This window comes from Microcoleus sp. A003_D6 (assembly GCF_036702825.1).
In the GTDB taxonomy this organism is placed as follows: Bacteria; Cyanobacteriota; Cyanobacteriia; order Cyanobacteriales; family Microcoleaceae; genus Microcoleus.
In genome coordinates, this window is record NZ_JAUBWA010000059.1 from 1 (window position 1) to 43,172 (window position 43,172).

The 43,172-nt window shown below is 43.6% G+C and carries 29 protein-coding genes; 17 read left to right on the forward strand and 12 right to left on the reverse strand.

Annotated elements, in window-relative coordinates; genetic code table 11:
* Positions 1-445 precede the first annotated feature (445 nt).
* The 3 genes from QUB70_RS17460 to QUB70_RS17470 form a co-directional block, all read right to left on the reverse strand.
* Positions 446-676, reverse strand: a complete 231-nt coding sequence (locus tag QUB70_RS17460; protein WP_332982214.1) for a hypothetical protein — start codon at positions 674-676, stop codon at positions 446-448.
* Between the two features lie 63 nt (positions 677-739).
* On the reverse strand, positions 740-1,090 hold the full coding sequence (locus tag QUB70_RS17465; RefSeq protein WP_332982215.1) for a hypothetical protein: 351 nt from the start codon (positions 1,088-1,090) through the stop codon (positions 740-742).
* 34 nt (positions 1,091-1,124) lie between these two features.
* On the reverse strand, positions 1,125-1,736 hold the full coding sequence (locus QUB70_RS17470; protein WP_332982216.1) for a DUF4255 domain-containing protein: 612 nt from the start codon (positions 1,734-1,736) through the stop codon (positions 1,125-1,127).
* A gap of 430 nt (positions 1,737-2,166) precedes the next feature.
* On the opposite strand from QUB70_RS17470, the gene QUB70_RS17475 reads away from it, so the two are divergent.
* Both QUB70_RS17475 and QUB70_RS17480 read left to right on the forward strand, forming a co-directional pair.
* Positions 2,167-2,310, forward strand: a complete 144-nt coding sequence (locus QUB70_RS17475) for a hypothetical protein (RefSeq protein ID WP_332982217.1) — start codon at positions 2,167-2,169, stop codon at positions 2,308-2,310.
* 54 nt (positions 2,311-2,364) lie between these two features.
* The gene (locus QUB70_RS17480) at positions 2,365-2,595 is read left to right on the forward strand and encodes a hypothetical protein (protein WP_332982219.1); all 231 of its coding nucleotides are present in this window, start codon (positions 2,365-2,367) and stop codon (positions 2,593-2,595) included.
* 6 nt (positions 2,596-2,601) lie between these two features.
* Here the strand turns inward: QUB70_RS17480 and QUB70_RS17485 are convergent, their stop codons facing one another.
* From QUB70_RS17485 to QUB70_RS17510, 6 genes are read right to left on the reverse strand one after another with little or no spacing between them, the layout of a single operon-like run.
* Positions 2,602-4,323 carry an aconitase/3-isopropylmalate dehydratase large subunit family protein gene (locus QUB70_RS17485; RefSeq protein WP_332982221.1) on the reverse strand — a complete coding sequence of 574 codons (1,722 nt, stop codon included), beginning with the start codon at positions 4,321-4,323 and terminating at the stop codon, positions 2,602-2,604.
* Between the two features lie 29 nt (positions 4,324-4,352).
* A complete protein-coding gene (gene leuB / locus QUB70_RS17490) occupies positions 4,353-5,390 on the reverse strand; it encodes a 3-isopropylmalate dehydrogenase (protein WP_332982222.1) in 1,038 nt (345 codons plus the stop codon).
* The gene (locus tag QUB70_RS17495; protein ID WP_332982224.1) at positions 5,383-6,567 is read right to left on the reverse strand and encodes a LeuA family protein; all 1,185 of its coding nucleotides are present in this window, start codon (positions 6,565-6,567) and stop codon (positions 5,383-5,385) included. The genes leuB and QUB70_RS17495 overlap by 8 nt, the downstream gene beginning before the upstream one ends.
* Positions 6,568-6,625: 58 nt before the next feature.
* On the reverse strand, positions 6,626-7,933 hold the full coding sequence (locus QUB70_RS17500) for an MFS transporter (protein ID WP_332982225.1): 1,308 nt from the start codon (positions 7,931-7,933) through the stop codon (positions 6,626-6,628).
* Positions 7,934-7,935: 2 nt separating this feature from the next.
* Positions 7,936-12,861: an amino acid adenylation domain-containing protein gene (locus QUB70_RS17505; RefSeq protein WP_332982226.1), complete on the reverse strand. Its 4,926-nt coding sequence runs from the start codon at positions 12,859-12,861 to the stop codon at positions 7,936-7,938.
* Positions 12,861-19,304, reverse strand: coding sequence for an amino acid adenylation domain-containing protein (locus QUB70_RS17510; protein ID WP_332982229.1), 6,444 nt, complete (start codon positions 19,302-19,304; stop codon positions 12,861-12,863). The genes QUB70_RS17505 and QUB70_RS17510 overlap by 1 nt, the downstream gene beginning before the upstream one ends.
* Positions 19,305-20,377: 1,073 nt before the next feature.
* Here QUB70_RS17510 and QUB70_RS17515 point away from each other — a divergent pair.
* The 9 genes from QUB70_RS17515 (at position 20,378) to recG (ending at position 30,731) form a co-directional block, all read left to right on the forward strand.
* On the forward strand, positions 20,378-20,593 hold the full coding sequence (locus QUB70_RS17515) for a hypothetical protein (protein WP_332982230.1): 216 nt from the start codon (positions 20,378-20,380) through the stop codon (positions 20,591-20,593).
* An 876-nt stretch (positions 20,594-21,469) separates the two neighbouring features.
* Entirely contained in the window at positions 21,470-21,640 is a 171-nt protein-coding gene (locus QUB70_RS17520) for a hypothetical protein (protein WP_332982232.1), read from the forward strand.
* Positions 21,641-22,942: 1,302 nt separating this feature from the next.
* The gene (locus QUB70_RS17525; RefSeq protein WP_332982233.1) at positions 22,943-23,131 is read left to right on the forward strand and encodes a hypothetical protein; all 189 of its coding nucleotides are present in this window, start codon (positions 22,943-22,945) and stop codon (positions 23,129-23,131) included.
* Between the two features lie 47 nt (positions 23,132-23,178).
* Positions 23,179-23,337, forward strand: a complete 159-nt coding sequence (locus QUB70_RS17530) for a hypothetical protein (protein ID WP_332982234.1) — start codon at positions 23,179-23,181, stop codon at positions 23,335-23,337.
* A gap of 230 nt (positions 23,338-23,567) precedes the next feature.
* Entirely contained in the window at positions 23,568-23,969 is a 402-nt protein-coding gene (locus tag QUB70_RS17535) for a plasmid mobilization protein (RefSeq protein WP_332982235.1), read from the forward strand.
* Positions 23,970-24,034: 65 nt separating this feature from the next.
* Positions 24,035-25,831: a relaxase/mobilization nuclease domain-containing protein gene (locus QUB70_RS17540; RefSeq protein ID WP_332982236.1), complete on the forward strand. Its 1,797-nt coding sequence runs from the start codon at positions 24,035-24,037 to the stop codon at positions 25,829-25,831.
* Between the two features lie 299 nt (positions 25,832-26,130).
* A complete protein-coding gene (locus QUB70_RS17545) occupies positions 26,131-26,481 on the forward strand; it encodes a hypothetical protein (protein WP_332982238.1) in 351 nt (116 codons plus the stop codon).
* Between the two features lie 563 nt (positions 26,482-27,044).
* Complete coding sequence (locus QUB70_RS17550; protein ID WP_332982241.1) at positions 27,045-28,295, forward strand: alpha/beta hydrolase; 1,251 nt, start codon at positions 27,045-27,047, stop codon at positions 28,293-28,295.
* Positions 28,296-28,637: 342 nt separating this feature from the next.
* Positions 28,638-30,731, forward strand: a complete 2,094-nt coding sequence (gene recG / locus QUB70_RS17555; protein ID WP_332982243.1) for an ATP-dependent DNA helicase RecG — start codon at positions 28,638-28,640, stop codon at positions 30,729-30,731.
* 531 nt (positions 30,732-31,262) lie between these two features.
* Here recG and QUB70_RS17560 read toward each other — a convergent pair.
* Together QUB70_RS17560 and QUB70_RS17565 are read right to left on the reverse strand one after the other, a co-directional pair.
* Complete coding sequence (locus QUB70_RS17560) at positions 31,263-32,309, reverse strand: Fic family protein (protein WP_332982245.1); 1,047 nt, start codon at positions 32,307-32,309, stop codon at positions 31,263-31,265.
* Between the two features lie 73 nt (positions 32,310-32,382).
* A complete protein-coding gene (locus QUB70_RS17565; protein WP_332982246.1) occupies positions 32,383-33,447 on the reverse strand; it encodes a hypothetical protein in 1,065 nt (354 codons plus the stop codon).
* 67 nt (positions 33,448-33,514) lie between these two features.
* On the opposite strand from QUB70_RS17565, the gene QUB70_RS17570 reads away from it, so the two are divergent.
* Positions 33,515-33,688: a hypothetical protein gene (locus tag QUB70_RS17570; protein ID WP_332982248.1), complete on the forward strand. Its 174-nt coding sequence runs from the start codon at positions 33,515-33,517 to the stop codon at positions 33,686-33,688.
* A gap of 3 nt (positions 33,689-33,691) precedes the next feature.
* Positions 33,692-34,315, forward strand: coding sequence for a siphovirus Gp157 family protein (locus tag QUB70_RS17575; RefSeq protein ID WP_332982249.1), 624 nt, complete (start codon positions 33,692-33,694; stop codon positions 34,313-34,315).
* A 235-nt stretch (positions 34,316-34,550) separates the two neighbouring features.
* Here QUB70_RS17575 and QUB70_RS17580 read toward each other — a convergent pair whose 3' ends face one another.
* Entirely contained in the window at positions 34,551-34,790 is a 240-nt protein-coding gene (locus tag QUB70_RS17580) for a hypothetical protein (RefSeq protein WP_332982251.1), read from the reverse strand.
* A gap of 174 nt (positions 34,791-34,964) precedes the next feature.
* Between QUB70_RS17580 and QUB70_RS17585 the strand changes: the two genes are divergently transcribed.
* The 4 genes from QUB70_RS17585 (at position 34,965) to QUB70_RS17600 (ending at position 43,120) form a co-directional block, all read left to right on the forward strand.
* Positions 34,965-38,465, forward strand: coding sequence for a hypothetical protein (locus QUB70_RS17585; protein ID WP_332982253.1), 3,501 nt, complete (start codon positions 34,965-34,967; stop codon positions 38,463-38,465).
* Between the two features lie 260 nt (positions 38,466-38,725).
* A complete protein-coding gene (locus QUB70_RS17590) occupies positions 38,726-41,128 on the forward strand; it encodes a hypothetical protein (protein ID WP_332982255.1) in 2,403 nt (800 codons plus the stop codon).
* A 136-nt stretch (positions 41,129-41,264) separates the two neighbouring features.
* On the forward strand, positions 41,265-41,879 hold the full coding sequence (locus QUB70_RS17595; protein WP_332982256.1) for a hypothetical protein: 615 nt from the start codon (positions 41,265-41,267) through the stop codon (positions 41,877-41,879).
* Positions 41,880-42,385: 506 nt separating this feature from the next.
* Positions 42,386-43,120 (forward strand): hypothetical protein, encoded by a 735-nt coding sequence (locus QUB70_RS17600; RefSeq protein WP_332982258.1) that lies wholly within the window; start codon positions 42,386-42,388, stop codon positions 43,118-43,120.
* Positions 43,121-43,172: the final 52 nt, after the last annotated feature.

The window sequence follows — 43,172 nt, forward strand, 5'->3', positions numbered from 1 at the left end:
GCTTCAAGCCATACACAAACGAACTAGAGAGTTGAAGGTCCCTACTTAATTATCTCACAGAACTTTTCACTGTCCAGAATTGGACTCAATTTTAGATTAGTTCGATAGAAACCAGGTCAATAAAAACCATTGATTGTACTTAATTATTAGACTTTCAAGATTAATACAAAATCTACGGTCTTCTTTCCTTCGGCTTGACTAAAATTTAAACCTTTGGAGGCAGGTTCGTAGCTGGAAGCAAAAACTTGAACAGCCAGCGGGCTTTTCAAAAGTGAAGTAAACGCATACTAATATAATAATTCCCAATACTATTACAAAAGGCTGAGTTTGAACAGCTTTCACTCTGACATTGAGCTTCTGGAATTTAAAAGTTAGCTAAGTGCGGTTTTTTATTCAAAACTTGGGCGGCTACTATTTAGATGCAGGAGGGATATTTTGTTGTGCTTCAATATTTATACCTTTCAGGGGGTAATTTCCTGACAACTAAAAATCTAATTTTTTCATTTTTTCGTTCAAATGTTTCACTTGGGCTACGCACTTCCGCGCGGTCAAGAAAAACTTTGACATTCTTTTCATTTTGAACTTTTTCTAGCTCCATTAATATATATAATTTATACTTTCTGTTGTTGTCACTGAAGGTAGACTCGCCACTCCCTTCAACCTGTATTCTTGCCATTACTAGGGGTTTTAGTGATGAGTCCTGCGCTTTTTTATCACCTCTCCTGTTTTTTTTTGTAATCTAACCCTTGATTCCAATCGGCGGCAAATCAATAACAATAATCCTATTACTATTGTCATTACTGGCTACCGTAACCTTTTTATCAACTTTACCGTAGCTCGTCCTCACACCAGGAAATGATACAGATAATGTATATTTACCGTCGGGCAAGTTTATAAAGCAAAAGCATCCGTCAATAGCAGTTAGAGTTTTGTCAGGACGCTTCACCATCTTTTCCCAACTCTTACCATAGGGGAGAGCCTGCAAATCTAGCCAATTTTTGAATTTATTTGGCATTTGGGTAATCTCCACTGATACCACAGGAATCGCTAACTTAGTTTTAGCATCTATAACTTGTCCTGCGATCGCCACCCGATTTTTTGTCTGTTCCTTTACTGGCCTGATTTTATTCTCCTAGTTCAGAATAATTTATTATCGACTCCTGTACAAGCTTTCCAGCTTCTACAGGTTCATGCACATCTACTGCAATGGTAACAGTATAGCTCAGAATTGCTTTGGGCTTCCCTCCCATCACTTGCCAGAATTCAGACCAATTTTGGGATTGAGGTGGACGCAAAGCCATTGTTCGCAACGGAGGTTCTTTTCCCTTAAGACTACCACACAAAAACTCAGCGGGAATTTTGGGGTAGCGCATCAGTATCTTCATAACTTCACCTAAAAATCGGTGTTCATCTCGATCACTTTGATCTTTTTGAACGCTCTCGCTTTTTTTCACCCAAACTGTAATAAAATAGGAACAATCAACTCTGACTGGAGGCGGATATTTGAGCGCGCTTCCATTAGTCTGACGCTCTACGATCCACTCATTGCTACGCAATTCTAGGTTTTCTCGAATGTCATAGAGAAATAGGTTAATCGTAGTAGCAACTGCATCTGTGGTGCTAGCCACCTCCTTATCAGGGGCAGCAAAGCTAATTCCAAAATCAGTAGACCTCCATTTTCTAGAAAGTTCTTGACTGAGTAATTCTTGCAGAGTTTCATCTAAGTCTTGAATCATTGATTTAAGCGATGTCTCGCATAGGTATCACTGCCGATCACTAGAACCAACTCAACAATTTATTTTTTTTCCCAATCGCAAAGGATAATATCTGACGATCGATCGCGTTCTGAAAAAATAGATGCGTGACAATTAAATTTTTTATCCTTCACCTAGTAATGATACAACACCTGTTGCCAGAGGTAATACTTTTTCTCGCTTAGTTGGAAACCAACTAACTATCTTCTATCTTTCGATAGACCAACTTTATTTTTTTAGATTGATGATTGTCAAGGGGGTAAGACCCCTTTTTTTGGTTATTTATATTAAGAAAATCTACAGATTGTAAAAATTTAACGCTATTAGCCAACAATACCGTCTGAAGGGTCTTGCGCTCGTTTACTGCAGGAAGTAAGAACGTCAGTTCCAGAATTCGGGGTGCATTTAAGTGGTGACAGAGATACGATCACTTTATGACCCCAACGGCTGCACGCTACAGGTCGCTTTCTGCAAGCTCACTCAACAAGCGATCGCCCTCCTGACGGCCCGCACCCCAACTATTGCCCTAAACGGGTATCCCCAAATATTGCCCTAGTGATGGAATAGTTTTTTGAGAGTATCACAGAAATGAGGTGGTGGAGACTCAGCCGTGGTAACGGGCACGACTGAGGCATCATTAATCCTCGCCGATCGCATAACTGGCGATCGCTCTCATCCTCATCACCGGCCCGAAAGTGAAAACCTCAACAGTTTTTCAGAGGCGATCGCCCCCTGGGAAATACCATCGAAACTGCACTGCTTTTCCCAGGCGCGAATAGCGCTGTACAAAAAGGACAGAAGCTTTTATTCCTTACCTGCTGAATATAGCATCAAACCCTAAAGAGCCTCATTCGCTTGCATCGCTAAGGCGATCGCTAATTTTTCCCTCAACTGCCGAAATAGCTACTACGCGGGGAGAAGCTAAATAGTTCTTCGCCGTTGGATCGCCGCTTCGCCCTTTGAAATTGCGGTTGGTCGCATAAACCCCTGTCTCTTCTTGAGTGAGTATCCCAAGTCCGGCATTAATACAAGCGCCACAGCCTGATTTGAGAATTGTGGCTCCCGCCGCTTCAAATATTTGCATATACCCTAAATTCTCAGCCTTTTGGCGCACCTCAAAAGAAGCGGGTACGATAAAAAGGCTCACACCAGGAGCTATACGGCGACCTTGAAGCACCTCGGCAGCTTGAGCGAGATCGAAAAGTTTCCCCCCGGTACAAGAACCAATAAAAGCTTTGGTAATAGGAATTTCTCCTAACTTGCTAATACCAATTACTTGGTCTGGTTTGGGAGGACGAGCCACCTGCGGTTCTAAATCGCTCAAATCAAACTGATAGATTTGTTCATAAGATGCCTCGGGGTCGCTACCAACGTCCTCAAATAAATCTTGACCGCAGTTTTGCAGATATTGGCGAGTTGTTTCATCAGGAGCGATTACCCCGCACATTGCACCGCACTCAATCGCCATGTTCGAGAGCGTCATGCGTTCTTCCATTGGCATCTGGTCGATAATACTGCCTCGGAATTCCATGACTTTCCCCGCAGCGCCGTCACAGCCAATTTTGCTGAGAATAAATAGGATGATGTCTTTTGCAGCAATATATTTGGGCAAAGTTCCTTCAAGTCTAAAAAGTAGGGTAGGAGGAACCCGCACCCACATATCCCCCATCGCAAAAATATTCGCCATATCCGTTGTTCCCACTCCAGTGGAAAAACATCCAAAGGCTCCGTAAGTGCAAGTGTGAGAGTCTGTACCCGCTACAATTGTACCTGGATGAATGAAGCCCTTTTCTGGTAGCAGAACGTGACAAATGCCAGCAGCTTCTCCGGGGGAAACCATATCGAACAAATGGCAGCCTTGCGAGCGGGCAAACTGCACCATTTCTGAGTATAATGAGGTGGCTTTAGGGTCTACTCGTACATCGTTGACTTGAATAAAGTGATCTGCTACTAAAACAACACGGCTGGCATCCCAAAGTTTTGCTTCTTCTCCAAAATTCTGGTAAAAAACATCAGCAACAGGTGCAGCTACGGCATCGTGAGACATGGCGAGATCGACTTTAGCAAAAACCATCTCTCCCGGCTGAACGTAAGCATTGCCAGAGGCCCGTGCCAAAAGTTTTTCTGTCAGAGTCATCGCCCTAGCATAAGTTGAACTCTGGGGAACGGAAATTTCACCTTTCTGTCGCTTTTGGTTAAAGGGAATTAAGCCACCTGCCCTCACAATAGCTTCGACGACTGGATTATTATTAGGCTGGGAGTAAACTTCTAATGTCAGACCAATATTGATACTATTTCGGTAAAATATTTCGGCAAAAGACAGGGCGCGTATTTTTTTTATGCCAGCAGCTTTTATGGCAATAGGTGCATTTTCTCGGCTAGAACCGCAGCCGAAATTGCGTCCGGCTTCGATTTCTTCATAACCTACAAGGTTTCCTTCACCAATCAGATGTTCAAAAGCATACTGCTTTAAATAATCTGGGTCGGCAGTAGTACACCGTTTTGCCGGAATAATATCGTCTGTATTGATATCATCTCCAAAAATCAATACTTTCGGTTCGGTTGTCATAAGTTTTCCCTACTGCTTGTTTATCAAAGTTAACTACCGAGCTGTTGGACTATCAATTCGGTTAAAGTTTCCGCGTTGACTAAGATTTCTTGACCCTGGGGGGCTAAATCTGCCGTGCGGTAGCCCAGGGCTAAAACTCTTTCGATGGCTTGAATTAGGTTGATAGCCGCATGGGTTTCCCCCCACTGCTGAAGCATTAAGACAACTGCCCCCATCGTTCCTAGAGGATTGGCAATACCCTTCCCGGCAATATCTGGTGCTGTGCCGTGTATGGCTTCATAAAGACCGAACCCGCGCTCGTTCAGACTGGCAGAGGGTAATAACCCGATGGAACCTACTAATGCTCCTCCGATATCGCTGAGGATATCCCCAAATAGATTTCCTGCTAGAATCACATCAAATCGCTTAGGCTCCCGCACGAGTTGCATAGCTAAGTTATCCACTAGCATCGGCTCTACTATAACATCAGGGAAATGTTTGGCTTCCTCCTGCACTAAACGGCTCCAGGGGATTTGTGGCAGAGCATTTTCTTTATGGGCGACGGTAAGCAAACCTCGGCGCTCTTTAGCTTTGCCTAAAGCTACTTTAGCGATGCGGCGGATTTGCCAGTCGTAGTATTTCATTGTATGAAATCCATAATAGCCATTGTCGTCTTCTGTTCGTCCTGATGGCCCAAAATAAATTCCGCTTACTAACTCTCGAACAAATAATATATCTGCTCCTTGAATCTTGTGCGACTGAAGGCTGGATTTATCCAATAAAGTTTCAAAGGGACGCACGGGACGAAAATTGATAAAAAAGTCGAAGTGTTGGCGAAGTTCGAGAATTCCGCCTCTCGTAACGGCTCCGAATAAAATTCCATCAGCACCTTCGCATAGTTGGGCGGTTTGGTCGGGGAAGAATTTTCCAAATTCATTGAAGGCAGGTTGTCCAATTAAGGCATAGTCTATAACTAGAGAAAACCCTTCTAATTTTGCTAAATGCAGCAGAACTTTTAAGGAAGCGTCTACCACTTCTGGCCCGATTCCTTCGCCAGGGAGAGCTACCACGCGATACGGCTCAGTCATTGAAAAATCCTCCCTCGAATAACTCGATGACTTCTTCTGGGGAAAAGCACCGCTGCTCTTGAATGGAAAGGGATTTGATTTTATCTCGCATTCGGTTGTAATCTTCAGGAGTAAGCGGTTTGTTGAGTTGCTTCTCAAACAGGTACTGAAAATTGCTAGAACCGCTGCATTTGCCAAACCAAATTTCTGGGCGGGCGTGAGGAAAAATATGGTAGCTATCTGGGTCGCGTAAGAAGCCATTAACGTGAATGCCGCTTTCGTGACGAAGGGCAGCTTGGGAGTAAGGGGAAGCAGGACGAACTCCTAGTGAATCGAGGTAGTCTGTGACTTGGGAGAGGGCTTCATAATTAATGCCCTCTACTTCTATCCCAAAGCGCAATCTAAGTCCATTTAAGACTTGCTCTAGTGGGATATTACCCGCCCGTTCGCCAATGCCTCGGAATGTGCCTGAAATCATTGAAGCTCCCGCGATGACAGCTTGGAGGGTATTTTCGAGAGCCATGCCTAAGTCATTGTGAAAATGCACTCCTAAAGCTGCATTGTTGACTAATTCTAGAAGGTCGCGAACCCATACATAAGTTTTCTCTGGAGTGAGGATGCCCATTGTGTCGCAGAGGATAAAGTGTTCGATGTAGGGTTGGAATTCGCGAATGCACTGAACTAAAAAGTTAAAATCAGCGCGGCTGGCATCTTCGGCAGCAAACTCTACTTTTAAACCGACTTCTGCACTCGTAGCATAACGCAGATTTTCCAAAACTTTATTAATCATATTTTGGCGGGCGCGGTGAACAAGAGCATTAGGGAGATTGTCATCCTCTATTTTCTCTGGGTGCGCTGTTAAATTGCGGACTTCTGTATCTCTTAAAAGTAAAAGGCGATCTGAAACGGCATAGAAGAGGATAATTCGTTCTATTCCGCAAGCTTTAGCTCGATCTATAAATTGTTTACCAAGCATTGTGGAAGCCGTCATGGTGCTGCCTAAGCCTTCTGCTACCAAGGTTTTTAGTAAATGTTCTTCGGTTTCGTGAACGGCTGGCATTATTGCTATTTGGTGGATTCCAGCTTGGCTGATGAGTTTGGCTAAAGTTCTTTTAGTTTCATAAGGAAAGAAAAGCCCAGCTTGCTGTTCGCCATCCCGGAGGGTTTCGTCAGACATGATTAAGGGAAGTGTTGACATAGGATATCTCCCAAAATATAGAGTTTCTACAGTTATTAATTAAGATTTTCAAGCCGCGCTAAATCGCATCAGGCAGTTCATCTTCTACAAACCGCAAGCGCGGATATCGGTAAGCAGCAACAATTACCAGTATAGCGAAAATTTCCATTGTAATAAATAGCAGGCTAATGCCGCGACCCGGCCCCACGCCAATGATTTTTCCGACGCTTCCAGCCAATAAACCATCAGCCGCCATTAAAGGTTCAAAGATGCGTTCCGCTAGAGTGCCAGCCACAATATAAGCAAGGGGAATACACGAGAAACAAATCATGTTTAACGTTGCAAAGACCCGTCCTTGAATATTAGGAGGAACTTTTCGGAGTAAGATGGCATCGCAATAGCCATTGATGAAAGGTATACTGAAGAAAAACAAGAAGTTAGCCAGGGCAAAAAGTGCAAAAGAAGCCCGTAAACCCAATACTAGGATGCACAGATGAGCGAGAATATCGAAAGTAAATATGCCGCGAATTAAACGTCTGGGTCCCCCTCCCCAAATAGTCATAGCCAGACTGCCCAACAGCATCCCGGCACCGCCCAACGACTGAATGGTTCCAAGAGTGCTAACTGAAGCAAACGAAAGTACCAAGGGAGTAAGCAAAACTTCAACCAGTCCGGCAACAAAGTTGTCCAACGCGAATAAAATCAGCAGCATTAACAGTCCGGGACGGACGGCAATGTAAGTCCAACCCTCAATTGCCTCACGCCAGAGTGAACTTTTCTCATCTTCTGAACCCTTAGCATTTTTAGCATTAGGGAAACGAACAAGTAACAGAGTTGTTACAGCAAAAAGGAAGGTCACAAAATCAATTAAAATCACACCTTGAAGCTGGACAACTCCCATCAAAACTCCTGCCAGCAGGGGCGAGATTAGTTGGGCGCACGCTTGTCCTGACTGAACCATACCGCTGGCACGAGCTAGGTGTTCTTTCGGTACTAATAAAGAGGTCGAAGCAGTATAAGCTGGTAATTGAAAGGCTTTGCAGACAGAACTAATGCCAACGGCTAGATAAAGATGCCAAATTTCAAGGCTCTCCGTAGCAAGTAATAGGGCGATCGCCACTGTGGTTATCGCCGCACCGGAGTCAGACAGAATCATGCACCACCGCCGGTTCCATCGGTCAACTAAGGCACCTGCTACCGGAGAAATCAGGATACTGGGCAGCATAGCCGATAGCAAAATCAGAGAGAATTGGGTCACTGACTCTGTACGCTGGTACACCCACACTCCCAATGCAAAGCTTGTCAGACCCGACCCGATGAGGGATATCAGTTGTCCGAACCAGACTATAAGAAAAACGCGCATTTGACGGAATATACGGAATCGCATGACTATATAACAGTAGTTGGCTCTGGCGCACTCAAAAATCCTATATTTAGGAAATAAGAAAAATAGATATTGAGTAGCTCTGCATTGACGGGCGGGCAATAAATTTCAGTTTTAGACAAGGCTTTCAGCGTATTTTGGTTGTCAAATCGAAATTCTAATTTTTGAGAATCAGATTCTTCAGGAAACATAGGTAATAGAGAATGGAGAGCATTTTCCGGGAAATCATTTACATGATGAATCAATTCTTTACGCCACTTTTCAAATGAAGTTTGTTGAACTGAATAACCAAAATTTTGTATCCAACTACTTAGATAGTTAAAAGATATCTGATGAGGATTGCTGATGTGAAAAGCCTTTCCCAATGATGACTGTGCTTGTGATATGCAAACAATAGCTTTGCTCACATAGTCTACAGGAATCATTTCTACCATCATTTCTACTTCAGGGAAACTTCCAAGTTGAATACAACCTTTAATCATCCTAAATAGCCAATCATCTGTAGCTACTGCACCCGTTTGGCTGTGTCCAGCCACGCGACCTAGCCTGTATATACAAATAGGAATTCCCCTTTCACGAGCCATCATCATTAATTTTTCTGCTACCCATTTACTTTGACCATAGCCGCTAGTCAACCCTTGGCTATATTCAAGAGGGTCTGATTCAGCAATTACCTGACGCTGAAAATAGTGAGGTGAATAGAACACACCAAGAGTAGAAATAAAATGTATGGGCTTGATTTTGATTTGGCTAGCTAATCTGAGAACGTCTTGAGTTGCCGTAACATTAGCTGCTTTTAATGCTGAGTAGGGATATATTACATTATTGAATTCCCCATTGTGATAGATGACATCAATCCGATTGGCTAAGTTTTGAAAGTCGGCTGCGGTAATACCTAAAAGAGGTTGAGATAAATTTCCAGTTACAGGAATAATTCTCGAACTGAAGCTTTCTTTCCATAGCGAATAAAATTTAAGTTGAGTTTGCACCCTGTTTTTTGCTTCATCCGAATTAGAGGCATTAACTAAACAATATATATTAGCTCTCGTCTGCTGAAGCAATTCAGATAGTAAATAACTTCCGAGAAATCCTGTTGCGTCTGTTAGGAAAATACATTTCGGTTCGCTGACATAATTGCCAGCTAGTAATTCAGGCTGAATTTCTGGATCAAGAATGGCTTCAGCATTTAAATTAAAAATATTGTCGGTAAGATTATCAAATGTTCCTACCTGACGAATCTTATCAATAAATTGGGCAATACCAACTACAGTCGGAAATTCAAATAAGCGAGGTATTGGTATATCTATGCCAAAGGCTTGATGTAACTGAGACAGCAGCCGAATGACTAATAAAGAATTTCCACCGAGTTCAAAAAAGTTATCATTAACTCCTACTTCTTTTAAACTCAATAAATTTGCCCAAATATGAGATACAATAATTTCCGTATGAGTCCAAGGCGCGGTCTTAGACTTTACCATACTGCTCATATTTCTTGTAGGTACTGGTAGCCGGCGACGATCTACTTTGCCATTGGATGTTAATGGAATAGCCTCCAACAGCACAAAGCTAGATGGCACCATGTAAGATGGTAGTTTTTGCTGAATAAATTCACTGAGATTACCTGCGAGCATTCTTTGTAGGCTTTTCAGAATACCGCTACTTTCAAGTAAATCTTGGTAACTTTGATGCCACAAAGATTGGGTTTCAGGTGTCAATATTAGTTGCACTCCTGTTTGTTGTTCTTGATGCCAAGCAATTCTCCCTTTTAATGACGATGGGAGCAAATTATTTGGTAGTTTTAGTTGTAAGTGAATTTCTTGACCGGGCGTAACATTTAACTTCCCTATCACAGCAACACCACTAAGAGAAATATCGATAGTTTCAAGTAGCACTTGATTACCATTACTCAGGTTTACTAAGCATTCAGTTTGATAAGGTAGTCGGTCTAGAAGAAGATTAGACACTATATAAGCTACTAAACGCTTATCTCCTGGCATATCTTCTCTGTCGATTACCACAGATTCTCGTACACTAGGATGTTGGTTCAAAACTGACTCAATTTCCCCCAGTTCAATACGGAAGCCACGAATCTTCACTTGATTGTCAATGCGACCAACAAATTCGAGGTTACCATCCGGTAAATAGCGGGCTAAATCACCTGTTTTGTAAAGGCGAGAACCAATATGATTGCTAAAGGGGTTGCGAATAAACCTCTGTTCAGTGAGATCGGCACGGTTTAAGTAGCCTCGTGCTAGACCATCACCACCAATGTACAATTCGCCCGGAACGCCAATAGGAACAGGCTGTAGATGAGTGTTTAGCACATATGCTTGCGTGTTGGCAATTGGACGACCTACAGGCACAGCTTTAACATCTGCCAAGTTTTTCTCTTTCCAGATATCTGGGGAGTAAATTGTAGAGGTGATGGTGGTTTCAGTTAGTCCATAAGCATTGAACCAACGAACGCGATTACTAGCTATTTTCTGCCACCTTATCAATTTATCTGGCAAAATTTTCTCACTACCAATTACAACTAATTGCAAGGAAGAAGGTAATTGAGTGTCTGAATTCTCCAAAGTAGATACCCACTCATGCCAGTAAGAAGCAGGTAGGTTAAGAACAGTCAGCTTTTCCTGGTTTATTAGCTCTTGAAACTCTGCAATAGTTGGAGGAACTGAACCAGGTCTGATAACGACAGTACCCCCCCTAATCCAAGTGGGGAATAACTCTTCGGCTGAAACATCAAAGCTAATAGAAGCAAACTGTAAAACTTTATCTGTTGCCTGCAAATCATAGTGCTTGGCAATGGAGATGCTGTGGTTGACTAATGCCTGATGCTCAATGACTACTCCTTTTGACTGTCCCGTAGATCCTGAAGTATAAATTACGTAAGCTAGATTATTCGGTGTTATCTTGCTCGTCGGGTTTTCTTCAGCATATTGGGAAATTTCTTCCCAATCAAAGTCTAGGCACACGACTTGTGCCTGATGTTGAGGAAGAGATTCAACAAACCGGAACTGGGTAAGCAGCGCTGGCACAGAGGTGTCTTCTAGCATGAAAGCTTTTCGCTCAGATGGATAGTCTGGGTCTATTGGAACGTAAGCACCACCTGCTTTGAGGATGCCTAAGATTCCTACTATCATTTCAAGAGAGCGTTCTATACAAATGCCAACGAGTGTTTCTGGTTTCACTCCCAGTGTTTGTAAATGGCGTGCTAATTGATTAGCCTTGGCATTTAGTTCTCGGTAGGTTAGCTGCTCGCCTTTAAAGATTACTGCTACGGCGTCTGGTGTTTGTTCTACCTGCGCTTCAAATAATTGATGAATACATAGATTGTGAGGATAGTCTTGTTGGGTTTGATTCCACTCCACTAATAATTTGTGTTGCTCAATCGCCGTCAAAATAGGTAAATCTGATAGTTTTTGTTCTGGATTCCCTACAATACCAGCCAACAGGGTTAGCCAATGCTCTATCATGCGGGCAATGGTCGTCGCATTAAAGAGGTCTGTACTATATTCAAATGCCCCGGTTAATCCCATATCGGTTTTCTGCAACGATAAGCTTAAATCAAATTTAGCTGTATGATTGGCTCCAGCCTCAGATATGTTAATTGTTAAATCTTTGAGATTAATCGCAGGATTAGCCTCATGTTCCAGGGCAAAATCTATTTGAAATAAAGGTGAATAGCTTAAATTACGCTCTGGTTGTAAGGCTTCGACTAACTTATCAAATGGTAAGTCTTGACGATCGTAAGCTTCTAACGCTACTTGTTTAACTTGTTGTAATAGCTCCAGAAAGGTAGGGTTATCTGATAAATCTGTACGTAGCACTAAAGTATTAACAAAAAATCCGATCAGTCCTTGGGTTTGAGGATTCTGGCGGTTCGCCACGGTTGAACCAACAACAATATCTGGTTGATTGATATAGCGATAGAGCAATATTTTAAATGCTGTGAGGAGCAAAATAAAAAGCGTCACTTTTTGCTGCTCACTCAAACGCACAAGTGCTTCACTAATCTCTGGTTCAATGGTGAAAACTTGAGTTTTTCCACGAAAGGATTGTACCGCAGGTCGGGGACGATCTGTTGGTAATTCCAACAATGCTGGCGTTCCTGCTAGTTTTTGTTGCCAGTAAGCGAGTTGTGATTCTAGGACTTCTCCTTTTAACCACTGCTGTTGCCATACGGCAAAATCTACATAATGAATATTAATTTTAGACAGATGGGGTTTACTCTGTTCAACCAAAGCTGAGTAAATGGTGGTTAATTCCTGAAAGAAAATATTAACAGACCACCCATCAAATATAATGTGGTGAATTGTTACCCATAAAACATTTTCTGTTGGGGTTAGCTGAACTAATTGTGTCCACAGTAAAGGATCTTCGGCTAGGTTAAATACATAGCTTACTGCAAGAGAAGCTAATTTTTGATACTCTAAATCTCTTTCACTGGCTGACAAAGAACGCAAATCAACAACTGGTAAAGAAAAATCTCTAGTCGGATTTATTACTTGAGCAGGTTTTCCATCTACGGTAATAAAGTTAGTGCGTAATATTTCATGGCGATCAATTGATAATTGCAAGCTTGACTCTAAAGCCGCAATATTGAGTTGACCGCTAAAATGCAAGCCAAAAGGAATATTATAGAAGGCACTCTTTGGCTGTAATTGGTTTAGGAACCAAAGACGCTGTTGGGCAAAGGAAAGAGGAAAGGTGTTGTTTTCTGTTCTGGGTATCGGAGCGATTGCACTGGCAGTTTTTTGATTATTGGCTTGGTGCAAAAAGGAGATAATGTCAGCTTTACGCTCATTAATTTCTGATTTTAGAGCAGAGGTAAGTGTCCCTTCAGGAGCGTTGCAACGAAGGCGTTCGCCTTCTATAAATAGGTTGATATCCAGCTTGCGTAGATTATTAATAAACTCAATTGTATTCATCAAAATTCCACCTCTTCTCGGTTATTAATAGTTTTGTTGCTCGTTTCGATATTTTGAGTCGCCCAATAAATTGCTTCAATGTAGCTAGAAAAACTAGCTACGGTTGGAGCTTCAAACAACTTCGATAAAGGCAGATTTAGTCCAAAGGTATGGCTCACTTTTGAGAGTAGTTGAGTTGCCAGTAAAGAATGCCCACCTGATTCAAAAAAGTTGTCATTTATACTCACTTTCTCTACTCCCAAAACTTTAGCCCAGATGGATGCTAGTAATTCTTCTGTAGGAGTGCGAGGAGCTACAAAATCTCCTTTTTGAATTAAACTATTGAGGTCGGGTGCTGGCAATGATTTGCGGTCTACTTTGCCATTCGGTGTCACTGGCAAGCACTCCAAAATCACAAAAACACTAGGCACCATATAGTTTGGTAATTGCTCTTTCAGAAAATGGCGCAGTTCACTAAAAGTTGGTGCTGGTTCATGAAGAGGGACAATATAAGCCACTAAGCTCTTTTGACCCGGAATGTCTTCTCGAACCGTAACAGCGACTTGGAGCAAGCTTGGATGTTGACTGAGTATTGCTTCGATTTCTCCGAGTTCGATACGAAAACCGCGCACCTTTACTTGGTCATCTATCCGACCGAGGTATTCGATATTGCCGTCGTTCAGGTAGCGAGCCAAATCTCCAGTTTTGTACAGGCGAGAAGTGGAGAAGTCACTAAAGGGATTGCGAATGAACCGCTCATCGGTCAAATCGGGACGGTTGAGGTATCCCCGTGCTAAACCAGCACCACCGATGTGCAACTCACCCGGAATGCCAATGGGTAAAGGCTGTCTGTTCCCATCTAAGATGTAGGTCTTGACATTACCAAGGGGACGACCGATCGGCAACTCCTTCAATTTGGTGTCGGCTAGCGATAACTCGCATATCGTGGCTCCCACAGTAGCTTCTGTAGGGCCGTAATTATTCACCAGACGAACTCGCTCTCCCACACACTCAAGCCAAGTTTTCAATCGATCGGGCAGTGCTTTTTCTCCCCCAATGATTATTAAGCGCAATGATGGGGGTAATGCTAGCGTTTCTTGACTCAAGAAAGCGGCCAGTTCGTGCCAGTAGGCTGTCGGCAAAGCCATTACAGTGATTTCCCAATTCTTGCACTTTTGCAAAAATCCCTTAATGGAGTCCAGCATGGATTCAGTACGCAAGACAAGCGTGGCACCCGAAGTCAGGCTGGTATAGATTTCTTCGGCACTGACATCAAAACTAATTGAGGAGAATTGTAAAATGCGATCGCTCTTGTCTATCTCATATTCAGCATTTACAGCCGTTATATAATTAACTAGTGACCTGTGTTCAATTAAAACACCTTTAGGTTTTCCTGTAGAGCCTGATGTATAGATAACGTAAGCTAAGTTTTCGGGCTGCACCGCGCTGGAAGGGCTTTCTTCACTATGAACAGCAATTTCTTCCCACTCTGAATCCAAACAAACAATACGCGCCGAGTGTGCAGGAAGTTTTTCCACCAACTTCTTTTGGGTAAGCAGCACTGGTACACAAGAGTCTTCCACCATAAAAGCTTTTCGCTCTAGAGGATACGTGGGGTCTATAGGGACATAGGCACCGCCAGCTTTGAGAATACCCAACAGACCGATTATCATTAAGGGTGATCGCTCTACGCAAATTCCTACCAATATTTCAGGCTCAACACCCAAGCTTTGCAAGTAATGTGCTAATTGATTCGCTTTTGCATTTAACTCTCGATAAGTCAGTTGTTCCCCTTCAAACACCACCGCTACTTGGTCAGGTGTCTGTTCCACCTGCTCTTCAAATAACTGATGAATACACTTATCTTGGGGAGATTCTTTTGTAGTATCATTCCAATCTGCTAATAGCTGCTGTTGCTCTATTGGTATCAGCAGAGGCAATTCTGATATCTTCTGTTGTGGATTGGCGACAATTCCTTTCAAGAAAGTCTGCAAATGTTGGGTCATCCGAGCGATCGTATCTGCATCAAATAAATCAGTATTGTATTCCCATTCTGCTACCAATCCATCAGCCCTATTCTCCATTGATAAGGTCAAATCAAACTTAGCTGTGCCAATTTCTACTGGATATGAGCTTACCGTTAACTCAGGCAGTTCTATAGAAGGAACACTAGCGTCCTCAAGGGCAAACATCACCTGAAATAGTGGTGTATAGCTTAAATCTCGCGTGGGATGTAATACCTCTACTAACTGCTCAAAGGGCAGGTCTTGATGGGTGTAAGCTTGCAGCGCCATTTCCTGAACTCGATTGAGTAATTGTTCAAAAGTAGGATTGCCCGACAGGTCAGTACGCAACACTAAAGTATTTACAAAAAAGCCAATTATTCCTTCTATTTCTTGTCGATTCCGATTAGCAAGTGGCGTACCCAATACAATGTCATCTTGCCCTGTATAACGATAAAGCAAGGTTTGAAATGCTGCCACTAGCAGCATAAATAAAGTGACTTCTTTTCGCTTACTATAACTAACGAGTGCTAAACTCAATTCTTGGGAAATCGCAAATGATTGATGCGCTCCTCGGAAGGTCTGAACAGCAGGTCGCGGTCGGTCAGTGGGGAGTTCTAATAAAGCTGGAGCTTCTAAGAGTTGTTGCTTCCAGTAATTAAGCTGGGTTTGTAGTATTTCTCCAGTTAACCACTGCCGCTGCCAAAGGGCAAAGTCAGCATATTGTATTGGCAACTCTGGTAAACTTGGAGACTCTCCCGAGTAAAAGGCTGTGTAAAGTTCAGTTATTTCTTTTACAAATATGCCTAGCGACCAACCATCTGAAATAATGTGGTGCATAGTCAGCAGTAAGACGTATTCTGTTTCACCTAACTGTAGCACCGTACCTCTGAGCAAAGGCTCTCGCTCTAGGTTAAAAGGTTGATTCGCTTCAGCTACAGCCAATTGTTGTGCCTCAGTTTCTCGCTCGCTTTGAGGCAAGTGAAGCAAATTTACCACTCGTAATTCCAAATTAATTGTTGAGGCAATAATCTGAACGGGTTGACCTTCTTGCGTCGCGAAGTTGGTGCGTAAAGCCTCATGTCGCTGGATAATTTCGTTGATAGCCCTTTGTAACGTCGCTATATTAAGCTGACCGCTCATACGCAACGCGAGCGAGATGTTATAAAAGGCACTTTCTGGTTGTAATTGGTCGAGGAACCACAATCTCGCTTGAGCAAACGATAAGGGGATAGGCTCTAACCTGGAAATTGGTACAAGAGGCAAAACTTCTACAGATTGTCCGTTCTTGAGAGAATTCTCGACTATAGTGGCAAATTCGACAATGGTAGGTGCTTCAAATAAGCTGCGGAATGGGAATTCGACACCAAAGGTATCGCGCACTCTTGAAATTACTTGGGTGGCTAATAAGGAATGTCCGCCCAAGGTAAAAAAATTGTCATGAACGCCTACAGAGTCAATTAAGAGGATCTTACCCCAAATACTAGCTAACATTTCCTCAATTGGAGTACGTGGGGCGACAAAAGACTCTTCCAGTTCTTTTCGCAAATCAGGGGCGGGTAAGGCGCGATGATCTACTTTACCATTGGGTGTCAGGGGCAGTGCCTCCAGCACAACAAAAGCACCCGGCACCATGTAATCGGGCAGTTTGTGTTTGAGGAAGTGGCGCAGATCAGTAATTGTGGGTGATCCTTCCTCTTGTGGAACAACATAAGCCACTAATTGCTTATCACCTGCAACGAAATCTCTGGCGATAACCGCACTCTCTCTTACACCGGGATGTTGGCTTAGTACCGCTTCAATTTCGCCGAGTTCGATACGGAATCCGCGAATTTTTACCTGATTGTCAATACGACCGAGGTATTCGATGTTGCCGTCGCTCAAATAGCGAGCCAAATCTCCAGTTTTGTAAAGGCGCGAACCCAGTTCATTGCTGAAAGGGTTCGGAATAAATCTCTCTTCAGTCAACTCAGGACGGTTGAGATAACCTTTTGCGAGTCCTACACCAGCAATGTGGAGTTCTCCGGGAACACCGATGGGAACGGGTTGGTTTTGAGGGTCGAGAATATAGACTTGGGTGTTGGCGATCGGTCGTCCAATTGATGGCAGTCCTTTACCTTTAAAGCATTCTGCAATAGTAGCACAGACAGTATATTCAGTTGGGCCGTAGAGATTAAAAAAACGCCGTCCAAGAGCCCATCGCTCCACTAAAGAAGCAGGACACTCCTCTCCCCCTACGACAATATTCTGTAAAGCGGGTAACTCCTCATCCGGGAGAGCCGCCAGCACAGATGGTACAAGGTTAGCGTGGGTAATTTTTTGCTCTTGCAATAGCTGAAGCAATGCTGGTCCCGGTTGCAATTCTTCCCGCGTTCCAAGATATAGTTGGCTCCCCGTACAAAGAGCCATAATAATTTCCCAGATAGAAGCGTCGAAGCTAACCGAAGCAAATTGGAGAACGCGGCTATCTGGATGCAGGTCAAACAGTTTGATTTGTGTCTGAACTAGATTGCACAATCCTTGGTGAGCGACTTTAACTCCTTTTGGCTTTCCAGTTGAACCGGAAGTATAAATAACATAAGCCAAATTATCCGGTGTTATACCTGTTATGGGAGAAAGCTCACTTTCTTGCGAGATTTCTTCCCAATCGGCATCCAAGCAGACTATCCGTGCTTGATGCTCTGGTAACGAGGCAAGCAGTTGTTTTTGAGTCAGTAAAACTGGTAGCTGCGAATCATCAAGCATAGAGGCAATGCGCTCAGATGGATAAGCAGGGTCTATGGGGACGTAAGCACTACCCGCCTTGAGGATGCCTAGAATTCCCACGATCATGTCAACGGAACGCTCTACACAGATGCCCACTAATACTTCAGGCTCTACACCCAAACTTTGCAGGTAACGCGCTAACTGATTTGCCTTCGCATTCAACTCTCGATAGGTCAGTTGCTCTTTTTCAAATACCACTGCTACAGCATCGGGCATTAGCTCCACCTGTTCTTCAAACAACTGATGGATGCACTTATCCTGCGGATACTCAGCCCAAGTGTTGTTCCACTTCACTAATAATTGGTGACGATCGGCTGGTGTCAGTAGAGGCAATTCTGAAATCCGCTGTTCTGGATTGAGTGCGATCGCCTCCAGTAATGTCTGGTAATGTCCCGCCATTTGAGCGATCATGTCAGCATTAAACAAGTCAGTATTGTATTGCCAGCCCGCTAGGAGAACTTCTCCCATTTCCATCATCATCACATTCAGGTCTAGGCTTGCCCCCCGTTGATGGCCGAGTGGATATGGCTCCATTTTCAAGCCCAGCTCTTTTCCTGACTCGCACCACCGTTGCTTTTGCCAAGTAAAGCTCACTTGAAACAGTGGAGACATACTGGGATCTCGTTGAGGTTGGAGTTGCTCTACTAAAAGTGGAAATGGATAATCTTGATGCTTTTGGGCTTCTTTAACTAAGCTGCTTGCCTGAACTAAAAAATCTTTGAATGTAAGGTTATCTCTTATTGTTGCTCGCAAGACGGTAGGGTTAGCAAAGTAGCCGACAACTTCTTTAAACTCTTCTCTACTCCACCGACCAGCCATTGGGCTTCCTACCAGGATGTCTTCTTGCCCGGTGTAGCGGTAAAGCAACACAAAAAAAGCAGCTAACATAACCCTGTAAAGACTTGTTTCAGTAGATTTAGCGAGCTTTCCCAGTCCTTTAATTAATTGTTCCTCTAGAGCGAAAATATGCGTTTCTCCCCGAAAGCTCTGTATCGAAGGTCTGGGTCGGTCTGTGGGCAAATTCACGATGGGCAAGTCACCAGCTAATTGTTGTTGCCAGTATTCCCAATGTTTTTCTGCCTTTGGACCTGATAGCATTTCTGACTGCCAATGTACAAAGTCGGTATAGAGCAGATTTTTAGGAAGAGAATCCTCTATCTGCTGATGGCTAATTTGTTCCGTTTCGGCTGTATGCCAGAGTTGCAGTTCAGTAAAAAGTATATCAAAAGACCATATATCCCCGGCAATGTGGTGCATGGTCAGCAACAAAATATGTTCCTCTGCCGACCGAGTAAACAGATTCAGTCGCCATACCGGCTCTTTCTCCAGATTGAAGGGGCGGTCAGTTTCTAATAAAATTTGCTCTTTTAAGTAGTCTTCGCTCCAATTTGAAGCCTCTGTTACCTGGATAGAACCTTCTAACTGTTCGTGAATAATTTGATAGGGTTTTCCTTCGTAAGTGGTGTAAGTAGTTCGGAGAATGGGATGGCGAGTGACAATTTTTTGCCACGCCCGATGCAAAGCTGTAATATCTATGGGTGAGCGAATTACTGCTGTATCAAAAATATTATATGCCACGCTTTCGGGAGCCATTTGGTAGAGAAACCATAAAGCTTGCTGACCCAAGGAGAGGGGATGAAAGGATGCTGGTGTTTCTGGAGTCATGGGGGCGATGGTATCATTCGGAACTGGCATATTGTTGGGCACTTTCAAAGTCTGGTCAATTTCAAGAAATATGGAGGGGTGGATGAGCGATCGCGCTCTCTACTTCTTCAAAGTTGTTTCAATTTAAAGAAAGATAGAGGAGCGATAGTCACCGCTTACACCCCTTGCTTCACCCACCGAGAGGTTCAAACCTATGTGCGCTCGCTCGGCTACAATTGCAACCGGAGCTATGCTTCAAGCTATGCTTCAAGCTTCTTTCTCTATCCGTAACTTATTCCATACCTGAATTAGTTCTTCAATATAGGGTTCAACATCCCGAGTTGGTGGTATTGCTATATTGCTGTTGTGTTAACCGATCGCTTCCTTTGACTTGCAAGACAGCTAACTGCACCCCTTTCCTCCTATATCTGTCACCACCTTTGAAAAAGTTGGCTCAGTACGAAATTTCTTGCCGGACGCTGCTATTGCACCCATACGTCCGCTCTTGAATACCTTGGTAACACTAATAATCTGATTTTTCGAGCCACCCCTGTAGATTTAATTTAATCTTTTGGTTAATCGTACTCATCAGCTTATCTATTAGCCATTTCTCTCAACTTATTTAATATAAATAGAAAAATAGATGCCTGTCAAGGAAAATTAAGAAGTTTCTTGTAACTTAGGGAATGTGGAGAAGAAATGTCAAAATTTACATTTACTTTGAGAGCAAATGATTCTTGAGATCAGGTATACATCCTGATATCCAGTCGTCCATGAATTTACTGAGATAACAATAATGTACGCAGTATTCTGTAAATTACAAGCAAAAAAATAGCCGTAATTTCACGCTCGACGTGCGATCGCGCCCACTGTGAAAAATCTGGTAGTAATTAAGTAGAAGTCCCTTTTGTAGCGTTAAACCCTGATTATCACCGTATCGTTCAGAAGCTATGAAAGTCTATTCATTACTTCCACAGGCTTTGAGACGGCATCTTATCTCTATAATACAGCCTCTCCCCTGCCTTTGTAAGTCCGAAAAGTCGGATCGTAAAGTCGGAAAAGTCGGATATTGCATAGTCTATCGAGCTCAGGTTCCTACAACTTTAGGAAATTGTGTAGGACTGGTGCAGGACAGCTATCAAAACCAGACAATGCTATGGCTGCGGTGGTGGGACAACGAGGGCAATGTGCTGCTGACAGGTGCAGAACGAGCCTCTAGAACCCAACAAGCACTTTTTGATGCAATTCCTCGGCTGTTGGGAATGGGATTGAATGCAGAGCAAGTGGGAGAAGCTCTGGGTTTATCAGTAGAGTTCGTCAGGCAGCATTCCCAATCTTGATGCAGCTAAATTTGGCTTTCCCGCACAAGAATTGTGGATTCTCAATCTAGCAAACCTTGCAGTGCATCCGGCTATCGCCGGCACTCCCTAAAAACCCAAGGACTCTCGTGGTCAGGGGGTAAATTTTTACCCGACTGTCAAGCTCTGCCAGACTCTAACATTTTAGTCGATTGATTGTCAGGTTAGCCAGACCACAACATTTTGCCTTCTTATCGAGGTCAGCCTTACACTCGTTTTCAGCCTCAACAGAGCGCAAAAACCAGACAGCCCAGCCTCAACTTTATTGCTTGCATAACGGCTGCTATGCTACAAAATCGCTTCTAAAATTTTAGCTGCCTGCCACTTTTCTCACACTTGCTCAACTTGATTTTTAATTCAATTTAGATGCCGTAAGTTGACTATTAAATCAATTCTGATTTTGTTAAAAACGCTAAAAAATTAGCTAATTGTTGCGGAGCGCTAAAGTCAGGCAAGTGCAGTATAAAGTCAGGCGTTTGCAGTATAAAATCAGGGGTTTGCAGGTATTTGCAGGGGCTGCACTTTACCTGCAAATATCCTGCAAATATCCTGCAAATGCCTGACTTTTTCGGTCAAATTACTGCTTTTTTGTGCTGTTCGTGCCTTCATTTGTTGGGACTGGTTATGGCTGTTCTCTCTCGGTAGCAAGCAATGTTTTTGCGATCGCAAACCATGACTAATCTGTGCTGACGAAAAATACTGCACCCTTATGAATGGGGAATCATAGGTGTTAAGTAGCTTGATTTTTACCCGCTCTTCGACTGTGCCGGCTGCTCACATTGCTCCTGTTGTTGTGACAACTTCATAGCAGCACTGGCATCAATTCCTCCCATCGCACTTGGGTAGCGAGCGATCGGCTTGAGCGACAGCTCGATCGCCCATGACGGAGCTCATAGAATCAAACAGGTGATCGGCTACCAATCTGGCGCCGTAGCTTCAGCTATTGAGGAGGATTTTGTGGCGGCAATCGACGCGGGCCTTTCTTGCATCGGTCGATATTGTGGCGATAGTTGGCGAGACGCAATTTGAAGAGTTTAATCAGCTAAAAGGTGAGGGGCGATCTCATAAAAACGCATAAAAACGCATAAAAACGCATATTGCCGAAAGTTTTCCTAGGTCTGCCGCTCTTTGATTTTCCCTTGCTGACCACGGAGAAACCATGAGCGATCGGCTTGTTGGGCAGTCTGATTGCTCATGGTTGATTCCCCGGTAAAGCGATAGGGAATAAGAAATTACTATTTCTATAAATGGATAGGCGGGGAAATTTGATTTCCTTGACCGACGTTGCAACGATCACAGACGCTCTCGCCCTTAAAACACCTTAGATGGTCTGCTCTTAAGCTGCCTTCATACCAACAGTTCAGCCGATTGCAAAGCGCGGACCCGACACCAGCAATTTATGCAACTGCCAAGGCTGACATAACGGCTACTTTGTTGCCAATTTTCTCATACTCCTTATTTGATTTTTTATTCAATTTAGATAACGGCTACTGTATTACCAATTTTTTCGCACTTGCTTAAATTGATTTTTTATTCAACTCAGGTATCGTAACTTGATTATTAAATCAATCCAGTCTTTGTTAAAAACGCTAAAAAATTAGCTAATTGTTGCGTCAGCTAAAGTCAGGCATTTGCAGTATAAAGTCAGGGGTTTGCAGTATAAAGTCAGGCGGAAAGCAGGTATTTGCCGGGGCTGCACTTTACCTGTATTTACCGGAAAATTTCCTGCAAATGCCTGACTTTTTCGGTAAAATTGCTGCTTTTTTGTGCTGTTCGTGCATTGGTCTGTTGGGACTGGTTATGGCTGTTCTCAATCGATAGCAAGCAATGGTTTTGCGATCGCAAACGGCGACTTTATATTTCAGATATAAAAATAATCCACCCCATGAAGAGAGATTACTGTCTGTATTAATAAGGTGGAGAACTATAACGACCATTGATAACTGAAAGTCGATCAACTGCTGTCAACCAAGCGGTCGTGAGGGAACGACTGCTGTCAACCGAGTGCGTAGGAGGTCACGGAACTTCGAGCACAAGATTGCATTAAAGCCGAGGGAGCGAATTATTCGTACTCCTTCATCCGACCTTCGTAATTATTCGGTTATTCGGCCTCTCACAAATGAGAATAACTTGCGGTAGAAGAAAAGAAACAACTTTTCTTTATTTCAAACATCGGACGCTCGTCCGATGTTAATTACGAAGGTCGAGCGCTCGAAGCGCGGAGTATGCGTTGACTTTTACCGTTGCCAACACGCCATCGACTGTAGATAGCGATCGCTCGCAACACAGGCATTTACAGTATAAAGTCAGGTAGTTGCTGTACAAAAGAGCGTGAGAATCCAGGCATTTGCAGGAACTGCACTCTACCTGTTTTTACCCGAACATATCCTGCTTTTCGTCTGCATTTTCCTGTCCCTTTACTGCTTTTTTGTGCAGGGACTGCCTTTGCTTGTTGAGACTGGTTATGGCAGTTCTCTCTCGGTAGCAAGCAATGTTTTTGCGATCGCAAACTCTGACTAATTCGTCCCGACAAAAAATAATGCACCTTTATGAATGGGGCATCCTAGGTGCCAAGGGGCTTAATTTTTACCCAATATTCGGCTGGGCCGATTGCTCACATTGCTCCTGCTGTTGTGGCGGCTTTTGTGGCAGCACAGACATCAATTGCCGCAACTTTTCCATCGAACCTGGGTAGCGATCGATCGCATTGCTTGCTCTCTTGTTAACCAGCCCTCGCTGTCAGACGTTTAATCGTCTTTCCAGTGCGTTCGCCTCACTCGCTATAATTTATACACAAAATTTAAATTAACTTAGAGTTGCGTAGGGGTCAATCTCTACCTTGATAAACCCTCTAATAGCCCTCTCCAATTGGGGGGGATAAAATCACCTGACTAGCGGTTGTTAATTACAGTTGTTAACTTGTATCTTGGCAAAAGGTTTTTACTGATTAAAAACTATGAAAACTTTACCGGAAGTCAGACCCAGAGAGCTGCTATCCAACCATATTCACATTCGCCTAACTGACTCTGACTACAATCAAATTAAAGCAAGAGCAGAGCAAGTCAATTTGAGCATGAGCGACTTCATGCGCCGTGCAGCTTTGAGAAGAACCATGCCGCGCCCTCTAGCTGCATTTGACTTAAAAGCTTATCAAGTGTTATGCAAGATTGATGCTCAATTGAGAATTGCCGGAAACAATATTAATCAGATGGCTAAAGCTTGCAATAGTGCTGTGGCATTGGGAGAACCCGTTGTTGTCAATACAGGACTCTTAGAAAGAGTACAGCAACTCATTCGAGAGAACCAAGCTACAATTAAAGCAATAGTTGCAAACCTCGCCAAATCTACAGTACGCTAACTATTAACAAGCCTGGGCTTTACCGCCTAAGCAATCGATGCTGTGAAACTGACACCTTTTCCGTTATGATTGGCAAACAAATTAAAGGTACAGGCTTTAGGGGCTGTCTAAACTACGTGCTGGGCAAAAAAGACGCCGCTCTAATTGGCGGTACTATGTGCGGACAAACTCCTGAAGAACTTGCTGCTGAATTTGCCATCGCCCGACAACTAAGACCGAACCTGAAAGTAGCAGTTTTTCACGCCTCCTTATCTGTCGCAAGCACCGAAAAACTCGAAAATTCTGAAGAAAATGACCAGCGCTGGCTGGCGATCGCAGCCAACTACATGAAAGCGATGAACTTTGACAACAGCCAGTATACAGTTGTCAAGCACAGCGATACAGACCATGACCACGTTCACATCGTCGCCAGTCGCATTCGCCTAGATGGAGGTGTTGTGGACGATAGCTGGGACTATTACAGAAGCCAAGAAACTATTCGCCAGTTGGAACAAAACTACAACCTGGAAACTGTTACACCCAGTTGGGAAACAGACAAGCGAGCTCAGACTACAGGAGAACACAGGCAATTAAAAAGCAAGGGAGACAAGAGTGTCAGGGTGCAATTGCAAGACCTAATTGATGAAGTCACCCAAGACAACCCAAGTATGCCACAATTCGTTGAACGGTTGCAGCAACAAGGCGTAGAGGTACAAGTCGGACTGACTCGAAATGGGTTCAGTAAAGGCATTTCTTACAATTTAGATGGGGTTGCTTTAAGTGGCTCTCAGTTGGGTAAAGCCTACAGTTTTTCGGGATTGCAGAAGCATCGAGGTATTAGTTATGACCAACAGCGAGATAACGCCCTAATTGAAGCTTTAATGCAGCCACAACACTTAGCTATTACCCCCAGCGAGGCTAAGGAGTATGAGTTAGAGTTGTCACCATCTGAGCTAACAGAAACTGCACTTACAACTCCTGCTACAGCAAATGAGTTAGAACCGCCACAATCTGAGCTAACAGAAACTGCACTTACAACTCCTGCTACAGCGAATGAGTTAGAGTCGCCACAATCTGAGCTAACAGAAACCGCACCTCTAACTCCTGCTACAGCAAATGAGTTAGAGTCACCACCATCTGAGCCAGCAGCAACCGCACCTCTAACTCCTGCAACAACAGCAATTAAATTAGAGTCGCCATTATCTGAGCTAGCAGCAACCGCACTTACAACTCCTGCTACAGCAAATAAATTAGAGTTACAACGGTCAATGCTGCCTGAAAGGAATGAAAATCAGTGGACAAGAGTGCGATCGCATCTAGCCACCGAGTACAGTTTACCTTTAGAATTGCTCGAAAAATTGCACTCTCATTCTTGGCTGTATGCTGACTCAGAAAATGCCGTCTTTACGGGACGAACGCTTGATGGGGAAGCCTCGGAAGCTTTTATTCTTGATGAAAGAGGTAACTGGACTACAAGGCATACCCTGCCATCTGAAGCAGCTTTCTGGGTAGCCACTACCGGAGAAATTGAGAGAGCTGTGATTACCTGTAACCCAATAGAAGCACTTTCAATTTTGCTGATTGAACTAGAAAATAATCAGAATAACTCTGCAACAGAACTCGCCACAATTTACATAGGAATTGAACGAGCTTCACAATTGCCTACACAATTTTTACAAGAACTTGATAGCGTTATTATAGCACTTGCAGAAGATTCTCATCTCGCTCAAAATGCGCTCGCGCTGCTGCCAAATGCAGAAATTATCAGTCCACAGTCAAGCTGGAATGATATCTGGATACAATTAAGTGAGCAAGAGCAGCGAAGTCATAGACAAAATAACCAACAGCATAAACAGCAAATTCCAAATATTGAACTGGATTAATTGTTGCCACCTTAAATTTATCTAGGATTTAAACAACGTGCTTATTTTGATAAAATCAATCACTATTTTTGATCTAATCTGTTGATGTTTGTACCAATAAATTCACTAATGTATCACAATATTTACTATCTTTATATGCTTAATTACGAAGTCAATGAAGACTGCGCTAGCTCAAACACTTTGTGATGCGACCTTGGTAAAAATAAATTATTTCTACGTTTTTTATTACTAAAGCTTACAAAAAATAAACAAATTAATTAGCGCTGTCGCGCCCCAAAATAAAGCATTGGATAAAAAAAATGGAACTGTCACAAACCTACACCTGTTACCTCAATAATTCAACTTTCGTCCAGCCAACAGAAAACGAACTGTACATCATGGGCAACGAAATGACGATTGTACTCAATTTCAAAGAAACAAGCTATCAGACAATCGGTCAAATAATCCACGCTTTGCGACTTATGCGAGACAAAAAAGCCAAAGCTCAAAGAGCAACCCTTGAAAAAGAGCTACTGGAATTAAATTTCCAATTCCCTGAAGAAAACAGCAATAGTAGCAGCAATGGTAGCAGCAATGGTAGCAGCAATGGTAGCAGCAATGGCAGTAGCAATGGCAACCGCCACAACTGCGAGCTAGAAATCGAGTGGTAATTAAATATTGCCGGATAAACAAGCTTGTCTATCCGGCACTAAATAGCAGATATTTCAACAAAAAAATGGCAAACAGAATAGCAGGATATGTATATCTCCTGCACTTTTAGAAGCCGATATGTCCGACTCGTCCGTCTCAACACTATGTCGGCTGGACAATCATATTTGGACGAAAGACTTTATCAGCATAAAAAAGGCAGAGGTGCTAAGTTTTGCCGCGCAGCCCGAGAGCGCGGAATAAAATTTGTTTTGGCAGAATGCTGGGTTGCGACAAAAGTTTTGAGAGAACAATCAAGAGGCAAAAGAACCACAAACGCTTTTGCCCTATTTGCACAAATTTGGTAGACTAAGATACTGCAATGTTTGCAACACTGTTGCTTGACCAGAACAGTTTTGTCCTATAAGTGTGTGTAGGCGTGAACTATCCTTCTGTATCTTTGACCTACTTAATTCTCTCTCAAATCCTGACTAGCTGGTTGACAGATTGCTGCTACCATACCTTGCGCTTAGTAGGAACCGCCCGAATCAATTAAGCTAATTAAAAAATAGGCTGCAAAAATCCGATGATCAACAAGAATAACCGCAAAAAGTTACCCTTATTAGCAGCGTTCTTAATCTCGCGATTTATCCCTTGGTTCCTGAGTGCGATCGGGCTATTGCTCAGTTTTTGGGTCATTGTACCAGCACCCACGCTGTTTTTGTACCCTTTAGCGGTGGGTGCACCAGAAATCAGTCCTTGGTTAGTCGCTATCAATGCGATCGCCCTTCTGCTCAATCTGCCCAGACGACATCAAGGCAAAGTCTACATTATTTTGTCAATTTGTAACCTGTTCGCCCTCATCCTGGGCCTGCTACCCCTGATGCAGTTCCCCGCAGCCAATGCAGCCATAGCTACCCAAATGCAAGCAGTTTTAGGGGAAAACTATTTAGCAGCCGTTCCTCAATCCGATCGCGCGCAGCTACGCCCTCAACCCTTTATTCTCGCAGATTCGTTCCGAGGAATTCCAATTAGAGACGTGAGGATCGATCGTACTATTGTATTTGCCAACCCTGACGGAGTTTCACTGAAACTAAACCTTTACCGGCCGATGCAAATTGGCAAATATCCAGAGATAATCACGCTTTACGGTGGAGCTTGGCTCAGAGGCAATCCCGATTACAATGAGGAATTCAGTCGCTACATGGCCGCTCAAGGTTATTGTGTTGTAGCAATTGATTACCGCCACGCTCCCAAATATCAGTTTCCGGCTCAGCTTGAAGACGTGCAAGCCGCTCTTTCCTACATCAAAAATCATGCCGATGATTGGGAAATCGATCTCAATAGAATTGCTCTAATGGGAAGGTCTGCTGGTGCCCATTTAGCAATGCTAACTGCTTATAATTCAATCGTGCTTCCAGTTAGAGCAGTGGTGAACTATTACGGGCCAAATGACCTGATTGGGGGATACAATGACCCACCTTTTCCTGATGCAATCGATGTTCGAGCCGTCTTGCGTGCCTTTCTCGGAGGAACCCCAGACGAACTCAATCAGCTTTACCGTCAGGCTTCTCCTATCAATTACGTTAAACCCAATCTTCCCCCTTCTCTACTGGTTTATGCCGGTCGCGACCATATCGTGCAGGCTAAGTTTGGGCGATCGCTCTACGAACGATTACGCGCCACGGGCAATCGTGCTATTTTGCTCGAAATTCCTTGGGCTGAACACGCCTTTGATGCGGTTTTTAATGGCCCTAGCAATCAATTGGCTTTGTATTACACAGAACGTTTTTTGGCTCATGCTCTGAATTCTTCCGATTACCACCCAATTAAATAAGAGTTTAAATTTACTCATTTATGCTCAAATAACTGGGTCTAAAACTGTCTTAACTTTTGCTTCAAGTCTCTTTATTTTAACTTGTTATAAATCCCAAATCCTGCGCCGGAAAGGTTTTTTGGCGCTGCTGAATCAAAGTATTATTTGGCTTATAGGTAATTATAATAGTGCTTACCCGTCACGTCAGCGGTGGGCAACTACAGGGTGATTCCCCTACAAATTTAATACCCAAATTCAGCAACGTCAGCCAAATCTTTTCTCCTTGTTGATAAATGAATTAGCTCTCTGGAGATGAGCCGCGTTCGCGGCTAACTCTCAGCCAATTCAACTCAACTAAAAAAGATGGATTTAACTCTCACCTTACAACATTTGTCTGGAATTACTGTTCCAGAAGCTAAAAAACTCACAAAACTAGGTCTTCGCACCATTGCAGACCTACTCTACTATTTTCCGAAAGAACATCTCGCCTTCAAACGCACTCGAATTGCTGATAGCCAAACAGGAAATTGCGTAACAATTGCAGGTAAAATTATCAACCACACTATCTTCAACTGTCGCACTAAACCAGAACTTACATTACAAAAATGGATTGTCTGCGACCAAACTGGCAGAATAGTTTGCACTCGCTTTTACAACCATAACTATTACCAATCGCAACTATGGCGTTCCCACCAAGTCGAACTTTACAAACAAGGCGCTGTTGTATTAGTGACAGGAAAAGTCAAACAAGATAGCTATGGTAAAACCATCAGCAACCCAACAGTTAGAGTTGTTAGCTTTGAAGATGCTAAAGCCAGCACGACCTCTATTGTACCAGTTTACCGCTTAACTAAAGGCATAACTAACGAGCTAGTCCGGCATTGTATTCGTGCAGCACTTGACTGTGTTGGTTTTATTGAAGACCCGCTGCCACAAGGACTTCGCAAACGTTTTGGGTTAATAGCTATCCAAAAAGCGATCGCACATATCCACTTTCCCCCTGACAGCAAGACCCTCGAATCTGCCCGCCGCCGCCTAGTGTTCGATGAATTCTTCTACTTGCAATTAAGGCTGTTACAGCACCGATATACCTTGCAACAACAGCAAGGATACTCCCTAAGCTCAACAGGAAAAATGCTGGATAAACTTTACGAAAATCTGCCTTTTACCCTTACCAAAGCACAGCAAAGAGTCATTGGCGAAATTCTGTCAGACATGAGCAAACCAACTCCGATGAATCGCTTAGTACAAGGAGATGTGGGTGCCGGCAAAACAGTAATAGCAGCAATCGCCATCCTTGCAGCAATTCAATCCGGTTATCAAACAGCACTAATGGCACCGACTGAAGTGTTAGCTTCCCAACACTACCGCAAACTCAGTGAATGGTTTGAGCCGCTGGGATTGTCTGTAAAGCTGTTAACAGGCTCCACAACAGCTAAGATCCGCCAAGAGATTGCCAAAGGATTAAACTTGGGGCTTCTTCCCTTGCTAATCGGTACTCACGCACTGATTCAAAATACGGTAAGCTTTAAGAAACTGGGTTTAGTGGCGATCGACGAACAGCATCGATTTGGAGTTCAACAGCGGCTAAAGTTGCAGCAAAAAGGCCTTAGCCCTCACATCCTGACAATGACAGCCACACCCATCCCCAGAACTTTAGCCCTGACACTGCACGGAGATTTAGACATCAGCCTGCTGGACGAACTGCCACCGGGAAGACAGCCAATTCAAACTCAGCTATTTACGAGTAGAACTCGCCACAAAGCTTACGAAAAAATTAGACAACAAATTCAACTGGGCTATCAAGCCTACATCATTTTGCCACTTGTCGAAGAATCCCAAAAGCTTGACCTCAAAGCCGCCATTGAGGAACACCGGTATTTGAGTGAAAATATTTTCCCCAATGTCAACATCGGGCTGCTACACGGCCGGATGAATTCAGCCGAGAAAGAAACAGAAATCGCCAACTTTATTGCCCATCACACTCAAATTCTTGTGTCCACGACGGTTATTGAAGTCGGAGTTGATGTCCCCAATGCCACAGTCATGTTAATCGAACACGCGGAACGATTTGGCCTGTCACAATTGCACCAACTCAGAGGCCGAGTAGGGCGGAGTACGGCACAATCTTACTGCTTGTTAGTGAGCGATTCCAAATCCAACAATTCTAAAGAGCGGCTGAAGGTAATGGAAACTTCGCAAGACGGCTTCTTTCTAGCAGAGATAGATTTGAGATTGCGAGGGCCGGGTCAGGTATTAGGAACCCAGCAGGCCGGACTGCCAGAACTTGTCAAGGCTGATTTAATCAACGACCAAGCAATACTAGAGCAAGCTAGGAAAGCAGCACAGTTGGTAGTCGCAAAAGACCCCACTCTGGAAAGGTGGCCCGAACTTTCACAAGAATTGTTCCGGCGACAGCAGGTTAACAAACTCGATGCAGAAGCACCACTTAACTAATAAACTGTTGTGCATCTAGATTAGACTTGAATTGCATAAATTTTTGATTAATAGGTTAATCGCTCCTTCAAGACAGATCGACGCATATCGATGCAGATCGTTTCCTGATTGGAGAGCTTGGGAATGCAATGCAAGTCTATTTTCTATGGTGCAATACGCTTGGTTTAACCCTCTATAACGCTACGGTTCACTTAACACTTTTTTGCCATTGCTGTACCCGCGAAGCAAACAAGAGTGTCTATTTTTCAAGTCTTTTTCCCGACGGACTGTCGAGCGTGAAGCGTATTGCTGTATAACAAATTCTATATCACGAATTTATGGCTATACAGGCATATTTTAAAAGTCAGATTGTTCTTAACCCAAGCGTATTGGTCTATGGTGTTCAAGGCGTAGAAAATTTGACAATTGAGGGTCATTAAAGTATACATTTTAAAGGCACTATAACTTACTGATTTGCATAAATAGTTGCAACTGAGTGTTGAGTTTTATGATTCAACTCAACACCCAGTTGCTTGTGAATAAGTCATGTACCTACTGCTTTTGCCAGCGAGCATCTACCCCTCGCCCTCGACATTGCAAACGTCCAGCATCTCTCTCCCGGCGCAATAAACCGCGAATCAAATCAATGCCCACTGTCGGACACCTTTCTTGTAACTCTCTAATGGAAAATTCTTGAGGCAAATTGTTAATTGCATCCAATACGATCGCCGTTTTCGTTCCTTTTGCGGATGTAACATATCCCACGCGCTGCTCAAACTCCCGATAAGCTGATAGCAGCATGACTCCCAAGAAATACTCCCACCAAGGTAATAAGTTATGCTGCCCTTCATGCCATCCTTGGGAAGATTGGTAAAGCGTATCATAATAGCTTTCCTTAGTTCTCTCCACAATCCGTTCTAAACTAATAAATCGCCCCACCTCATAACCGGCTTTGTATAGCAGCAACAAAGTCAGCAACCTTGCCATCCGCCCGTTTCCATCTAAAAATGGATGAATGCACAAGAAATCCAAAATATAAGTTGGAATCAGCAATAAAGGTTCTATCTCGCCCGATTCCCAGAGGCGATTAAACCGTTCTTGCAGGCGTTCCATTGCCGCAGGAGTAGCATAAGCGGGAGTAGGTTGAAACCTCACCACTTTAGTTCCGTCAGGATAAGTAGCGCTAATTTCATTATCCACTGTTTTCCAGCGCCCGCCTGTATTAACAGCAAATTGGTAAAGGTCGCGGTGCAGTTGTAAAATGACACCTGTACTAAAAGGAATGTGAGTATAACTGGTGTGGATTGTAGTTAGCACGTCCCGATAACCCGCAATTTCTTGTTCTGAACGATCGCGCGGCGTTGTTTTTTCCCTTACCAATTTCTTAATGCGTTCTAGCGGCACTGTAATACCTTCAATGCGGTTAGAAGATTCGGTACTCTGAATAACCGCAGCTTGGCGCAAAGTGCCTAAAACTTGTGGGGCTTGTTGCTTGAATAACTCCTGCTTTCCCTTGTACTCCCCAACCAAGCGAATCGTTTGCAGAAGTCTTTGGTTGAGCTGTTGACTTTCAATGAACCCCTCTTCAAATGAGAGCATATCTATTTTATCTCCTTTGTATTAATTATAAACATTTATCGCAGTCAGTAACTCGGATATTACGTGCGCTTAATCAAAACTTTGAAACCCGATCGCAAACAGAATCAGCACTCGATTTAAGTAAATAGGTAAGGCGATAATTGCTTTTCGCCATAGCCCTTGCCTCTCTGGTTGTCCAGGGTTTGACGCTCAGCAAATCGGGTTCAGTTTTCAGTTGCTCTAAAAAAGAGCGATCGCCCGTTACCTCCGCAATCGCCAGAGCAATGAATTTGCAGCAGCTCAAAGGAGCCTGAACCACCTGCTTTTCAGTAAACCTAACCACAATCCAATTCCACTCTAAGAATAGTTGATTGCGGCGGAGATCGCGGTCAACATCGCAGCAGTGAGTTGGCTTTTTAGATTTGCCAGCATAAGGTTCATCAATCTCCACATCAATTCCTATCCCAGATGGAGTGTGCATCACAATAAAATCTGCTGAATAACTCCTCCGAGATGACGGAATTTCAAACTCCGCCGCCTGTACAACTCCCTCGAAATACCGCTGCAAGCTCAGCAAAAACTTTTCTTCACTCACTCCTTGCCGAGCTTGAGATATGCCTGTCGAACTAACCCGAAGTGACATCAATTCCTTCAGGAATCTATTTCTGTACTGCAAGTCATTTGTGACACTTTTTGAAACTGTCTGCAACCCTTTTTTTTCCAGCTTCAAACTAGAAACTTCCTGCTGTCTTTTGGATAATATCTCTTGTTGGTTGTACTCAATAACCTGCTGCTTGTATCTGGATAGCAGTTTTTGACGGCAACCGAACACATAACTATAAGCAGCACCAATCAAACATGAATAAGCAGTTACTACTAACAGCAACTCCCACCACAGCCAACCCCACGCAATAGTTAACAGCCCAAGAGCGATCGCACCATAGAGCCAAAACACCCAAATTAACCACAGCAACTTGACAGGTAACACTACAGGTGGTTGAGGTGGTTGAGGTGGCTGAGACAAAACAACAGCTTGCCCGAATTGTTGAGTTTCTTGAATTGGGGATGAGGTGGCACAACTAGAAGTTACCTCTGGCAAAGGATATTGGTGGCAGAACTGTCTTATCACTTTTGGGTACAAAATTATTGGATAATTCATTTCTTTAAATCCCCATTTTTTTTAAGAGCGCGGCCGCGCTATTTTTAAGAAAATCTTTTTGAACTATATGCAAAAAGTTACCAAATCAAACTCCCACAAAACAACTCATACTAAACGAGTTAACCAAATTCACAACGACCAACAGGTTTCTCTTAAGTTAGATCCGGAAACAATGACTGCACTTACTCAAATTGAAGAACGCCGCGATTATTATCAAACCTGCATCAATGGAGGATACTAAACTATGAATTTAGCCACAGCAACGCTTGCTCAAAGTTCAATAACTGCGGCTCAACTTTGGCATCAACTAGAGTCAGCAGAAAGCTCAGAAGAACTTGACCAACTGCTGCAATCCCTTTGGAAAACCCAAGAAACCCAGGAACTCGCTGTTGATGCTCATGCCGACTTAGCCGACCAAATTGATGCCGAAATTGCAGGAATTACCGCCCGGATGCAGTATTTAATAGAACTGCATTCAAGAGCTATCAACAAACTCCAGGGGTGGAGAGAGCGGTTAGACCAAACCGTTCTCTACTTCAACGAGTGCGGCGTGTTAACTTCAGAAATTATTGGCAAACACCGCCGCATTACTGTTAAGGAAAATCCGCCTACCTGTGAAGTTTTGATTGACTCATCTCAACTGCCAGAACCCTATCGCCGAGTCGAAACCAAAACCGTAATTTCTGCCGACAAAAAGGCGATCGCAGACGCTTGGAAACAAGGAATGCCTGTAGATGGCACTAGGGTTTTCCGCAAGCGCAAAGTTGTCTACAGCTTGCTTCCAGGTAACAATTTGCACTCTCTTCAAGCCAACCAGACGCTTGAGAGTCGTTCTTCGGATAAAACGCAGCCCAAAAAACGGCGTTAGCCATCTTTTTAGGTGTCAGAAATGCCTTGATTTGACACCTGAATTATTAGACATATCCTAATTAGACACATCCGAATTATACCATTTTTGAAAAGTCATGCAACAGTAGCAACAGTAGGTTGATTTCGTGAAATAAACCCAACGACGCAGATTGTAGCAAGACTTTTTAGAAATAGTATTAGGATGCGAAACGCTTGTTTTGTAAGAGCGAAAACTTAATTTCGGTCGGTATCTCTTATAAATCAATCCAGTATTGAGGGTTTTCAACTTGTTCTTCGGTGACGTTGAATAAGTTTGACGCTCTACTTTTCATAACCCCGTTAGCGTCGAGGTTCAAACCTCCCAATTGCTGGCTGTTTTCACCTTCTCCAAAAGCAACGCGAGCAAGTGCATCGCTATCGCTATCAGAGAAATAATCCCGTTGGCTTTTCATAGCCGTACTTGTGCGAACTACTTTCACTTTTTTTCTCCACATTGGGATTTTCCTCCTGATTGTAACACGCTACTTCTTTCTTCTAAACCCCTCCAATTGGAGGGGGTGAATATCACTCAGTAGCAGGAATTTGTGAAGGAACAACCTTGTCAAAATCTGGACTATTACTGTGCGTAAGTCCTAAAAATGTAAAAACTAGGATTCAGGAGCTAATCAATGAGCAGAAGAAAACTTACCCCAGAACATCGCTCCACAGAATGGGTAGCTGGGGAAGGACTAAAAATCCCAGTCTTTGATATGTCCTTGACTGACGGTAGAGTAAAGGGGCGGTACCAAGCTGAATCAGAAGTGCTGCGTAACTCCCTGCTTGAACTGCTTTTTGAACCTGAAGAATTAGCATCCCTAACCATCGTTAAACCCGACCCAAATGATAACAGCTTTGACCCTCTAAAAAACATCGATTTCGGAGATGGCATTGCTAGAAGAGTTGCTTTCAGTTCAGGCAAAAATGTGTACTTTGCAGACAAAGAACTCTCAACCAAACTATTGAGCGTATTCAAAACTCAACCTGACCACGCCTGTCGCTACGGCTCACTGCTAGTTAGCAGTTGTAACCAAGGAGCCAAATTGTTAGATAGCTCCCTTGAAGGCGAAACCTTGCGAGTCAAAATTGTTGATTCTCAAAGCGATGACAAGAGTGAAAAAGCGAAAGCTCATAAGTGGCAAACCGGAGACTGTCACGGCAAAATTTCACCGGCACTAGCCCAACAATTGGGAGGTAATGACAACCGACCTTTTCAATTCAGATTTGCCTGGATGCAGGAATGGGAACAAGAAGACTGCCACACTCCAGAAATTAGCTTTCTTGCCAAAGGAACGCTGTTGCCTGATTCTAATTTAACCTTAGACTTAGGTTATGATATCATCATGGATCGCTCCTCTATCAAAGGAGTTGCTAAAGAGCAATTAGCTGAACTTATCCCCTGTGGCGACTACGAATTCCCCAAAGCTATACTAGGAAATCGAGGCAACGCCAAAGTAACTGAATACGAAAATTCCTGGCAATTTTCGATTTGGTATTCCGAAGCAGCTATTCAGGCTGACATCGCCACACCAACTAAAGCTGAAGCCCAAAAGCTAGCTGACTTGCAAAACAATCGACTGCAACTTGCCAAATACTTAGTGGAACAGCATGACAAAAAAGCTGCTTTTCAATCTAGCCTTCACGAAGACAGCAGCGGATTAGAAGATGAAGCAGATGAAAAAGCCCAGCGCCACGAATCCCGGCTAATTTCAATTTTGAGGAACGACAAACTCGGTCAACTCCTCGACTTTCCCAAAGTCGTCGATTTCATGCAAGAACAACTGGCTAAAAAGTGGAAAGACTTAGCAATTAAGGGAGCAATTCATCACGGTTCAGCAATGGCTCAACCTTGTGAAAACCTCAAACCCGGTACAATTGTTGCCCCCCACTTGCGGCACGGCACAGAAGTTATCGTTACCCGATACCCAATTGTCAGTAAAGATAACATCCGCCGCTACACAGTAGACAACAAAAGCCATCCTGAATTAACGCATTACAAAGGGTGCGTTTTTATTCGCTCTGACCAAGCCATGCAGCATCATCAATGCGATTTTGATGGCGACCAATTAGTGATTACGCCTGCTTCCCGAATGCCGAATATCGCCTCTGAAACCAGGCACGCTAATCAAGAGAATGAGTACGATGCTGTTGAGAAGCGAGAGAAAGTTGACTACAATAAAGCTACCGATAGTGATGGCGATCGCAAGTATACCAAATTGCGGCAAATTGCCGTAGCGATCGCCCAAAACAAAATCGGCTGGGTGGCTACCTTAATCGGGAGAGTGCAATCATCAGCAGCAGAACCGGGACAGCCAGAAAGTTTATTCAATCAACAGAAGCGGCAGCTTCTTGGAAAGCTGTTTGATGCCCTGCAAATTGAAGTGGACAGTCCCAAAAGTGCTACTCGCACCGAAGACCACCACCCCACCCTGCTATCCAAGGCTAAGCAGTGGTCAGAACAGCACCCAAGCTACCTATTTGACTACAAAGACGACCCCAGGCTTTACAAAACCGTACCATTACCTATAGGAGACGGCACCGCTATCAATTGCATTGCTAGAGAGGCTGTTAACCCCGAATGGGAACCAACTCGTCTAAAAAGCCGCCACCGCGACGAATTTCGCTATCTTTTTGAGTCTCCTTCCGACTTGGATGAACGAGAAAAATGGGAGAAACATTATGTCAGGTGGGCGCAAGATATTAAGGAACGCTATCGAGAAAGGATGGGTGAAATTCACTTGGAGTGCGGCGGCGATTCTAAGGCAATTAAAGAAGCAGTCAGCAAGTTATACGAGAGCTTAAGAGCCGATGTGACCGAAGCTTTTCCCAACGCTGAAGAAAGGTTTTCTGCTGCTAGTGCAATGTGGCACGTCGAAACCGCAAATCCCAACTTAGAAGTTCCTCGCAAAGCTTGTAAGGAACTTTCTCGCCAACTGCTGATTGAATTCAACCTTGAACCTGAGTACGAGCGACTGCACGAAGCAATGCCAAAAGACACTTACGTTCTGAGCGTCCCTTTCGAGGAATTTGAACGGGACGGCAGCAATAAGACTGTCAGGGATAAGAAGCGACACCCAGTTGGCAAAGACTTAGCTGGACATTGGAAAGAATTGTTAGACAGCAAAGGCATTAAATATGAAGCAACTTTGCATCCGAGCCTGCCAATGGTCAATTTTGCCTTAATAGAACCCAGCGAAAAACTGGTGGGAATTCTTGAGAATAAGTTTTGCGAAAATGCCAACGACATCGACAGTTTAGACTTAACCTACCGTGATGGTCTGGGCCGAACCAAAGATGTCAGTTCACGCATTGTAGCTCCTGCTGATTATACTTGGCTTGATTCCCAAAACCAAACACCTAAAGCAGCATTGGTTCTCAACCTGTTTACGGATGAAATTTGCCAGCAATTGCAAACCTTTCAGTTTGATAGAGCTGAACTGATTGGGCAAAAGTACAATGACTTGAAAGATGTTGACTTTAGCGCTCCAAAATGGAGGCAGAAAACATTGACTTTTGAGGTGGGTTCTGTTAGCGGTAGCGGTTCGAGGCGCGACGGCAGCCCTATTGTCCTCCTTGACGGACAAGAATTAGCCATGTTCTCTGCTAATTCACCTAAATTGCCGATCGGCACTACCTTTGAGGCCACTATTGAACCCTCGCCTAAAGGTAGTGCTCTAATCTTAAACATCAACCCTAGCTCTGTGCGACTAATTGAATCAGTTGAGGAACTTTCAGAAGTCGCGCCAACTCCTTGTCAAGGGCGATCGCAATCCGTATCGCTAACCCCTACCCCAAATAAACCGCCGTCTCAACCCCAAGACATTGCTGCCAGCCCCGCCTACCTCTCACAATTGCTGAAAGATGCGATTTCTGAAGCATATAACCAAACTGGAGAAACTAAAATCCCTGTGGGAAACTGGACAGCTTTTATTAGCAATAATCGCAATAATCTTAGGTGTTTAGTCAGAGATGAAGCGGATAATCCGGTCTTGGCTGCTGACTTGAAAACAGGTCAAATCATTAAAAAGCTTTCTGAAAACAGCAGCGCTCACTTTCTCAAATACCTCTTAAAAGTCGAGGCTGAATTAGCAGCCACATCCTCAAACAATAGAGTTGCCGACGCACAACTTTAACCTGAATTTGGAAGTTATATTATGTCCGGTACTTTGACCTTCCTTGAGGACATTCGTACAACACACATTGAAGCCTACGCTTTTATGAGTATTTTGACGGACATAATATGACACTTCTTTTGCTCCAGATATCAGAAATACCTACCCCCTCCAATCGGAGGGGGTAGTTTTCAGTCCCTAAAACCGCTCTTCCGAGTGAAGTCACTAGACACACTACTCGAATTTCATGGGAAATATCCACTCACCCCGTCACAAAAATTATGGCTACAAAAACAGCATCCCGAAGCCGAAGCCAGGGAAACTACATCACCCCTAACACAGCCGAGGGCAAGAAAATCCTCAACTACCTAAGAAATCGCTGCGAGAAAGCTTTAGATTACTGCCAGGAAAACGGACTCACCAGCGTAGAAGATTTTGCCGATGCAATTGAAGAACTAACGGAAGCTGATGGCAAACCTGGCATTAGCGTGGAGGTCAAGCACAACGGACTCGTCCTCAGTTTGAGCGATCGACCCGAGTACGGCTCTACCACAGGAAAGTACATGATGGAACACTTGGGGGAACCGGACGACAACCGATTTACTAAAACAGGAATTGAGGCATTACTCGACTCCACTAGAACTAAAAACAGGTCTAAAAAAGACGATTTACTAGATGAATTGGATGATGAACCCTCCCCAAAGCCCAAAGCTCAAGCTGCCAGCAAGTCAAAAAAAGACGATTTACTAGATGAGTTAGAGGATGATGAACCCTCCTCTAAGTCTAAACATAAAGCTGCAAACCAGTCAAAAAAAGACGATTTGTTAGATGAGTTAGAGGATGAGCAACCCTCACGACGTGCGAAATCTAAATCCCATACTAAATCTAAAAAAGATGAAATAGAATTTGAGGATGATGACGAACCATCACCTAAGTCTCAAACCAAAAACCGACCTCGGATCGATGACTTACAGAAGTTGGAACCGGAAGAAAGACCGCTTAAATCTAAAGCCTTAAACCGCTCTCTAAGCAATGAACTAAGTGAGCTAGATGAATTGGAAATCGAAGCACCTCAACCTCAAGCTAAATCACCAACAAAAAGCCACATTCAAAACTCGGATCGAAAAGATTTAGAAGAGACAGAAATATCATCCAAATCCCAAACCAAAAGAAAACTTCAGACAGATGAAGCGGTAGAAGCTGCGGAATCTTTAGCAGCCACACCTTCAAAAAGCAGAACTAGCCCACAGCGACCTCAAGGCAAAAATTCCAACGACCAGAACATCGATAGTATCCTCGATGCTGCTGTACAAGTTAGTGGTAGAACAGCCATTTCTGGAAATGAGGTAGAAGGTACAACTGTCAGCGGCCTGAGCGGTCAAGTTGCGGTTCTCGCTACTCTGATGGGGAAAAAAGCAGCTTCTCAAATTATAGAAGCTGCTCTTGGGGCTGGAAAAGAGCGCCAAGTTGCCGATATTGTCAAAAGGCTCAAAGCTCAAAGCCAGCGAGCTGACTCGCTCTCGCAGCGGGTTACCAACTTGGCTGAAGCGGATTCAATTGCAGATGCAACCGTTGAATCCGAAGCTTTACCAGTAGCTGAACCGGAGCCAGAACCGGAACAAAACATCTTAGCTGAACCGGATGCCGAATTTGGGTCAACACCCGGTATGCTCTTAGCTAAAGCTGTTAGCAAAGTCCACGGAAAAGTTGATAAAATTTCCGGCAGTATGAGAGACAACAGTTCTGAAAAAACGGTTGCTATTAAGATTGACACAGAGGCGAGTTTTGAAGAACAACTCGTACAAATAAATGAAGCACTCAACCGACTTGAAAAGCGACTCAATACTCTAGAAGAGCGAATAGAAGCTTTAGAGAACAAACTTTCTATTCAAAGCGAGACAGGCGTTCAAGCTGCGGAGGCAAAAGTAAACCCCCCCGACATCTCGACTCCATCCCTCAGCGACCAACTCGTACAAAACGAGACAGAAATAGGTGAAAAACTTTCATTAGAATCAACAATCCCAGCTAGCAGCAGCGCTACCGCTACTGCTAAAAAAATCACTGTGATACCCCAAAATCTTACTCAGGACTCCCAACTTGCAGCAACCCTAGCGAAAATTTACAGCCTAGCTGAAGAAGAAGCCAATGCGGAAGGCTTTGCATTAAAAGATGGGGTTGATTTAGGAGAAGCCAAACTTTCCGTAACGAATCTTGACTCCTCTAATGTTGTTAGCTTAAAAACTAAGGAAGGTGAGGAACTGTTCTCAGCATTACAGGGGAAAACTGGAGAATGGAAAGTGATCAACGACTTCCTGAAACCTGAAGAAAAAGAAGAGCTCGACCGCTTAAAGATTTTTCAACAAGCTCTCAACCAAGAACGTTTAGCTGAAATGGTACAAAGAACCGGTCAGGAAGAGGTGAGCTTTATTGATTCCCAAGGCTCGCGCCTCGACTTTGAAGTCGAATTCAGTGATAAATCCAAGTCGAAGGGTACTGTCAAAGGCTTTAACTCTCACAGCGAGATAGTTTTTGAGGCCAGTCTCCAAAAAGGTAATGTTGAGGTACTTCTGTGCGACATTCCACCAGAAGCATTAGAAAATCTCCTCTCCCAACAGCAACTTGAGCAAAATCAGAACTCCCACAAGCAGGAAGCTAGAAAAACTGATGCTCAGATGGAGATTTAAAATAACTTATTTCACTTGCACCCTCCAATTGGAGGGGGTTATTGTCACTGTACAAAATCACCGTTTTTGGTGATTTTGCAGGCATTAGATGCTGTTTTAATGGGCATTAAGGCAATAAAAAAATGGAGAAGCTAAGATGACTACTTACCTAGAACCTACAAAAAGCTCAAGAAAGCAGCACTTGTTCAGTCGCTGGCTTTCTCAACAAAAAATTAAGTTAGGCGACCTTCCATTCCTCGGCATTTGCCTAGCCTCACTCATCTATTTCACCATCCGCGACCCACTCTTAATTGTAACTTTAGGCTGTTCCAGCATTGTCTTTTTGAGCTTGTGGCACGTTGCCAAAGCAATTCCTATTGTAGAGCGATATATCGGCTGCGAAATCCGATTTTGGCACATTACCACTGCCATCATTACCTCTACTGCACTATGCTCCGTACTCGATTCCCCAGCTAACGCCGTCTTCCTCTCCGGCTTAGAAGAATTTATGAAAGAGCTCGCAGAAGGAGCCTCTTCGGCGGGAGGCGAAGCCATTGATCCCGAAGTCATCGAACTGATTTTCAACTTAATTCGCGGAGCATTTCTTTTATTAGTAGCAGCCGCGTCTCTTTTTGCTTACAACCAAGCGCAACAAGGTAATGACTGGAGACCAATTGTCACCCAAGTTGCCTTAGCTTTTGCCATTGTAATTGCCATTGACGTAATAACTTTCCTATTCATTGGCAATGGTGGCGGTGGAGGTGGAGCTTAATTGTACTAAGGGAAGGGGAAGGGGAAGGAAGGATAAATTTTCTACTTTTGAGTAGAACATTCTTATCTCGTTTATCAAATCCTAAATAATCAAATAGCGGATGGTGAACGACGTTATTTTAGGCAATTTATTCCACCCTTACCCTTCTTTTTTATGACGATATAAATACTGAATACTGGCGGTCAACAGCTAATAATATTCTCGTCGGTTTTTCCTTCCCTTTCCTACCTTAAATCCGAAAATAGCACAAAATAGTAGCAATAAAAGCTATTAACAACCAGGTTTTTCCTTTTCCCTCCCCTTCCCCCAGGGCTGTTTCATTCTCCTATCCAATTTCCGATTTGCGTCTTTTCAAAGCCTCTGCCAGCAAAGGGAACAGGAGTTTTTAATAGTTTTGATATTCTGCTTGAGAAATATCGGCTGAAGACTTTACGGCATAAGGCTTTTAAAAGTTAAATACTTGATAATGAAACAGCCCTGCTACCCTTCCCATTCCCCTTATTACCATGCTCAAAGACCCAGATAAAGACTTCATTTCAGTAAACAAGATTCTTGGGAAACAAGCCAGTATCGGCATCATTCCCGCCGAACAATTCATCCCCTGGATGATAATTGCCATTATTTCCTACATCCTCACCAACGGCTTTTTCAGCCTCGGAATGCCTTCGTTTTTCGGCGCGACATTTTGGCTGATTGTTAGCTGGTGGTTGCTCACAGGCGACAAACCCCACCTCTTCCTAGATAGATTCAGACCCCCGCCGGGCAGCGAATGGTATAACGGCAATCTATTATATTTACCCCCCATTCCTGAAAACAGACCTCTAGCCTTTCGCCAACGCTATAAAGATTCGCAAGTTCGCATCAAGCTCAAACCAAAACTTGCTCCCAAACAACAATCCGGCAACAGCAAGCTTATGCCATTTCAAAACTACCAAAACCTCCTCTGTCTAGTCACCATCAAAAAAGATGGTAGAGAAGTTTCGGCTTATTTACTCTCAGAAGGCAGCCAGTACCAACTTGTATTCGGATTCGAGACAACAGGTTTTCACAACCTTTTGCACCGAAACGAAGTCAGTAACGCAGCTACCGCCTTAGAAGAGGGACTCAAAGACATTCCCCCAGGCGAAAAAATGACCTTCCATACAGGCTGCTACAGCAGCGATAGCGCGCGACAGCAACAACTTACCCAACAGGCTGACAACTGCCACCTTAAACCCATTGGTGACAAGTTAAGGCTGTAAGTCTTTTGTCAAGAGGTTTTCAGAGAATTGTTGAAAAAGAACTGGTCAGACC

Coding starts and splice junctions, on each gene's coding strand:
- QUB70_RS17460 (WP_332982214.1), bottom strand. CDS start 676: ATGGCAAGAATACAGGTTGAAGGGAGTGGCGAGTCTACCTTCAGTGAC.
- QUB70_RS17470 (WP_332982216.1), bottom strand. CDS start 1,736: ATGATTCAAGACTTAGATGAAACTCTGCAAGAATTACTCAGTCAAGAA.
- QUB70_RS17485 (WP_332982221.1), bottom strand. CDS start 4,323: ATGACAACCGAACCGAAAGTATTGATTTTTGGAGATGATATCAATACA.
- leuB (WP_332982222.1), bottom strand. CDS start 5,390: ATGACTGAGCCGTATCGCGTGGTAGCTCTCCCTGGCGAAGGAATCGGG.
- QUB70_RS17495 (WP_332982224.1), bottom strand. CDS start 6,567: ATGTCAACACTTCCCTTAATCATGTCTGACGAAACCCTCCGGGATGGC.
- QUB70_RS17500 (WP_332982225.1), bottom strand. CDS start 7,933: ATGCGATTCCGTATATTCCGTCAAATGCGCGTTTTTCTTATAGTCTGG.
- QUB70_RS17505 (WP_332982226.1), bottom strand. CDS start 12,861: ATGAATACAATTGAGTTTATTAATAATCTACGCAAGCTGGATATCAAC.
- QUB70_RS17510 (WP_332982229.1), bottom strand. CDS start 19,304: ATGCCAGTTCCGAATGATACCATCGCCCCCATGACTCCAGAAACACCA.
- QUB70_RS17535 (WP_332982235.1), top strand. CDS start 23,568: ATGAAAACTTTACCGGAAGTCAGACCCAGAGAGCTGCTATCCAACCAT.
- QUB70_RS17540 (WP_332982236.1), top strand. CDS start 24,035: ATGATTGGCAAACAAATTAAAGGTACAGGCTTTAGGGGCTGTCTAAAC.
- QUB70_RS17545 (WP_332982238.1), top strand. CDS start 26,131: ATGGAACTGTCACAAACCTACACCTGTTACCTCAATAATTCAACTTTC.
- QUB70_RS17550 (WP_332982241.1), top strand. CDS start 27,045: ATGATCAACAAGAATAACCGCAAAAAGTTACCCTTATTAGCAGCGTTC.
- recG (WP_332982243.1), top strand. CDS start 28,638: ATGGATTTAACTCTCACCTTACAACATTTGTCTGGAATTACTGTTCCA.
- QUB70_RS17560 (WP_332982245.1), bottom strand. CDS start 32,309: ATGCTCTCATTTGAAGAGGGGTTCATTGAAAGTCAACAGCTCAACCAA.
- QUB70_RS17565 (WP_332982246.1), bottom strand. CDS start 33,447: ATGAATTATCCAATAATTTTGTACCCAAAAGTGATAAGACAGTTCTGC.
- QUB70_RS17570 (WP_332982248.1), top strand. CDS start 33,515: ATGCAAAAAGTTACCAAATCAAACTCCCACAAAACAACTCATACTAAA.
- QUB70_RS17575 (WP_332982249.1), top strand. CDS start 33,692: ATGAATTTAGCCACAGCAACGCTTGCTCAAAGTTCAATAACTGCGGCT.
- QUB70_RS17580 (WP_332982251.1), bottom strand. CDS start 34,790: ATGTGGAGAAAAAAAGTGAAAGTAGTTCGCACAAGTACGGCTATGAAA.
- QUB70_RS17585 (WP_332982253.1), top strand. CDS start 34,965: ATGAGCAGAAGAAAACTTACCCCAGAACATCGCTCCACAGAATGGGTA.
- QUB70_RS17590 (WP_332982255.1), top strand. CDS start 38,726: ATGGCTACAAAAACAGCATCCCGAAGCCGAAGCCAGGGAAACTACATC.
- QUB70_RS17595 (WP_332982256.1), top strand. CDS start 41,265: ATGACTACTTACCTAGAACCTACAAAAAGCTCAAGAAAGCAGCACTTG.
- QUB70_RS17600 (WP_332982258.1), top strand. CDS start 42,386: ATGCTCAAAGACCCAGATAAAGACTTCATTTCAGTAAACAAGATTCTT.